Consider the following 54,065-nt stretch of genomic DNA (forward strand, 5'->3'; position numbering starts at 1 on the left):
CGCGCCTGGAAAAAGGCGAGCCCCGGCGCTTCGAGAAGGGCGAGATCATGCCGACCCTGAATGTTCAGCATCGTCTTTGCCGCTTCTTGCTCGCCGACCGAATGACCGTCAAAGAGGAAAACATCGAATGGAGATTGTTCGGTGAAGCCTGAGTATTTACTGATCTATATATTGGCCGCGGCCTTGATCGGCTGTGACACTTCCTCAGCCAATCGACCGGAGACGGCCAGTGGTCAAGTGCATTGAATCGAGACAAACCCCGCCTGTCCGGCCGCTCGGCTGATAGCCATGAGGGGGCGCCATTGCGGTCTCAAATCTCAGGCAAAAAAAATCCCAGGCAGCTGATGGACGCCCGGGATTTAAAAATGCATAAACCGTGGTGGTGAACGCGGCGCGGATATTACGGAATATTTCGGCCTGTAACAAGATATTTTTATTCACTATCCGGTTACTAATCCTTCTAACCCCTTCAATATCCACATATTTTTTAAGGGAGAACTACAAGAACCAACGATACTCCCGCGCGCTGATGTCATGCAGAAATGCCAGATGATCCTGACGCTTGTTTTCGCAATAGACGTCCACGAACTCTGCCCCCAAGCCTTCGCGCAGCGATGCATGATTTTGCATGGACTGCACGGCTTCAAGCATTTCCAGCGGAAAATCGATGCCACTGCCGCGGTCTTCGTTGAGCGGTGCAATCGGCTCGCGCTCCCCTTCCAGACCCTGTTCCAGCCCCACCAGAATCGCCGCCAACGCCAGATAGGGGTTGGCATCGGCGCCCGCCAGGCGATGTTCGATGCGCAGATTCTTGATGTCCGACTCCGGAATACGCAAGCAGGCATCGCGATCCTCGAAGCCCCAACTGGCGCGGGACGCGACGTTCACCGTGCCGCTCAAGCGGCGCATGGCGTTGTGGTTCGGGGCAAAGATCGGCATGCAGTGCGGCAACACATCCAGGCAACCGGCCACCGCATGGCGCAGCGCCCGCTGGCCGTTCGCCGCCAGCAGGTTGTTGCCGGCCTGGTCATACAGGCTGACATGCACGTGCATGCCGCTACCGGGGTGCTGCAAGTAGGGTTTGGCCATGAAGCTGGCGCGGTAGTTGTGCTTGAGCGCCACGCCCCGGGTGCTGCGACAGAACAGGGCAGCCCAGTCGGCGGCGCGCAGGCCGTCATCGCAATGGCCGAAGTTGATTTCGAACTGGCCCGGGCCGAGTTCGGCGGTGATCACCGTGGCATCGACGCCTTGGGCTCGCGCGGTCTCGACCATTTCATCGAGCACCGGGGCGAAGCGCGACAGGCGTTCGATGTGCATGTTCGGCTGATCGTCGGCATCGCCACTCAGCTCATCACGGGGAAATTGCGGCAAGCCGTCCTTCAAGCGACTGTCGAACAGGTAGAACTCCAGTTCGAAGGCCACCACCGGGAAAATGCCCTTGCGCTTGAGCCGCTCCAGCACCCGCGCCAGCACTTCGCGGGGTTCGAATTCGATGGGTTTTTCGGTGCCGTCGGAGGTGATCAGCATCTGGCCCAAGGGCTGCTTTTCCCAGCTCACCAACTTCAAGGTGCCAGGCACCAAACGGCGCAGTGCATCCGGGTCACCATCGTTGAAGCAGTAATCGCCGATCTTGAACAGTCCGCCCTGGGTGCCGAGCAGCACGCAGTTCTGCGGCAGCTTCAGGGCACTGCCGGCAGCGACTTTTTCCAGCATCTCGATCGGGTAGCGCTTGCCGTAGAAATGCCCCGGAATGTCCAGGGATATCAGGTCGACGTAACGCACTTCGGGGTTGCAGTGGCGGAAGTTGCGAACCTCGGCCAGCAGTTCAGAGCACACAGCATCCATCGTTTTGGTCCTTGTTGTTATCAGGTGTAAACCCAAAGCACGCGGGTCAGTTGGTCGGACAGGTTGCCGTAGCGGCAGTGCGCATGGCTGGCCAGTTGAAAGCTGTCACCGGGATGCAGGGTCACCGGTTCGTTGTCGTCGAGCCACAGGGTCAGTTGCCCTTCCAGGACATAACCGCCCTGCTCCGAGCTGTCCTTCATGTGCCGGTCGCCGCTGCTGGCGCCGGCTTCGAGCTGGCTTTCGAGCATCGAAAAGGACGCGCGCATCTTTGGCGAAACGAGGATGTCGGTGATGCCGTCGGCGTAGTACAGCGTGCGGCGTTCGTCCGGGCGGGTGACCCAGGACAAGGCCATGGGTTTGGGCAGACTGTAGAAATAGGTGGTCGGCACCCCCAGGGTTTCGCTGATGGCGGTCAGGTCCGCCACGGTCGGGCGCGACAGGCCACGCTCGACCTGGGATAGAAACCCCACGGAACGACCGATTTTGTCCGCCAGTTCCTTGAGGGTGTATTTCTTGTGCTTGCGCAGGTCCTGGATCAGGATCGCCAGCGCCGAGATTTCTTCTTGCATGTCCATCTAGAGGCTTCCAGAAAGTGTCGCTTCAAATGCTGTCGCGCAGTCGATACCAGGCCTTGCCGATGGCTTCCAGTGGCGCGGCCAGGTATTTGCCGCCGGGAAAACTGCCGTTGTTCAGGCCCTGGTACAGGGACAATTCGTCGGGCTGGCCGAGTACCGCGTCGGACACCGCCCGCGCCGCGGCGAGTGTCGGCAGCACGCCATGCCCGGAATACCCCTGCATCCAGTACAGATCGCCACGCCGGCCGATATCCGGCGTGCGCTTGAGGGTCAGGTCGATGTGGCCGCCCCAGGCAAACTCCAGATCGACGCCGGTGAGTTGCGGGAACACGCGCTCCAGGAACGGCCGGGTCGCGGCGGCGATGTCCTTGGGCATGCCGCCCAGGTAAGTGCAACCACCGCCGAACAGCAGGCGGTTATCCGGGGTGCGACGGAAATAATCGAGTACGAACTGGTTGTCGGTCACGCACACGTTGCTTGGCAGCAGCGCGGTGGCTTGCTCCTTGGAGAGCGGCGCGGTCGCGACTTGATAGGTCCCGACCGGCAACACGCAACTGGCCAGTTGCGGATCGAGTCGATCGAGGTAAGCGTTGCACGCCAGCACCAGCACATCGGCGCGAATACGACCACGCTCGGTGGTCACCACAAACCCGTCGCCCTCCTCGCCATAGCTCAGCGCCTTGCTTAGCTCATGGATGCGGCCACCGGCACGCTCGATCGCATCGGCCAGGCCCAGGGCCAGTTTCAGCGGATTCAAATGCCCGCCTTCGGGATCGAACAGGCCGGCCTGATAACGCTCGCTGGCAACCCACCGGGGCAATTCGCTGCGCTCGATAAATTGCAGTTTGTCGTGGCCCCACTTGTGGCTGGCCTCGTGTTGCCATTCGGTCAGCAGGCCTACCCGACGGGGCATTACCGAGGTCCACAGATGACCGGCGCGGTAGTCGCAATCGAACTCATGGCGGCCAGGCAAGTCACGCAGTTCCCGCGCGGCCCAGCGCATGCCGTCCCACAGGCGCCGCGCCCGTTCGTAACCCAGCGCCGCTTCCAGCGGTGGCATGTCGCACGACCAGCCGAGGATCGCCTGCCCGCCATTACGCCCGGACGCGGCCCAGGCCACCCGGCTGGCTTCGAGCAAGGTCACGCGCTTGCCGGCCAGCGCCAGGCGCAAAGCCGTGTGCAATCCACTGAAGCCGGCCCCGATGATCAGCACTTCGGTGTCTTGCTCACCTTCCAGTGCGGCTCGATCGACCAGACGATCGGCGCAGGTATGGGCGTAGTAACTGGCGACATGCCGGGTAGATTGCTGAAACATACGGCCTCGTGAAATTTTGTATTTTTAATTTCATGAAAAAATACACGGTAAATTTCACACAGGCAAATGGCACGCAAAAAAAAACCGGATGCACGCCAGGCATCCGGTTTTTTCTCAATTGAGTCGAAAAACGGTCGGTGACCGATTTTCACCCTCCCGCGCTTACAAACAGTCGCGCACGATTTTGCGCAGGTCGCCTGACTTGGCCCAAGGTGGCCCCTGATAGAGCGAAACCCGGCTGCCGTCCTTGTATTTCACGATATCCAGCACTTCGTCGGCCGTGATCACGCTGGGCGCCGTGATGCGGTATCCATTGGATATCGAAACCTGAGTGGTATTCGATACTTCCTTTTTCCAGGCAGGCAACACACACGCCGCATACTCTTTTGGCGTTTTTTCGCTCTGCTTGCTGACATTTGGCTCGCCCGGTACCAGCGACGCCGGCAACGAACACCCGGCCAGTAATGCCAGCGCGACCCCTCCCATCAACATCCGCATGCTGCTTCCTTTAATTCGAAAAAAGAAAATGTAGCTCGCCATCGTCCCTACAGCCATCCCCAACGATTCGGCGACTTTCATTGATATCACTTTGCCCGTTTAGTTCCTTGCTTTCAGATAAAGCAGGAAAGCGTACTGTCATGTTCACGCTTATTTCCCCGACCAAAGGAAACCCCGCTCAATCAGACGAACATAACATCCGGCCCGGTAAACAGGTCTAAAATTCCTGAATGAAGCATTCAGGAGGTCATTATGTGGCTTAACGAATCGGAACAGGAACTTCGGCGCGATCTACAGGGGCTTGCGTCAGATTTGCGCTGGTCGGCCGTGGAGCTGTTGCGCATCGAGCAGCAATTGCGCCTGCTTGGCAATGACATCGACGCGCAAGCCGTTCAGAAGCTGTGCGCCTTGTTTCAGGGCGATGAAGCAAAACTGTCCGGCTACGCCGAGGAAGTGAAAGCCAAGGTTATTAGCCGCAACAAGGCTCAATAGCGGGAGCGCTGCCATGAACAGGCCTCTAATTACGCTGGTCGTCGTACTGACCGCGTTGGCAGGCTGCAGCACCAACTCGATCTACCAGGACCAGCCTCTGGTCGCGAAAGTCGACACCGGCATGACCCAGGAGCAAGTCCGTCAAATCGGCGGCCAGCCCCTGACGGTCAGCGACCGTACCGCCGAACCCGGCACGTGCTTTGACTACAGGCTGACTCAGTCCGGCCATCAACAAGCGTTCAATGTCAGCTTCGACGGCCGGGGCATGGTCGACCACAAGAGTTTCATGACCTGCGCGCAATGGAGCAATACGCAGCTTAAGGCCCGGGAGCCCTCCCGCGCCGGTGGAGGTGGTGGCTACTAGCGTCGTAGCATCATGAAAAAGCCCCGGAGAACCGGGGCTTCTGGCCTGATTTCATTTTGTCTGATGGCTGCCCGCAGGCTTGCCAGTACGCGCCCTGTAGCCGGGCAACGAAGCGGCAAACGCCAGTGCTTCTTCTCGACTGGCAAACGAGCCCAGTCGGTCGCCCTGGGTGCACACCCGCCAGGGGCCGTGGTTCACACTGAGTACGTCGTAACCGTTCATGTGCATTTTGTTCAGCATCGGAACACTCATAGTCACCTCCTTTTGGGCAGTGATATCAGGTTGACTTGCTAACCTTACACCCACCCTTGTCCAAAATACCGACCAGCCGTCGCCATGGAAATTCCTTCTTTCGGTTGCACTTTTCGTCGCGTCGGCCGCTCAAATTACCCAGATAGCAGCACAATCGCGGCCCTGGCCCGAATGCTGCATTTGCATGCCTTTTCCATGACAACGGACATCGGGTAATCCATGAAAGTACGCGCAACGATCATCTGCGAGCAGGACAGGCATGTACTGCTGGTACGCAAGCGTGGAGGACGCTGGACGTTGCCCGGCGGCAAGCTTGAACGGGGTGAAAGCGCCGCCGATGCCGCTGTTCGCGAGCTGCGGGAGGAAACCGGCTTGCGGGTCGACGAGTTGGTGTACGTGCTGGAGCTGGAATCGGACGACACCCGACATCACGTATTCGAGGTGTCGGTACTGAACCTTGAGCAACTGCGGCCGCTGAACGAAATCACCGATTGCATCTGGCACCCTCTGGATGCGGTCCACAACCTGAACATCAGCGACACCATGCGCAGTATTGTCGGCACCTTTGTGCGCCGCCTGTAGGCCCTAGCCTTTGGCCAACGCCGTCGCGGCCCTGTCGATCAACGCCGCCACTTCGGCGGGCATCGAAGCCAATGATGCGTGGCTGGCATGCAAGGTCAGAATCTCCCGGGCGTTGAGCCGCGCCGCCATCCATTGCTGGTTCTGAGGCGCGATCATCCGGTCTGCGGTCGAAACCTGATACCACGATGGCTTGTTCTTCCAGGCCACCGTGCCAATGGTGTCGCCAAAGGTGCTCGCCAGCGGTGCTTTCTGGGTGAGGCCCATGACCAACCCTTCGGTCGCCGGCAGGTCCTGGCAGAAGCTCTCGTGGTAGAGCTCGGGCTTGACCCACAGGTAACCGTCGCTATCCGGGGTCAGGTTTGCCGCTGCCGCAGGCGGGTGCCGTTGCGTGATGCCACCGGGACTTTCGCCAGCGTCCGGGGCGAACGCGGCGATGTACACCAACCCGACCACGTTCGGCAAATCACCCGCTTCAGTGATGACCGCGCCGCCATAGGAATGCCCCACCAGCAGCACCGGACCGGGCACCTGGGCAACCATCTTGCGCGTGCGCTCGGCATCCTCGGCCAGGGACGTCAGCGGTAACTCGACGGCACGAATGTGCGTGTCACCCCGGCTGAGCAACTTGACGATGACCTTGTTCCAGTGGGCGGCACCGCCCCAGAAACCATGGACCAGCACGATCGTGGGTTTGTCACTCATCACCATGACTCCGTTCGCCGAAGGGGTTGTTCGCCGCTCGCCTCAGCCCTGATCGCCACCGCCCACGGGCATGACCATGCCGGTGATATAGGACGCATCGTCGCTGGCCAGAAACAGAATAGCCCCCGCTTGCTCATCCAGGGTGCCGTAGCGTTTCATCAGACTGCTGTCGAGGGTCTGGTCGACGATCTGCTGGTACCAGAGTTTTTCCTGCTCACTCTGCTCGGCACCGTTGCGGGGTATGCGTCGCGGCGGCGCTTCGGTGCCGCCCGGCGCCGTGGCATTGACCCGCACGCCGCGACCGGCGGTTTCGAACGCCAGACAAGCGGTCAAGGCATTGACCCCACCCTTTGCCGCACCGTAGGGCACACGGTTGAGGCTACGGGTGGCGATGGAGGATACGTTGACGATCGCACCACTGCCCTGCTCCAGCATGAACGGCAGCGCGGCATGGCAACACCACAAGGTCGGGAACAGTGAACGACGAACCTCGGCCTCGATCTGCGACGCTTCATAGTGCTCGAACGGCTTGGCCCAGATCGTCCCGCCGACGTTATTGACCAGCACATCGAGGCGACCGAAGCGCTCGACAGCGGTTTGCATCACCCGACTGCATTCCTCGTATTGCTCGAGGTCGGCGGTCAGGGCCAGTACCTGGGTGGTTGACGCCAACTGCTGCTGGGCTTCGAACACCAGGTCGGAGCGATCCACCAGGATCAGCTTCGCCCCTTCGGCGGCCATGCGCTCGGCCACCCGCCGCCCGATGCCTTGGGCGGCGCCGGTGATCAGGGCGACTTTTTCGTGGAATCTGTTCATGTGTACCTCATCGGTCAATGACGATGTATCGGTCGAAACACAAGCCCGCTCCCACATTGGGTCTTTACCGACACCGGGAGTTCGTGTGCGACTCACGCCGCGCTGGCAGCAAACTTTTCGTAGTAGAAGTTGGCCGGCGCGATGCCCTGTTCGCGAATGAACTGGCTGACCGCCTCGACCATCGGCGGCGGGCCGCACAGGTAGACGTCGACGTCGCCATCGTTCAGGTGCTTCGGCTCGATGTGCTGGGTCACATAGCCCTTGAGCGGGTGTTGGCTCTCGGGGCTGGCGACGCAGGCGCTGAAGGTGAAGTTGGGGATGCGCGCGGCAAAGGCTTCGAGGCGGTCGATTTCCACCAGGTCGAAATCGTGGGTCACGCCGTAGATCAAATGCAGCGGGTGATCGCTGCCCTGCTCGGCGATCTTTTCCAGCATCGCGGTGAACGGCGCCAGCCCGGTGCCACCGGCCAGCAGCAACAGCGGCCGACGGATGTCGCGCAGGTAGAAGCTGCCCAAGGGACCGGCCAGGCTCATGCAGTCGCCGGCCTTGGCCATGCCGGTCAGGAAGCTGCTCATCAGGCCGCCGGGCACGTTGCGAATCAGGAAGCTGACCTCGCCATCGCGCTGCAACGAGCTGAACGAATAGGCACGAGTCTGCTCGCTACCAGGAATCCCCAGGTTCACATATTGCCCTGGCAGGAACGCCAGCTTGCTCAGGGCTTCGCCCTTGATCGACAGCGCGATGGTGCTGTCGGACAGCTGGCGCACGGCGCTGATGGTGGCGTCGTAGCTGGCCTGACGGGTGCGGCAGACCTCGGAGGACGTCGGCACCCGCACCACGCAATCGCTCTGCGCACGCATCTGGCAAGTCAGGACAAACCCCTGCGCGGCCTCTTCCGGGCTGAGGGCGTCGTCGATGTACTCCTCGCCCAGATCGTATTGACCGGCTTCGGCAAAACACTTGCAGGTGCCGCAAGCGCCGTCGCGGCAGTCCAGCGGGATGTTGATGCCCTGGCGGTACGCGGCATCGGCCACGGTTTCGCCGACGTTGGCGTCGATGAACCGGGTGACGCCGTCTTCAAAGTTGAACGCAATGGAATGGGTCATGACGGCAGTCTCACAAGTGATAAACATCGATGACCTGGCGAACGTAGTCGTTCTTCAGGATCACTTTCTTGGCCAAGATCCGCAGGTTCTCACCGCGCACATCGAGGGTGTAGAAACTGCTGCCGAAATAGCTGTCGACGGTCTTGTAGCGAAAACTCAAGGTGTGCCAGTTGAAGCGCACCTTGCACACGCCGTCGGCCTGTTCGAGCAGCTCGATGTTGCTGATGTTGTGGGAGGTGCGGGTGTCCGGCACGCTGGCGCTGGAGCGCTCGGTCTTGATGCGGAAGATGCGGTCTTCCAGGCCGGTGCGGTTGCCGTACCAGATCAGCGAGATTTCCCGTTGTGGGTCTTCGGTCAACTCATCGTTGTCGTCCCAGGACGGCATCCAGTACGTCGCGTCGGGGGCGTACATTTCCAGCCATTCGTCCCACTGGCGGTCATCGAGGTAGCGTGCTTCTCGGTAGAGAAAGTCGCGCACGGCATCAAAGGAAATACTCATTGCACGTCCTCCACGGCGATCAGTTTCGACTGCTCGGCCGCCAGGGCCTTGAGCATGGTCTGCTGCCAGTATTTGTGTTGCAGCACGAACAGGCCCTCGTCTTCGGTGCGCACGCCACTGAGCAGCGGATGCAGGTCAATCTCTTTCGCGGCCTCGTCAGCGCCTTCGATCCAGTGCTCGGCACCCCGGGACATGTCGTTCCAGGTGGTGACGCTGCCCTGGTAGCTGGTCTGGCAGGAGCGGAATTCCTCCAGGTCGTCCGGCGTGGCCATGCCGCTGACGTTGAAGAAATCTTCGTACTGGCGAATCCGGCTGGAACGGGCGTGGTCGCTCTCGCCTTTGGGGGCGATGCAGTAGATGGTGATTTCCGTGCGGTTGACCGAGATCGGCCGGGCGATGCGGATCTGCGAGCTGAACTGGTCCATCAGGTACACGTTCGGGTACAGGCACAGGTTGCGCGAATTCTCGATCATCCAGTCGGCGCGGGCCTTGCCGAAGTCTTGCGCCAGTTCATCGCGGCGCTCGTACAGCGGACGGTCCTCGGGGTTGGCCCAACGGGTCCAGAGCAGCATGTGGCCCTTGTCGAAGGAATAGAAACCACCGCCCTGCTTGGCCCAGCTGCCGGCGCTCATGGTCGGATTGCTGTCGCCGGCCTCGCGCTGCTTGCGCTGGTTCTGGGTGGCCGCGTAGTTCCAGTGCACGGAGCTGACGTGGTAGCCGTCGGCGCCATTCTCGGCGGTGAGCTTCCAGTTGCCTTCGTAGATGTAGCTGGAGGAACCGCGCAGCACTTCCAGGCCATCGGCGGACTGGTCGACGATCATGTCGATGATCTTCGCCGATTCGCCCAGGTGCTCGACCAGCGGCAAAACATCAGCCTTGAGACTGCCAAACAGGAAACCGCGATAGGACTCGAAACGCGCGACGCGGGTCAGGTCGTGGGAGCCTTCGCAGTTGAAGCTCGACGGGTAACCGGCGTTGGCCGGATCCTTGACCTTGAGCAGCTTGCCGGAGTTGTTGAAGGTCCAGCCGTGGAACGGGCAGGTGTAGGAGCTCTTGTTGCCGGACTTGTGCCGGCACAAGGTCGCGCCACGGTGGCTGCAGGCGTTGATGAAAGCGTTGAGCACACCGTCCTTGTTGCGCGCGATGAAGACCGACTGGCGCCCCATGGTGGTGGTGTAGAAGTCGTTGATGTTGGGGATCTGGCTTTCGTGGGCCAGGTACAGCCAGTTGCCCTCGAAGATGTGTTCCATCTCCAGATCGAACAACCGGGGATCGGTGAACATCTCGCGTTTGCAGCGATAGAGGCCCTGCTCGGGATCGTCTTCAAGCAGGGAATGCACGTATTCGGGTCGCAGGGTCATGGCCGCCGCCTCCATTGTTATTGTTCAGGCAGGGGTCATGCTAGGACGGGGAGGCAGGCTGGAATATCCGCGGGGTGCAGACCTTTATCCGTTTTGTGCAGATAAGCCCGTAGGAGCTGCCCAAGGCTGCGATCCGTTGATCTTGTCTTAAAAAACAAAATCAAAAGATCGCAGCCTTCGGCAGCTCCTACAGGGAATATTGATTCAGTGACGGCGCTTGAGGGTATCGGACGGCAATTCGCCGAACTGCTTGCGGTAGCTGTCGGAGAACCGCCCCAAGTGCAGGAAGCCGTAGTCCATCGCCACTTCGGTGACGTTGCGCACGTTGCAGGTCGGGTCGCTCAGGCAGGCGTTGATGCGTTCCAGGCGTTTCTGGCGCAGGTAGTTTTTCGGCGTAAGGCCGGCATTGCGCTCGAACAGGCCATACAGCGAGCGCAGGCTCATGTGCGCCTGGCGCGCCAGCTCTTCGCTGTCGATGTCCTGCTTGAGGTTATTGGCGATGTAATCGGCAATCGCTTCGAACGTGGCCGTCTGCGAGCCCAGTTCCAGGCGAGAGACATTGGTTTTCATCAGGCTGAGCATCTTGCTGACGATGATCTGCGTGTAATGCTCCTGCACCCTGGGGATCTGCTCGGTGGACTCGGCCTCTTGGCAAATCATCCCCAACAGGTTGACGAAACCTTCCAGTTCATTGAGCTGATAACGGTTTTCCAGAAACCGCACGCCCTGCCCCGGATAGCGCCAGCGCTGCTCATCGCAGACCGATTCAAACAAACGGGTCGGGACCTTGAGGATGAATTTTTCGCAATCGTCGGAGTACGTCAGGTCCACCGGATCGTCGGGATTGATCAGCAGCAACTCGCCGGGGGCGAAGTAATGCTCCTGGCCGTGGCCGCGCCACAGGCAATTGCCGCGCAGCAGCACTTGCAGGTGATAAATGCTGTCCAGCGCACCGGACGTCACGCGCACACTGGCACCGTAGCTGATGCGGCACAGGTCGAGGCTGGCGAACTTGCGATGATCGAGACTGGCCAGCGGGCTGCCGGCGCGAGGCATGAGAATGCAGTGGTTACCGACATGCTGATTGACGTAGCCCGACACCGCGTACGGGTCGGCATGGTCGAATACTCTGCTGCGCTGACTCAACAGTTGAGCTTGCATCATCGGGTCACTCTCATTGTTGTTATAGGTTGCGTCGGGGCATTCTAGAACAGTGCGTCAGTCCCTTGAGGTTTTCCAGACAGTTAACCAAAACCCCTTGTGGGAGCGGGCTTGCTCGCGAAGGGGGCGTCCGATTCAACATCAACGTTGACTGACACTCCGCTTTCGCGAGCAAGCTGCTCCCACATGGATTTGCGATTAATCCTCGAGTGCGCGAACCCGCTCGTGGCGCTGCTGTTCTTCAGGCTGGGCCGAGGACTGCAGGGTGAAATCGAATTCTATTTCGGCAAAGCGCCCGCTCACACCGTGGGCCGCCGCACGCTGCTGATCATCGCTGAAGGTGATCTTGGCGATCAGCTCATCACGGGTGGCGTAGGCGAAATCGTCATGCAGATACTTCTCGCCATCCAGGTTGATCTGGGTGGTCAGGTGGCGATGATCCGGCGCGGAAATGAAGAAGTGTACGTGCGCCGGGCGCTGGCCATGACGGCCCAGTTGATCGAGCAGTTGCTGGGTCGGACCGTCCGGTGGGCAGCCGTAGCCCGACGGCACGATGCTGCGAAAACGGTAGCGGCCTTCGGCGTCGGTAACGATGCGGCGACGCAGGTTGAATTCCGACTGCGTGGTATCGAAGTACGAGTAGGTACCGCCTGTGTTGGCGTGCCAGACGTCTACCACGGCGCCGGCCAAAGGTTCGCCAGCGGTGTTGAATACGCGGCCTTGCATGAACAGGGTCACACCCGGATCGACGCCGTCATCCAGACGTGCTTCGCCTTCCGACAGCGGCGCGCCCGCCACGTACAGTGGACCTTCGATGGTACGCGGCGTGCCGCCGGACTTGCCGGCCTGCTCGTCTTCGGCGTCCATCAGCAGGTCGAGGTAGTGCTCCAGACCGAGACCGGCCACCACCAGCCCGGCTTCCTGGCGCGCGCCCAGCACGTTGAGGTAGTTGACGGCTTTCCAGAACTCTTCCGGGGTCACCGCCAGGTCTTCGATGATGTTCACCGAATCACGCAGGATGCGGTAGACCAGTGCCTTGGTCCGTGGGTCGCCGGCGTCGTTGAGCAGGCCGCTGGCCTCTTCGAGAAATTTCTGGACTTCGGCAGTGTGGGAAATCTTGACGTTCATTCTGGGTTCCTCATCTTGTAATTATTAGCGTAGCGCGCTGAACAGGCTGGGCTCAGCGGTCATCGTCACGGATGGAAGAAGGATGCCGGCACATCGCATCGATCTCGATGGCCATGTACGGAAACAGGGGCAATTGCATCAGCAGGTCATGCAGTTCCTGAACGCTGTCGACATCGAACACGCTGTAGTTGGCGTAGTGTCCGGCGATGCGCCACAGGTGGCGCCACTTGCCCTGCTCTTGCAGACGCTGGGCCAGGGCTTTTTCGTCAGCCTTGAGTTTGGCTGCCGCTTCGGGATTCATGTCGACCGGCAGGTTCACGGTCATTTTTACGTGGAACAGCATAATGCTCTCCTCAGGCTTGATGAATGGTCTTGTCGCGGCGGAAGAACGCCAGGCGCTCTTCATCCAGGCTCAGGCCCAGACCCGGGGTGTTCGGCACGTGCAGTTCAAAATCGCGATACACCAGCGGTTCGCTGAGAATGTCTTCGGTCAGCAACAGCGGGCCGAACAGTTCGGTGTCCCACGCCAGTTTGTTCAGGGTGACGAAGGCATGAGCCGAGGCCATGGTGCCCAGGCCGCCTTCAAGCATGGTGCCGCCATACAGGGCGATGCCGGCCGCTTCGGCGATCGAGGCGGTGCGCAATACGGCACGGGGGCCACCATTCTTGGCGATCTTCAGGGCGAACACCGAAGCCGCGCCTTCGCGGGCCAGATTGAACGCATCTTCCACGCATTCGATGGATTCGTCGGCCATGATCGGCGCCGGGCTCATGGCGTTGAGGCGAGCCATGCCGGCGCGGTTGTTGCGCGAGATCGGTTGTTCGATCAGGTCGATGCCGTTGGTGCCGAGAATCCGGCAGGCCCGCAGCGCGACCGCTTCGTCCCAGGCCTGATTGACGTCAACCCGCACACTGGCGCGGTCACCCAAGGCTTTCTTGATGGCGATGACGTGGGCCAGGTCGCGGTTGACCTCACCGGCACCGATCTTCAGTTTGAAGATGCGGTGGCGACGCAGGTCGAGCATTTTTTCCGCTTCGGCGATGTCTTTTTCGGTGTCGCCGCTGGCCAGTGTCCAGGCCACCGGCAGTGCATCACGAACACGGCCGCCGAGCAATTCGCTGACCGGCAGACCGAGGCGTTTGCCCAAGGCATCGAGCAGTGCGGTTTCGATACCGGATTTGGCGAAGGTGTTGCCGCGAATGCTGCGCTCCAGGCGCAACATGGCCGCGTTGACGTTGTTGCTGTCCTGGCCGATCAACAGCGGTGCGAAATGCGTGTCGATGTTGGTCTTGATGCTGTCCGGGCTTTCATTGCCGTAGGCCAGGCCACCGATGGTGGTGGATTCGCCGATGCCTTCGATGCCGTCGGCGCAACGCACGCGGATGATCACCAGGGTCTGGTTCTGCATGGTGTGCATCGCCAGCTTGTGTGGGCGGATGGTCGGCAGATCGACGATGATCGTCTCGATCGACTCAATGGCTGTTGCAAGCATTTCGATACCCGTCAGGTTCTTGAAGTTCTGGAATCGATTCTCGTACGGCTTTTTTCCTGAAGCCAATATAGAATTGGTCTGACTTGATACCTTAAAGGTATGCAACTGATTGGCTGGAGGCTCCATGGAACTGCGGCACCTACGTTACTTCCAGGTATTGGCTCAAACCCTCAACTTCACCCGCGCGGCCGAGTTGCTGCACATCGCCCAGCCGCCCTTGAGCCGGCAGATCCAGCAGCTGGAGGACGAACTGGGGGTGATGCTGCTCGAGCGCGGCCGGCCGCTGAAGCTGACCGACGCCGGGCGGTTTTTCCATGAACACTCCACCGCCCTGCTCGAACAACTGAACAAGGTCTGCGACAACACACGCCGCATCGGGTTGGGTGAGAAAACCTGGCTGGGTATCGGTTTTGCGCCGTCGACACTGTATGGCGTGCTGCCGGAACTGATCCGGCGGTTACGCAGTGGAGAACCGCTGGAACTGGAGCTGGGGCTTTCGGAAATGACCACCCTGCAACAGGTGCAGGCGTTGAAGGCCGGGCGCATCGACATCGGTTTCGGCCGGATCCGTATCGACGACCCGGCCATCATCCAGACCGTGCTCACCGAGGACCGCCTGGTCGCCGCCCTGCCCGCCGGTCATCCATTACTTGCAGGGCCCATCAGCCTGCGGGATCTGGCCAGGGAACCCTTTGTGCTGTACCCCGGCAATCCACGGCCGAGTTACGCCGACCATGTGATTGCCCTGTTCGAATCCTACGGCGTGAGCATCCACGTCGCGCAATGGACCAACGAACTGCAAACGGCGATCGGGCTGGTGGGGGCAGGAATCGGGGTCACGCTGGTACCGGCCTCGGTGCAGTTGCTGCACCGCGACGACATCGGCTTCACCCCGCTGCTGGAGGACAACGCCACCTCGCCGATCATTCTCAGCCGACGGGTGGGCGATGTCTCGCCGGGGTTGAACCATTGTTTGCGGATGATTGATGAGCTGCTACCGCGAAGCTGACAACAATCAGCCGGCAAACGCCCGGCGCCCCGCCTTCATCTCGGTACGCAATTCGCCGACAAAGTCAGAAATGGCGCGCACGCTGGTCAGCTCCGCCGTCGACACGCCGCTGATCAACAGCTCCACTCGCTTGGTGACGGGGTCGCAGACTTCGATGCGCAGCAGTCCGAGATTCTCCGTGCACTCGCACGACAGCGGCTCAAAACCGGACTCTACGATGTTGCAAAGCACTGAAATCGGAAGCATGGCCGGTCCCTCGGGCGACAGTCAATTCGATTGGAGCCGTTTCAGCATAGTTACACTTTGCCGATTTTGCGCCAGTAAATTGCCGTCAATTTTGTTATACCCCTCGCATTTCCGGCCTTTCAGTGGGAATTCCCCCCCCAGATCCAGTTCCAGAACCCCGGCAATTCGACCGGCTGCGAACCGTCGCGCACGGTTCGTGCCATGGCCGCCCGCTGTAGCGCGGCCTGATCGTCGTAAAACGGCTTGTCGGCGGTTTTCACCCCGGTCTCCCGGGCGCTGTCGAGCAGAATCTGCAGGTACTCACGGGTATGCCGGGCGGTATAGCGGTTGAGGTCGTGGAAGGTCACCACCACCGGAATCACGCCATCGACCACCGGCAACTCACCGCGGGCAATGCGTTCGCGAACTTCGGACATCGAACGCAGCATGTGCGACCGGCGCCGGGGGCTGGCATTGAAGCCCCAGATCTTGCCGTCATTGGCGCTCAAATCTGTCAGCAGTACATGCAGGCCATGCTGCTGATAAGCGGCGAAGGTACGCTTGTCGTAGTTCCAGAATGGCGGGCGCAGCAGGGTTGGCCGGGCGCCGGTAATCGCGGCGATGTCGGCGCTGCCATCGGTGAGGGCCTGCTCCAACGCTGGCGGGTCAAGGGAGCGATGATTGGTGTGCCAGGGTGTCGCCGTGTGAAAGCCCAGGATATGACCTTCGGCATGTTCACGACGCATGATGTCCCGGCCCAATTCGCTGCCACCGGCTCGCGGAGCGCGGGTTTGCACGAAGAACACGGCCTTGATGTCCGGCTGCAGCGGATTTCGCGCCAGGCTCTCCAATACCGTGACGGTCGGGTTCCACCAGCTCGATGCACTGGGACCGTCATCGAAGGTCAGCAGAAACCGGATGGGGGGTTGCGCCTGCAAACGCTGTTCGGTCCGGGGAGTCATTTCGATCGGTGCGGCGATACAGCCCAGCAGACCCACTGCCAGGGCACACACCGTTAAACACTTGAACAATGGTTTCATCTTTTGCCTTGGGCCAGACCATCACGGTCGATACTTCAAAGGGCAAGGATCCTTCGATCGCTCATCCGTCGTCGGCCCGCATCGAGACGACGGGTCGAGGTTGGATAGGGTACACAGGGTTTGGTTCCGGTGCTTGCCAGGCCCGTTTCGTCACGAGCTACTAAACTCAAAGCTTCGGTCGGAGCGTCTTAACCGGAGTGTCAGGCCATGTGCGGACGACTGTCGCAATACCGTGGAATCCACGACTTCGTAGCGGTGCTGAGCATCCCCGACGCGCTGATCAATCACGTCGGCAACGAACCCCTGGGGCACTATAACGCCGCCCCCACCACGCAACTCGCCCTGCTGCACCTGGAGAACGAGCGGCTGCACGCTGACGCCGTGCGCTGGGGTTGGCGACCGCATTGGGCAACGGATCGCACGGAGCCGGTCAATGCCCGGGTCGAGAAAGTCGCCCACGGCCCGTACTTCCGGGCGATCTGGCCCCATCGCGCGATCTGCCCGATTGATAACTGGTTCGAATGGGTCGACGCCGGCGACGGCAACAAACAACCGTGGTTGATTCGACGACGCAATCGCGCCCCGGCTTTCTGCGCGGCCATCGGCCAGTACCCCATCGGCGGAGCGCCTCACAGGGAGCACGACGGTTTCGTCATCCTGACGGCCGACAGCGCAGGCGGCCTGCTTGACGTGCATGACCGCCGACCGGTGGTGTTCTCGCCCGAGCTGGCGCGGGAATGGCTGGACCCTGCCACGCCCAAGGAACGAGCCGAGGAAATGGCGTTATCCCAGGGCGAGGTCAGTGATGTGTTCGAGTGGTACAAGGTTGACAGGGCCGTTGGCAATGTCAGGAACCAGGGCGCCGCGCTGATCAAGGAAGTTCCATGAACCTGTCAATAACGACAAAGCCCCGCTCAATGGCGTAAGGCTGCTCACTTAGGAGATAGAGCAAACAATAAGCAACCTGTGGCGAGGGAGCTTGCTCCCGTTGGACTGCGCAGCAGTCCTATTTTTATGGCCGCTTCGCGCCCCAGCGGGAGCAAGCTCCCTCGCCACAGATACAGTGTTCGTCCTTAAGTGAGCAGCATTACGCTCAATGGCGGGGCTTCGTTGTATTCCCGTGCCGGTCAGAACTTGCGATCAGGCTCTGACAGTTCCTTACCGTCGTCAGGATGCTTCCAGTCCGGTATCGAACGCTTCTGTTGCTCAATCTCTTCTTCCGTGGGTTCGTCCTCGTCTTCTTCCAGGTCCGGTTGCTTGGGTTCATTGGCCATGTTCACCTCTCTTCCTGAAGGGATCGGTCATCAACTTAAGCTTAGATCAGTTCCCCTGCCCCGCTCAAAGCCACCAGCGCAGCAAAAAGAAGAAGCCCATGCTCAACAGCATGCTGAGCAATGTGTTACGGGTGTAGAGCACCAGGACGACAGCCACCAGCGAGCTGATCAGGTAGGGATTGTCCCAGTGCAGATTCAGCTGTTTTTCCGGCATGAACACAATCGGCCCGCAGATGGCGGTCAACATGCCCGGTACGGCAAACCCCAGGAACTGCCGGGCATTGCTACTCAAGCGTAGCGGCAGTCGCGGTTCCAGAAAAACATAGCGGTTGAGGAACACCAACACGCCCATTCCGATAATCACTGCCCAGACCATCATATGCGGCCACCGTAGAATTTATTGCAGACAAACCCGGCGGTCATGCCCGCCAGTCCCGACAGCACCAGCGCCGAGCCCCATTGCCAGTAGCTGAACAGCACCGAACAGAACAGCGACACCGCCACACACACCACGGTCGGCACATTGCGCACCACCGGGGTGATCAGGGCGATGAAGGTCGCCGCGATGGAGAAGTCCAGGCCCAGGTGTTCAAGGCCGGGAATACTGCTGCCAAGCACAATGCCCGCCAGGGTGAACAGGTTCCAGGCGATGTAGAACGTCAGGCCCACACCCAGGGCGTACCAGCGGTTGAACTGCTGTTTGTCGTGCTGGCTGGTCAGGGCGAACAACTCATCGGTGAGCAAGAACCCCAGGCCCGCGCGCCAGCGCCCCGGCAAGGGCGAAATGACCGAGCGCATGCTCATTCCGTAGAGCAAATGCTGCGAAGTCAGCAGCAACGTGGTCAGCAGGATCGAAAAGATCCCGGCCCCGCCCTTGAGCATGCCGATGGCCACCAGTTGCGCCGCACCGGCAAACACAATGCTCGACAGGCCCTGGCCTTGCAGGGGCGTGAGGTTGGCTTCGATGGCCATGGAACCGGCCAGCAAACCCCAGGGCGCGGTGGCCAGGGACAACGGCATGATCGCCGCTGCGCCACGCAAAAAGGCACTGCGCGGCATGATTGAGTTGGACATAACATTCTACAGACAGGGAAAGACCCCGGACTGTGCCAGCAGTCGCTGCCGAAGGCTTGAACAATCTTGCTCACTGATACGCGGCGTGCCATTCATCGGCTGCCCGCTTGATTCGCCAAAGTGCTAGCAACATGATGGCCCTGCATTTCCCTCGAGGCAGGCCCTTCATGAGTTCAGTGGAAACCGACAGCGACGTTTATAAAACCCTGCTGGAGTCAACCCGGGCGATTCCCTGGCGCATCGACTGGAAAACCATGACGTTTAGCTACATCGGGCCACAGATCGAAGAGCTGCTGGGCTGGAAGCAGCACAGCTGGGCCTCGGTCAATGACTGGGTCGAGCGCATGCACCCGGATGACCGCGACTACGTGATGGACTTCTGTGTCTCGCAGTCGCGCGCCGGTATCGATCACGAGGCCGACTATCGCGCACTCACCGAAAGCGGCGAGTACGTCTGGATCCGCGATGTGGTGCATGTGGTGCGCAAGGACGGCGAAGTCGAGGCGCTGGTGGGTTTCATGTTCGATATCAGCGAGCGCAAGAAAACCGAAGAGCACCTGATCCGCCTGCAAAAGCAGCTTGAGGAGTACTCCTTCCAGGACGGCCTGACCGGCATCGCCAACCGGCGCATGTTCGACACAGTGCTCGAGCGCGAGTGGAACACGGCCCAGCGCACCGGCTTGCCGTTGTCGGTGATCGTGCTGGATATCGACTACTTCAAGCAGTACAACGACCATTACGGCCACATCAAGGGCGACGAATGCCTGCGCCGCGTCGCGCAAACCTTGTCCCTGGCGGCCAACCGGCCACGGGACTTCATCGCGCGGATCGGCGGTGAAGAATTTGTCTGGCTGCTGCCGGAAACCGATGCCGAGTCTGCGCGGCTGGTGGCGCACAAATGCCTGCACCTGATTCGCCAGCAACAGATCCCCCATGAATTCTCGAACGTGTCGAAGCTGCTGAGTATCAGCCTCGGCGTCGGCACCACCCTGGCGTCGATGCATGCGACGGCCCTGGAATTCGTCGAACAGGTCGATCATCTGCTCTACAAGGCCAAGCACAATGGCCGGATGCGCGCCGAGTACGCTGATTTTCGTGATTGACAAATGGCGCTCCGGCTTTTAAAACTGGGCGCCTCACTCAGGGTGTAAGCAAGTATGTCCGCAACCTTCAATCTCGACTCTTCCGTCATTGGCTTGATTGCCAAGGCGCAAGGTTGCGTTGCGCACGCCCTCAAATCGAAGAAACAGTCGCTCATGTGACCGGGGCGCGCTGTCCCGTCAGATGAGCTGACAGGACATTGAGCGCGACGGACCACCCTCCCCTTGCTTACTCTCCTTCCATGCCCCTGACGGTGACGAAATCGGTCAACCATCAGGAGAAAGTGCATGTCAGCGTTTCAAGGTATCTGGGTTCCACTGGTCACCCCCTTTCACAACGGCGCCATCGATTTCGTCGGCTTGCGCCGGCTGGTCAGCCATCTGCTGGAAAAAGGCGTCGACGGCCTCATCGTTTGTGGCACCACCGGCGAACCGGCGGCGATGGGCAAGCATGAGCAACTGGCCGTGCTCGATGCGGTGCTGGAGCTGGTGCCGGCGCAACAGGTGGTCATGGGCCTGGCCGGTAACAACCTGACCGAGTTGTTGCAGTTCCAGAGCGAGATCCTCAAGCGCCCGGTGGCTGGCCTGCTGGTGCCGGCGCCGTATTACATCCGCCCCTCCCAGGCCGGCCTCGAGGCGTTTTTCCGCACGGTCGCCGATGCCTCCAGCGTTGCGCTGATTCTCTACGACATCCCCTACCGCACCGGCGTGGCCTTCGAACAGGCGACCCTGCTCAACATCGTCGCCCACGAACGGATCGTCGCCATCAAGGATTGCGGCGGCAATTTTTCGAACACCCTCGCCCTGCTCAAAAGCGGCCTTGTCGACGTGCTGTGCGGCGAAGACAACCAGATCTTCAACGCCCTGTGCCTGGGCGCCAAAGGCGCGATTGCCGCGTCGGCGCATGTCCATCCGGAACTGTTCGTGCAGTTGTACCGGCAGATCCGCGACAACCAATTGGCTGAGGGCCGCGCCACGTTTTTCCGTTTGCTGGCGCTGATCAATAGCCTGTTCCTGGAGCCCAACCCGGCCCCGGTGAAAACCGCCCTGGCCCTGCAAGGCTTGATCGGAGACGAACTGCGCGCGCCCATGCAACGCAGCAGTGAATCGATGACCGAGCATTTGAAGGACGTGCTCAGGGCATTGGATCGCGACCATCGATAGAGCGCCGGCCTGCGGCCCGAGTACCATGGAACGATTCGTTCAGCCTTCAGGGGCACCGACATGCTGTACAGAATCGCCGCCGATGGGCTGATGCTGTTCCACTTGCTGTTCATTGTGTTCGTGTTGTTCGGCGGGTTGCTGGTGCTCAAATGGCGCCACCTGATCTGGTGGCATCCGCCCGCTGCGTTGTGGGGTATGGCGGTGGAATTCTTCCACCTGCCCTGCCCGCTGACCGACTGGGAAAACCACATGCGCCATGAAGCCGGGCAAACCGGCTATGGCGGTGGGTTCGTCGAGCATTACATTTGGCCGGTGATTTACCCGGCGGGACTGACCCCCGACATTCAGTTGGGATTGGGCGCCGTGGTGTTGCTGATCAATGTGCTGGTCTATCTTCGATTGATCAAGCGATGGGCCGCCTGAATCTTCAACCACCCGACGGTCGCGTCCTGGGCTGGTGGCTGGTCCAGGGAACGGACCGGTTTGACTGGCGCCCGCCCCTCAGTTGGCAATCACGCTCATGTTGCGCCCACTGGCCTTGGCCACATACAGCGCCTTGTCTGCCGCACCGATCAGGTCTTCGGGGCGGATCTGGGACGCGGCATTGCTGGCACATACGCCGACGCTGACGGTTACGCTGCCTTCCGGGCTGTCACTGTGGGCAATGTCGGCCTGCAGTACCGCGCGGCGGATTTTCTCCGCCACCAGAAATGCCCCCACGTAGTCGGTGCCGGGCAGCACCACGGCAAACTCTTCGCCACCATAGCGGGCGGCCAGGTCACCGGGGCGCTTGATGTTTTCCGTGATGATCGCACTGACCTTGCGCAGACACTCATCACCGACCAGGTGGCCGTAGCGGTCGTTGAAGGGTTTGAAATGATCGACATCAATCATCAGCAAAGCCAATTCGGACTGGTTGCGTCGGGCACGGCCCATTTCGGCATCGATGAAAGCGTCGAGCTGACGACGGTTGGCCAGCCCCGTCAGTGCGTCCTTGAGGGCCAGGCCTTCGAGGTTGCGATTGACCTCCAGCAGCTTGTCCTGGGTGTCCAGCAACTCGACCTGCACCAGGTTCTGCTGCCTCATCAGCTTGATCAGCCGAAACCCCAGTACCCCGATAAAACCCAGCAACAGCGTGACGATGCCGGTGCTGAGCAGCGTCTCCTTGCGCCAGCTGCCGAGCACTTCATCCTTGTTCAACGCGGTAAAAACGATCAGCGGATAACCCTCGACCCGGCGATACCCTATTACCCGCTCGACACCGTCGATGATCGACTTGATCGTGGCCGTACCCGCGTCGCCCTTTGGCAACAACTGGGTGAACAACGGACTTTTGGCGAGGCTGGTGCCGATGTCCGCCTCCTTGAAGGGTCGGCGAATGACAACGCTGGCATTGTCGGCGATCAGGTTGATCACGCCGTTACTGCCCATGTCGATGCTGTCGTAGAGCTGCAGGAAATGGCTGAGGTAGATTGACGCCAGCGCCACCCCGGCAAAGCTGCCGTCGGGATGATTGACCCGGCGCGAAACCGTCACGATCCATTCACCGCTCGAACGGCTCTTGATCGACGGCCCGATGTGCGGCCCCCGGCTGGGGTTATCGCGATGGAAGATGAAGTATTCGCGGTCGGAATTGTTGACACCGGTCTGGCCGGCGCCATTGGAATTGGCGACCCACTGCCCATTTTCGTCGAAAACAAAGACACCATGGAGTTGGCTCAACTCACTGCGCTGGGCGTTGAGCAATAGCGGCAGCCGGGATTTATCCACGCCGTCGTGTTCCAGACGATCGACCAGGGTGAACAGCAGCGTGTCGGCCTGCTTGATCGTGGCCTGCGCTTGCGATGCCAGGGTCTGCGCAAGGTTGGACATCGCCACTTCCTTGTCATGCAGGCGGTACTGGCGAGAGCTCCAGGCTTCCCAGATCACGATAACCACCATCGACAGGCACACCGCCACCAGCAGGATCACCGCCGAGCGGACCTTGAGACGGGGCACGACTGGCCGGAGCATTTCAATATGATCGTGGATCGATGGTTGTCCCATGTTGCTCCCTGAGGGTCTATGACGGGCGAGCCTTCCTGATCGCCGCGTTTGCTTACTATGCCTGATCCAGGCTCGTCATGATGTTAGCCCCTGGCCGGCTTTACCGCCTCCAGCCATGCCGGATCCAGGCGCGTCTGTTCGGTATCGATGCCCAGCGCCTGCATTCGTTCCCTGTGCTGATCCATTTCGCGGAGCAGCTGGCCATGGTCGCTGGAGTTGCCATCGAGCTGATGCATCTGGTTCAACCCCAAATGGTAGAAACGCAACAGCTTCATCGCCACCGGATCACCCTTTTCCACGGCCGCCGTTACATGATGCATGACATTGGTAACGCTCATCAGGCTGCGCTTGAGTTGCCAACTGTAGACCGCCGGCGCCATCCACTCCTGGCGCCAGAACACTTTGCGCATCAACGCCGCCATTGCCAGCACCGCAACAAACACGCCACCAATGTTGAAGCGCAGGTTGTCGCCCCCCGGCGTGCCGAACAGGGCCACCGCCGCCGTGGACAGCACCATCGCCAGTGCCAGAAAGATCAGGGCAATGATGAGCGTGCTACGCCGTGTCTGTTGCCGGTAGGTCTGGGCGTTCATCGGCTGGATTTCGAACATTGCGTCGGGTTTCCTGAGCTTGAAAGGGGTCTGAGGCAAAAAGACAGCGGGCCATTATCGCCTCTGCGCGGGATTTAGCTATGCTGGGACGCCTTTTCATCTTTTCATCGTCAAGCGGGGGACGTGGCAAGACCGCGCAGTTCGTGCCATCTTCTTTCATGAATACACATTATTCGGATGCCATTCGTAGTTGCTGTGTGAATGACATCGTTTTAAGGATCATTGAATGACCCAACGCCAAGTTATCAACGCCTCCGTCAGTCCCAAAGGCAGCCTGGAAACGCTCTCGCAACGGGAAGTCCAGCAATTGAGCGAAGCCGGTTCCGGCAGCACCTACACCCTCTTCCGCCAGTGCGCCCTGGCCATCCTCAACACCGGCGCCCATGTCGACAACGCCAAGACCATCCTTGAAGCCTACAAGGATTTTGAAATCCGCATTCACCAGCAGGACCGCGGCGTGCGCCTGGAATTGCTGAACGCCCCGGCCGACGCCTTCGTCGACGGCGAAATGATCGCCAGCACCCGGGAAATGCTGTTCAGCGCCCTGCGCGACATCGTCTACACCGAAAATGAACTCGACAGCCAACGCATCGATTTGAGCACCTCCCAGGGCATCAGCGACTACGTCTTCCACCTGCTGCGCAACGCCCGCACCCTGCGTCCCGGGGTCGAGCCGAGGATCGTGGTGTGCTGGGGCGGGCACTCGATCAACACCGAAGAATACAAATACACCAAGAAAGTCGGCCACGAACTGGGCCTGCGCAGCCTGGACATCTGCACCGGTTGCGGCCCCGGCGTGATGAAAGGCCCGATGAAAGGCGCGACCATCGCCCACGCCAAGCAACGCATCCACGGCGGCCGCTACCTGGGCCTGACGGAACCCGGGATCATCGCCGCCGAAGCGCCGAACCCGATCGTCAACGAACTGGTGATCCTGCCGGACATCGAAAAGCGCCTGGAAGCCTTCGTCCGCGTCGGCCACGGCATCATCATCTTCCCCGGCGGCGCCGGTACGGCCGAAGAGTTCCTGTACCTGCTGGGCATCCTGATGCATCCGGGCAATGAAGGCCTGCCCTTCCCGGTCATCCTCACCGGGCCGAAACACGCTGCGCCGTACCTGGAACAACTGGACGCGTTCGTCGGTGCCACCCTGGGCGACGCCGCCAAGCAGCACTACCAGATCATCATCGATGACCCGGCCGAAGTGGCGCGACAAATGACCCAGGGCCTCAAGGCGGTCAAGCAGTTCCGCCGCGAGCGCAACGATGCGTTCCACTTCAACTGGCTGCTGAAAATCGACGAAGGCTTCCAGCGCCCGTTCGACCCGACCCACGAAAACATGGCCAACCTGAAGCTGAGCCTCGACCTGCCCGCCCACGAACTGGCGGCCAACCTGCGCCGTGCGTTCTCCGGCATCGTCGCCGGTAACGTCAAGGACAAGGGCATCCGCCTGATCGAAGACCACGGGCCGTACCAGATCCGTGGCGACGCGGCGATCATGCAACCGCTGGACCTGCTGCTCAAAGCCTTCGTCGCCCAGCACCGCATGAAACTGCCGGGCGGCGCGGCTTATGTGCCGTGTTATCGAGTCGTTGCGTAACTAATTCGGTGTAGAAATGCCGACATGAGCTTTACCGTCGCGAACCGCAGTGAAAGCTGCGATTCGCGGCACTCTATGGAAAGAAAAAATGCGCCAGCGCAATTCCGCCAGACTGCTGGTGATCAATCCCTCGCAACAGGTTCTGCTGTTTCACTTCCAACACAAAAACGATGCCCTCGCTGGCCAAAGCCACTGGGCGACACCCGGTGGAGGTCTTGAGCAAGGAGAATCCTTCGAGGCTGCGGCGGTTCGTGAACTGTTTGAAGAAACCGGACTGAATGTCGCTGCCGTGGGAGCCAGCGTTGCAGAGCGGCGTTTTCCGATGATGCTGCCCAGTGGTGAAACGGTGCTGTCGGTTGAACGGTATTTTGTGGTTCATACCGACAGTGAACGCCTGTCCCGTGAGGGATGGACGGCTAACGAAGTCCGGGTAATGGCGGACCATAAATGGTGGTCCGTAGCCGAGCTGCGAGAGACCCGAGAAACGGTGTGGCCGGAGCAGTTGATCACGATGCTGGAAAACGTCTGAAGGGCGTACAGACATACGCAAATCCTGTGGCGAGGGAGCTTGCTCCCGCTGGGCAGCGAAGCGGCCCCAAAATCGGGCAATGCGGTTTTTCAGGCAGACCGCGCTGAATGGATTTGCGACTGCTGCGCAGCCGAGCGGGAGCAAGCTCCCTCGCCACATTGGTGGTATGAACCAAAGGATTATCATTGGTTGTAAGGCCGCCATCGCGAGCAAGCTCGCTCCCACAGTTGATCCGGGTATGACTGCAAGAGGTTGGTCGGCTGTCAGGCCGCCTTCGTCGGAACGCCGCCCGGACCAAGCTCGGTCCCACAGAAGAGCAAAGGCAGAGCGGCGTACACCACGCTTTTCACCACTCATCAGGCCGAGCGTTAGCTCGCCTGCAGCTCTTGATCTTGATCCACCCGCCCCCTCGGAAGGCTGAGTGGAGGTGTTTATCCGGGGATTGGCGCGCAGCGCCGTTCGACGCAGTCGAACTCATTGCATGTAGGTCGAAGCGAAGCCGACCGGAGGGCAATGCCCCCGGATGAATACCGCAGCGAAGGAACCCCGAGCCTTAGCGAGGGGCCGTACGTTCGGGGCGAGCGTTTTTTTGGTTACTTTTTTAGGCGCTTGTAAAAAAAGTGACTCGCCGTAAGGGCGAAACCATAAGCCGCCGTTACCGCAGCAATGGATATGTACACGGTCAACAAAAGACAGGTCGGCTGTCAGGCCGCCTTCGTCGGAACGCCGCCCGGAGCAAGCCCGCTCCCACAATTGGACCGGGTACATTTGGCGGAAATGTGTTGCCTGTCAAACCCGCTCCCGAGGTTCAAGGCTGCAATGCCTGGGGCCCCGTGGACTGTTCTTTCGGCGGCCCGTCGGTGCCATCGAGAACGACTTTCTCGGCCACGAACTGCCAGTCCTTGTAACTGGCCATGCCCTTGAAGTCCGCCCACTGGCTGGGAAAGTTCTCTTGCTTGAGCGGCTTCTGCTCGGACGGGCAATACACACCGCTGATCCGCCCGTCCAAATCGCGCATCAGCTCCCACTCGCCACCCGTCATCGGCTCCGGGTACAACTGCCGCAGGTGATGCCTGGCCGTCGGGAAACGCTCGTCCTGCAACAGGTCCTTGAGCTCTTTCGGATACTGGGCCATACCGGGCGAACTGCGGTGATAGCTGCGCAACGCCTGGGCATACTGCGTACCGGCCCAGAGCAACTGCATTTCCCGATCACGGCGAGAAGCGGTGGCCCACAACTCGCCGGCACTGGCCAGGCCCATGCCCAGCACGACGATCAGAAACAGCACACCCAGGTAGGTAAAGCCATCCTGGTTCGCAGGTTTACCACTCGGAATAAAGGCTGCCATCGCGCGCCCTCCCGCTGGCCCCACTCTTGATATCGGACACCCCGCCCGCCACGCCATCCGGTGGCGCGACCATGACCCAGGTGTCCTTGCGCTCGGCAATCGGATCCAGCGGCTGGTTGCGCAGGTAGCGCAGTTCGACCAGCTGTTCGATGGAGTCGGGATAACGCCCGGTGTCCCCGTAATAGTGATCCAGTGCCTCGCGCATGGACGACAGACTCTGGCGCAGGGTGGTCTCCTTGGAGGCCTCCAGGCTGCCGAAGTAGCGTGGCAAGGCGATCGTCATCAAGGTCGCGATGATCGCCATGACCACCATCAGTTCAATCAGGGTAAAGCCCTTTTGCCGACGCATATGCTCACCACTCTCGGTAGGCGATGCCATTGAGACCCTTGCCGCGTGCCTTGGAGTAAACGTCAAAGACGTCCTGGCCCTCCCGCGGGTTCTCAGCCGAACTGTCATAAGAACGCAGGCCCCAGCCGCCCTCGTCGTCACGCTTGACGACTGCCAGCGGGTCACGGGGGATGCGCCGCAGGAAGTAGAACTTGGCGCCCTTGGGGCTGCGCGTGTCACGCACACCCTCGACCAACACTTGCAGGTTCGGCGGGTAGCCGCTGCTGTCGATCGACTTCTCGATGTAGCCGGCGTCGAAGGCCTGCTTGTAAGCATCGATGGCATCGCGGATCTGGTACAGCGCGGTTCGCAGGTCCTGCTCTTTGCCCCGGCGCACCACGGTCTCGGTCAGCGGTGCGGCCATGCCGGCCAGCAGGCCGACCAAGGCGAGCGTCACCACCACTTCGACCAGGGTAAAACCGCGTTGCGAGGCGTTCATGATCAAGGCTTCCCAACGGTAACGGTGGTGGCGATCGGTGCGTTCATGGGGTTGGTCTGAACCGTCGTGCTCATCGAACGGTCCGGTGCCTGGATGTGCATGCTGGTTTCGGTACCGGTCTGGAATTCCATGTCCGACGGGCTCTGGTACGGCAGGTTGCGCACGATCCGTGGGGTGATCGACAACACCAGTTCGGATTTGCTGACGTCGTCCTTGTTGCTGCCAAACAGGCGACCCAGGCCGGGAATGTCACCCAGGCCGGGGATCTTGTTGCCGGTGCTGCCATGGTCGTTGCGCACCAGCCCGGCGAGGATCTGGGTTTCTCCGTCATGCAGGCGCAGAGTGGTCTGGGCGTTGCGGGTATCGACCTGGACCGGAATGGTGCCCTGAGCGGTCGGCGTCAGCGGCGTGGCGTTACTGACTTCCAGCGCGATCTTGATCGCCACTTCGTTGTTCAGGTGCACGATGGGTTGCACTTCGAGCTTCAGACCGACGTCGAGGTAGGTCACGCTTTCGGTGATCACCGGGCCCTGGGTCGAAGGCACCGAGGTGGCGCTGATGATCGGCACGCGCTGACCGATGTGGATGCGCGCCTGTTCGCGGTTGCTGACCCGGATCACAGGGCTGGCCAGGGTGTTGATGTCCTTGTCCTGGGCATTGATCTTGGCCTGGGGCGATGGCGAGATCGTGATGCGGCCGGAGTTGATGCCCTTGAGCTGATCGAGAAGGGTCACCGCCGAGCCGTCGCTGTTGACCACGCCAAAGGTGTTGGGCCATTGCAGGCCAAGGTCGAGAATGCGCTGGCGGGCGACTTCCATCACTTCCACTTCCAGCACCACTTCCGGGTTGGACTGGTCCTGCGATTGCAGGAGTTTTTCCGCCATGCGCACCGCGTCGCCGGTATCGCGCATGGTCAGGGTGTTGAGGCGCTCATCGACGAACACGTCGCGGGTCTTGAGCATGGTCTTGATCATGTTCAACGCCGTGTTGGCATCGATGCTGGTCAGGTAGAAGGTACGCATCACCAGTTCCTGGTAATCCTTGATCTTCTGCGGCGAGTCCGGGTAGATCAGCACGGTGTTTTCATTCACCACTTTCTGATGCAGCTGGTTCTGTTGCAGCAGCAGATCCACGGCGTCTTCGATACGCACGTCACGTACGAAGATCGTGGCTTTCATGTCCGGGCGCAGGTCCTTGTCGAAGATGAAGTTCAGGCCGGCGACCTGGGACAGCACTTCGAAAATGGTCTTGAGGTTGGCATCGCGAAATTCCAGGGTCACCGGCCGGTCAAGGCGCGTGCGCAGTTGCGGGTACTGCACCACGTTGCGGCTCTGCACCAGGCGGATGCTGTCTTGCAGTTCCAGGGCGCCTTCGTTCTTCGGGTCCAGTTCGAGAATCTGCTTGACCTGGCGGTCGGCACCGTAGATGTCACCGCGACGCAGGTCGCCACGGGCCAGTTCGAGTTTCTCATCCATGCTGCGCAGGTAGTCGAGCTGGCGCAGGGAGTCCTGGGCGCGACGGTTGTTCGGCTCGATATTCAAGACCCGGCTGTAAGTCATGCGGGCCCCGGCGAAATTACGCTGGGCGCGGTCCATGTCGGCCTGGCTCAGCAGCGACTTCACGGCGAGGGCCCGTCCGTTGTTGAGGGCCATGTGCAAATCGGTATCGCGAGGGTTTTCCCGCAATCCCTCTTCGATGCGGGCCAGACCGGCTTCGTACTGGCCCGATTCGATCAGGGCCGAAGCTTCATCCTTGGCGAGCTGCGCGGAACTGCATGCGGCCAGCCCAGCGCAGAGACAAAGGCTCATCAACAAACGGGATTTGTTCATTCCGTACTCCCCACAGACAAAGTCTGCGCCAAACGCAGAGGCAGGTAGACCAGGCTCAGTTCCTTCTCGGAAATCCGCTCGATCCGCCAGGTTTCGTCGATGACATCCCCCTTGCGCACGACGTATATTTTTTCGCCGCTCTGCAAGAACACCTGCAGATCGGAATGGTCATGCAGCCTGCCGACAAACTGGAAGGGCAACGGTGGTGCCGTGGGGACTTGCACCACCGGAGTAACGACTACCGGTTGTTCAGTGACGGTGCCAGGGGCCGGCGCCGCTATCCAGCTGCGGGCGGCGAACAGGTCGCCTGCCGGGCTCAGGTCCTTGATCGGCGCCAGCGCAGCGGCACTCGATGCAGCCGTCGGTGCGCCCGGGGTCTTGCCCTTGACTGGGGTAGCCACGGTGGCCACCGCAAGGTCGCTGTCGTCGGCCTGATTGAAGTATTCGGGGAGCCAGGCGAGCGCTGCCGCTACACCGAAGAACGCCACCCAACCCGCCACGCGTTTGGTATTCATCATGACCTCGACAGGTAAAGGGTCATGCGGATCCGCCCGGTCAGGTCGGTATCGGCGATATTCTTGCGCGAAAGCTCCACATCCTCGAGCACCACTGCTGGCAACTGGCCGAGCAAGGCGTGCAGGAAACGCCGCAGTTGCGGGTAGCTGCCACGTACCGGCAGCAGAATCTGATAACGGGCCAGGTGCGTCTTGGGGTCCACGCCCAGGGAGTATTCACCCCGGGACAAGGTGATGCGCTCCTGGGCGGCCAGGGCATAGATCTTGTCGATGGCCACGGTGGCCTGGGGCTGGGATGGCAACTTGCTGCGGAAGTCGTCGAGCTGGCGCTGCGGCACCACCGGTGCGGCCACGCTGCCGTCTTCGACCTTGGCCAGGTACTCGGTGGCTTCGCGAGTCTGCTGGCTGAGACTTTGCAGCGACTCCCAGTCCGGCAGCAAACCTACCAGGCCATAGCTCAGCGCCAGCACCAGCATGGTCATCCCCGCCAGCCCCGGAACGCCCAGGCCTTGCAGGTATTCGTGGACGATCAATTTATGGATTTGCATCGCCGATCTCCCAGGTAGCCGACAGGTTGAACTGCACCGGGTGTTCCGGCACGTTGGCGACGATTTCGTGGCTCAGCAGCGACACGTCGGACAGCTCGTCGCTGGCTTCGAGGCGACGGTGGAAATCGAGCATGGCTTCCAGGTCCAGCGCCTCGGCGCTGATACGCACCTGGCCCTTGCGGGCGTCCGGGGTCAGGGTCAGCAGCGCAATGTTGTCCCGCGGCATGGCTTCGAGGGTGGCGAACAGGCGCTCCCAGGGGCGGCGCAACTGCTGGGAGACCTTGCGCATTTCCGCCAGGTTATGCGCCTGCTCGCGAATTTGCGCCGGGGTCAGGCTGAGTTTGCTGCCGGTATCGCCGGTGAGCACTCGCTGCGTGGTTTGCAGATGCCCCTGCTGCTGTTCGGCCTCGTTGCTCAGGTGCTGTTGCACCATCAGGCAAGTCAATGTCAGCACCACGCCACCGGCCAGCAGGCTCCAGCCCAAGGGGCCTGCACGGCGGCGCGGCTGAAAGTCGAGCATCAGGGGGCGCATGTCAGGCCACCGCCCGAGACATGAGGTACAGGCAATCGCGTGCGGCTGTCCGGTCTTCTTCGAGGCTGCGCAGCTGCACGCCGGGCACATCGGGAGGCGAATCGATGCGCGCCGGTGCATGCAGGTAGACATTCAACGGCCGTTCGCTGGTGGAAGCCTGCAACTGGTTTTCACGACCGATCAGCGCGGTCAGCGCGGCATCGCTGTCGCTGCTGCCCACCGAACGCACCGAGGTCCAGCGTCCTTCCCGGGCCAGCAGCAACACGCTGCGCACCGGTTCGGCGACCACGAACAGGAAGTCCCCGGCTTCAAAGCTTTTATCGAAATGGTTGAACGCCGCCATCAGATACGGCTGCACCGAACGCAGGCGCAAACCGCGAGCACGGACCAGGGCGCGCAGGCGTTCGAGCAAGTCCTGTGGCAGCGCGGTGGCGATGCGATCGTAACCGGCGGGTTCGGCCGAGAGCACCAGGCTCCAGGGCTGCGTCGGGGCACCGTAGAGGTCTTCGAAACACAGGTGGGCGAAGCCGAGCAACTCGGCCGGGCTGCTGATCTGCTCACTCCAGGGCACCAGGCAATAGCGGCTGAAGTGCCCGGAGATCACCACGGTCAGTTCCGCCCTGGCAACGCTGTGTTCGGCCAGCAAGCGGTCAAGGGTATCGAGGGCCACCGTCCAGGCCTGGAAGCCTTCGTCGATGTAGCCGACGCTGCCCAGCCAGTGGGTTGCAGCACCCTGCCGTTGCCCCAGGCCAACACCGTTGGCGCCGAGCACGGCGACAAATTGCTCACGAGATAAAAGTGACACGATTGATCTCCTCGAGCGTCGTCCGGCCTTGTTCCACCATCTCCAGCGCCGACTCGCGCAACAGGCGCAAGCCACGCTTGCAGGCGTGCGCCTTGATTTTCGAAATGGGCTGGCGCTCGACGATCATTTGCCGCAATTCGTCGTCCAGATGCAGCAATTCGGCAATCGCGCTACGCCCGCGATAACCGGTGCCCCGACAATGCCCGCAGCCCTTGCCGTGGACGAACTGGTAGTGAGCGACCTTTTGCGGATCGAGCCCCGAGACCTCCAGTTCTTCTTGGGTCGGGCTGTAGGGGCTGCTGCAGCTGGTGCAGACCAGGCGGATCAAACGCTGGGCCAGCACGGCATTGAGAGCCGAGACCAGGCTGTAGGGATCGATTTCCATCTGGGTGAAACGGCCGATCACGTCGAACACGTTGTTGGCATGAATGGTGGTGAACACCAGGTGACCGGTGAGCGCCGATTGCACGGCGATCTGTGCGGTGTCCGGGTCGCGGATTTCACCGACCATGATCTTGTCCGGGTCATGGCGCAGGATCGAGCGCAGGCCCCGGGCGAAGGTCAGGCCTTTCTTCTCGTTGACGGGGATCTGCAGCACGCCCGGCAGTTGATACTCCACCGGGTCTTCAATGGTGATGATCTTGTCCACGCCGTGGTTGATCTCGGTGATCATCGCGTACAGGGTGGTGGTCTTGCCGCTACCGGTCGGCCCGGTCACCAGCACCATGCCATAGGGTTCGGCGGCCAGCCGTCGCAACTGGCGCAAGGTTTCTTCTTCAAAACCCAGGGCCTGCAATTGCACACCGCAGACCTTGTCCGCCAGGTCCTGTTTGTCGAGGACCCGCAGCACCGCGTCTTCCCCAAAAATGCTCGGCATGATCGACACCCGGAAGTCGATCTGCCGGCCGCTGATGCCGATCTTGAAGCGGCCATCCTGAGGCACGCGTTTTTCGCCGATGTCCAGTTCGGCCATGACCTTGACCCGGGAAATCACTTGCTCGGCGAATTCGTTGCCCTGGATCTTGCTGATGTTGTTGAGCACACCGTCGATCCGGTACTTGATCACCAGGCCGCTGCCGGTGGTGCCGAGGTGGATGTCGCTGGCGTGCATTTTCAGCGCGTCGTACAGGGTCGAGTTGACCAGTTTGACGACAACGCTGGAATCTTCGCTGATGCTGGTCAGGGACAGGCTTTGCAGGTTATCGATCTCGGCGCCGGCGTCGCTCTGGGCGTTGAGCGACTCCACCGCATGGAAGCTTTCTTCGTGACGCGCCAGGTAGGCCTTCAGGTCATCGGCATGCACCAGATACAGCGGCGCGCCTTGCAGGCATTCATCGATCCAGGCCAGGCGCGCACTGTCGAAAGGGTCGGCGAACACACCGATGACCGCATCGTTATGACGCAGCAGAGTGAATTCGCGCTTGAGGCATTGGGCCAGGGTGACCCGGTCGAACACCGGGGTGGAATTGAACAGGCTGTCGGTGTCGAGCACCGGGTAGTGCAGGGTTACGCCGAGGCATTGAATGAAGGGCATGGGAGCCAGTTCGCACAGTCCCCCCAGGGCGTCCAGCATCCGCTCGCCGGAACTGGTGGCAAGGGCCCGGGCCTGGGCCAGTTGCTCACTGCTGAAACGAGTCGGTGCACATTCCGGTTGCGCCGGTTCTACGGCAAGGGATAGACGGTCCATGGCTTGCTCTCCAACGCCCGGGGCTTTGGGCCCTGTCGGCGCGGCGAGCCATTTCGGCGCAGGCCGAAACGTCTTGTCGCGCCACTACTCCCCGGTGAGCAATTGTTCGTCGTCTGGAGCCTTGGTGGCCGATGTACTTTTTCGGCGATCTGCCAGCACCCAACTACCGTCGTACAACTGCAACGGGAAACTCTCGGTCCTGCTCTGGCGTCGTTCGACAAAGCCTTCGCAAGTGCTCACTCCCGCTTTGGGTTCGCGTTGCCTGCCCAGAAGATCAAGCACTGCACGGGCCAATTCCGCCAATGGAAACGGCTTGAACAGGATATGGCTGACGCCCAGTTGCCGGGCCCGCTCACAAACTTCCGCGGTGGGGTGCCCTGTGATCAGCACGAAATGACACTTCCTGTTCTGGCGGACGGCATCGAGCAACTGAAAGCCTTCCATATCGGGCAAGCGGTAATCGAACACCATCACATCGGGCGCGAAATCGTCAGCTTCAGCGATTCCTTGCGCACCGTCGTGGGCAATCCGGACTTCCAGTGCTTGCGCCTGCAGGTAACCCTGGAGGTTCTCCGCCAGCAACTGTTCGTCATCAACAACCAGTACTTTGTTTAACAAGGTGGACTCCTTGAAACCGCAGGTCCGGGATTTGAACCTGACGGAGTGCGCGCCCTGACAGGACTAACGCATACTTCATGCCAGGCTGGGCGCCGGTAATTTTAGGACTTCATGTCCTTGAATTTAAAAACAATGCCTTTTCGTACCGTAACTCCATCCCCCAGAAACGGGGAAAGCGACCTGATTGGCACTGATTTTTTTCCCCCACTGTTGGGGAAACCCCCTATTGATCGTCAATCCGTTCGATTCGATTGCGCGAGCGCAATGGCGCCGACGCCCTCTTCCAGGTTAAGCGTAGCCCTGCGATTTCGACAGTGAAAGCGTCTGCACCGGGTGGTATCGAGTTTCATGATCGGCCTCCGGTCAGGGCTTGGCAGCAATGGGTTTATAGGGCGCGACCAGGAAGAAACGCTGATCCGGCAGATCCACCGTGACGATATGGGCACCGCTCAGGCCCAGGCGTCGGCCCGGGCCAAAGCTCATCAGTGGCGTCAGCCCGGTATCGAAGTCACGCAGGCCTTCCAGAGCACTGACCAGCTTCTCGCGACTGGCATTGCGCCCGGCCTGCTTCATGCCTTCGCTGAGCAGCATCATCGAACTGAACGCGCCCACTTGCAGCACCGCGTGCTGGCCACCGAGGCCCTGATGTTCGCGCAGCTGGGTCAGGGCCAGGCGCCCGGCCAGGGTCCAGTCGCTGGGCACGAACGGATAGGCCAGGAACACCCGCCGGGAAAATCCGCTGGGCATCTGCGTCAGATTGCCCGCCACCTGGTTCGAGGCTGCGAACAGGTAAGGCACCTGTCCCGCCGTTTGCAAGCGCTCGGCCAGGCGACTGAAGCCGCTGCTGCTGCCCAGGTAAAACACCGAGCGCGACCCCAAGGGAAAATCATCCCCGGCCGGGTCGTAGGCTTGCAGGCTGACCTTTTGCCAGGCGTGCCCCTGCAAGTATTTGCTGAGGTCTTGCGCCGCCAGACGTTGGCCGGGTTCGTCCGGGTAGGCGATCAGCGTCGGCCCCTGAAGCACCCGCAGGCTGGCCCTGGCGTAGTCGGCCAGGGCGATCAATTGCTCGCGAAGGCCCGGCAGCGGTTCGAATATCTGCGGGCTGGTATAGGGCGTGCCTTGCAAGGACAGCGGCCCGATCAGGGGAATGCCGGCCCGTTCCAGACGTACGGCGAAGCTCCCGTCCAATGCCGGCGCCAGCGGTGCGATCAGGGCAAACACCTGCTCTTCGTCGATCAACCGATCCAGCGCCTTTTCGGCACTGGCGCGGTCGGCACCGGGGTCGAGGATGGTCAGGCGCAACTGCCGGCCATGAATTCCGCCCGCCTCGTTGATGCGCGCCACGCAGCCGTTGAGCACCGCCGCCACCGTGATGCCCTCCTCGCCCAAGGGTCCGGAACCCGGCAACAACGTGCCCAGGTGCAGACTGTCTGGGGCCAGGCCCGGGTCGCTGTCGGCGGCCAGGTGCTTGAGGTACGCCGTGAGGTTGCGTTGATCGATCATCGACAACACGAACCGTGGCATCGTTGGATCGAGCTGGTTGTTGCCCGGATCGCGTCCCTCCTGCACCGCCCGCGCCAGGGTGGTTTCACTGTAGGCCGGGTAACTGCGGCCGTTGATGTGCTGTTGGCCCTGGCTGCTGGCCAGTCTCGACCAGCGCAGGTCTGGCGGGCGCACCTCGCCTTCCGGGCGCCCGAGGCCATCTTCACCATGACAACTGGCGCACGGCAGGCGGCTGGCCGGCAGCAGCATGCCCGCTGCGCCGACCCGGACCATGACCGGATCGCCGTTGGCCGACACGCCTTCGTGGTACAACCGTTTCCCGGCACTTTCGCTGAGGCTCAGCGGCAGTGCCTGGGCGGTGAACGCGATGCCGCCGAAGAGCAGCAGGCCAAGGACGAGGGCAGTATTCATGGCCGTGGCTCCGCGACCGGGGCAACGGGACGGATTTTGCTCCAGCGTCTGTTCGCCGCGTCACCGACGATCCACCGGGTGGAGTGTTGCGCGGGGGTCGGCAGGATCTGGTCGATGCGCCCCCATACAAGGTCCATTTGCACCTTGTCTTCGGTAAGAAAAAACCAGTGGGGCCCATCGATGCCCTGTTTCAAGGTGCAAGCCTTGAGTACCGCCGCAGTGTTACGCAGCGGATCACTGGCAAGGGAGATAAAGGTGCTGCCGTTCTGGCCCTGCAAGGGTGTGCAGGGCAAGCAGGTTTTCCTGTCGAGGGCGCTCATGGCTGATGCTCCATGGCGATGGCGGTGTGCTTGGCGTGGGCGTTGCGTTCGCCTCTGAGCCTCTCGACGGCCCGGGCCAGCTCCGTCGGGTCGGTGAGACCGTAGTAGCGGGTCCAGGAACGGTTGTTGCCGTCCCCCACCAGAATCAGCGGCGAGTGGTTCTCGACGCCACCGCTGTAGGCGCCAAGGCCCTTGAGGGTGGCATCGACCGACTGCGGCGAACCGGTCAGCCAGCTCCAGCCCGGCCCCTTCTGGAAGGTGCGGGCGTAGTCATTCAGCCGTTGGGGATCATCACGCTGCGGGTCGATGCTGATCGACACCAGTTGCACCTCGGTGCCGACCCGCGCGCCCAACTGTTTTTGCACCCTGCCCATGATCGAGGACACCACCGGGCAGACCGTGGTGCAGTTGGTGTAGATGAAACCCATGACCACGATCTTGTTGCTCACCAGGTCTTTTTCCAGGCTGACGACCTTGCCGTTCTGGTCCAGCAGGGTCACGTCGGCAAACCTGATCCGGGCGGTCTGCGGGTTGGCGGTGCTGGCCGACATATCGTGCCCGGTGTGCTCGTCCACCGAGTGTGCCGGCGCCTGGTCGATACCGAAGACCAACAGGCAGAACGTCAGCAGGCCGCGATGCGCGAATCGGTCCATGTCTGTTTCCTCTTGGTGGTGTATCGCCACTTCTCGACAAATCGACCGGAGCAATCCGCATGCCACAAAAAAATACGTTATTAATCAGCGTGTTATAATTACGACTTGATAGGTCGGGGGATTTACCCCACCCAATCCCCCCACTTTTTCGCCGGGGCCATCATTCCCCACTATTGGGGAAAAATCCCCCGGGGGTTTCGATCACAGCGGCGCATCCGCGGGCAACCCCTGCAAACGCCGATACTGGTTCAGCACGCTGGGCACATAACGCTGGGTCTCGGCGAACGGCGGGACCACGTTGCCCCGGCTGAGCACCGCTTGCGGGCCGGCGTTATAGGCCGCCACGGCGAGGCGGATATCGTTGTCGAACATCGTCATCAGGCGCTTGAGATAGCGGGCGCCGCCCTGGATGTTGGCCTTGGGGTCGTAGACATTGGTCACACCCATTTCGCGGGCAGTGTCGGGCATCAACTGCATAAGCCCGCGAGCACCCTTGGGTGAGGTGGCGCGGGCGTTGTAGCTCGATTCGGTCTTGATCACTGCGTGAATCAGCGCCGCCGGCAGTTCGTTGGCCGTGGCTGCCGCCGCCACCAGCTCGGCATAGGGTTGCGCGGCGATCATCTGCGGTTGCTGATCGAGGCTGACCACCGCCGCATCGGGCTCACGAATCACCCGTTCATAGTGGCGTCCGGGGCGGTGGACGTTGGACAGGACGTAGCTGCCATTGGCGTCCACGGAAACAAACACATCGGCCTGTGCGGCGCCGGCCAGTACAAGCAGACCCAGTAATCCGGTGGTGAGTGTTTTCATTGTTATACCTCCCCTTCCGGCCCCGAAAATTGGGGCAATTGCCCCAATGGCCAGTCGTGCACCAGCCATACGCAAGCACTGTGCCGTAAGCGAGAAGGCCCGTAGTACGGGGGGGCGCGCCAGGGTCAGCAATCGTGAGCATGGCAATTGCATGCAACTACATGGCAACTCTGCTGCCGACTGAGTGAGGTCATCATGAATCAGCGACTGTCTTATGCCCGGCGACCCCAAGGCGGGTTCACCTTGCTCGAACTGTTGGTAGTGCTGGTGGTACTGGGGCTGTTGGCCGGCATCGTGGCGCCGAAGTATTTCGCCCAACTGGGCCGTTCCGAAGTGAAAGTGGCCAAGGCGCAAATAGAGGGCTTGAGCAAAGCCCTGGACCTTTACCGCCTGGAAGTCGGCCATTACCCATCGACCGAACAAGGCTTGCAGGCGCTGGTCACCGCCCCCGCCGACGAACCGCGCTGGACCGGCCCGTACCTGCAGAAAAAACTCCCGCAAGACCCCTGGGGCCGCAACTACGCCTATCGCTATCCCGGTGAAAACAGCGAGTACGACCTGTTGTCCATGGGCAAGGACGGGCAACCCGGTGGCGAAGGCGAGAACGCCGAAGTCACCAACTGGAACTGACGGGAATGGCGACCATGCGCTTTCATCTCAAGACCGTTGGCAAGGCCGGTGTCGTCTCGATGACCGTCGAAGCACCGGGGCACAGCGAAGCCAGGCGCATCGTCGAAGACCAGGGCCTGCGGGTGGTCAGCCTGCACGCCGAGCGACATTGGCGCGCGTTGCGCCTGCACAAGCGCGAGACGTTCAACCTGGTGTTGTTCAGCCAGGAACTGACCACCCTGCTCAACGCCGGCCTGCCATTGATCGATGCGCTGGAAAGCCTGGCGGAAAAGGAAAACGCGCCACAGGCTCGCAAGACCTTGAACGAGTTGGTTCGCCTGCTTTACGAGGGCAAATCGTTTTCCCAGGCCCTGAGCCAGCTGTCGGCGGTTTTTCCTCCGCTGTACGTGGCGCTGGTGCAGTCCAGCGAGAAGACCGGCGCCGTGGGCGATGCCCTGGGCCGCTATGTCAGCTATCGCCAGCGCATGGACGAGGTTCGCCAGAAGATCATCAGCGCTTCGATCTACCCCTTGCTGTTGCTGGTGGTGGGTGGTGGCGTGGTTTTGTTTTTGATGGGGTATGTCGTACCGCGCTTCAGCCTGGTGTTTGAAGGACTGGGGTCGAACCTGCCGTGGATGTCGCAGATCCTGATGAGCAGTGGCATGTTCCTGCACGCCCACCAGGGTGAATTCTTCGGTGGCTTGCTGGCCATCATCGTCGCCCTCACCCTGCTCCAGCGCCAGCCGGCGTTTCGTCGGGGGCTGGACCGACTGATCGAAAAACTCCCCGCGGTGCACCAGCGCATCTTCATGTATGAACTGGCGCGCTTCTACCGTTCGCTGGGGATTCTGCTGCAAGGTGGCATCCCTCTGGTCACTGCCATGGGCATGGTCCGTGGCCTGCTCAGCGTCGCCTCCCGCACGCGCCTGGACCAGGCCTGCGACCGGGTGCGCGAAGGGCAATCACTCTCTGCCGCGCTGGAACTCAATCACCTGGTGACCCCCGTGTCCCTGCGCCTGCTGCGTGCCGGCGAACAGTCCGGCAACCTCGGGCAAATGATGGAGCGCAGCGCCGACTTCTACGACGAAGAAATCAGCCGCTGGATCGAATGGTTCGTGCGGCTGTTCGAACCCTTGCTGATGACCTTCATCGGCCTGCTGATCGGGGTGATCGTGATCCTGATGTACATCCCGATTTTCGAACTGGCCTCGAGCATTCACTGACCCTTTGGAATTGACCCTTTAGAAGCAGGTCCGGCCGTGCATCGCATTCTTTTTCAACGTTCCAGCCGAATAAATCGGTGCGTTGAACTGTTCATCTAGTTCCCATGGGGAAAAAAGGCAGCACATTGCAATGTTCATCAACGTTCCAATCTGAATAAAAAAGACGGAGAACGACATGCTCATCAATAAGCTTTTACTGGCAGTAGCTATTGGCGCGGTTCTGTCGGCGTCTACCGTATTGATTCCGGACAGCCTGTCCGGAGTTTCCAGTGCTCTGGCCAAGGATGGGGGGGGTAGTGGCGGCGGCGGTGGTGGTGGCGGCAGTGGTGGTGGCGGCGGCGGCGGCAGTGGCGGTAGCGGTGGTGGTGGCGGCAGTGGTGGTGGCGGTAGTCACGGTGGAAGCGGCAGTGGCGGCAACAGCGGCAGCGGCCACAGTGGCGATCATGGCAGCAACAGCGGCCATGGCAGTGCCAACAGCGGTTCGAGTCACTCCGGAACGGCCTCGTCCTCAGGTCGCAGCGGCACCCATGATGAGCCCGGCGATGACCATGGGGTTCATGCCAATGGCGAGCCCGGTGATGACCGTGGCGTGCATGCCAATGGCGAGCCCGGCGATGACCGCGGTGTCCATGCCGAACCCGGTGATGACAAAAGGAGCTGATCCCAGCTGATTCCCATACAACACAAAACCCTGTGGGAGCGGCGCACCGCCGCTCCCACAATAGATTGTGTGAACCATCTCATTACAACCCACCCTCAGACTGATCCAGTTCCTCGCGCAAGAACTCAACCAGCGCCTGCACCGGCCGCGAACTCTGCCGGTGTTGCGGATAGACCGCCGATAACGTCAGCGGCTCGGGGCGCAAATCCTCCAGCACCTCCACCAGTCGCCCATCCTTCAACGCCGAGCCGACAATGAACGTAGGCAAATACGTGATCCCCAGCCCGGCGATCGCCGCATCCTTGAGCAGTTCACCGTTGTTGACGCGCATCCGCCCGCTGACATTGACGCTCAATGATTTGCCCTGCCCCGCAAACCGCCATTGCACCTGTCGACCATGGCCATACGGCAGGCAGTCGTGACTGTGCAAGTCTTCAGGCTTGAGCGGTGTACCGCGCTCGGCCAGGTACGCCGGGCTTGCGCAGTACACCCGCTCAATGGAGGCAATGCGACGGGCGATCAGTGTCGAGTCCTCCAGTGTGCCGATGCGCAGCGCGAGGTCGTAGCCCTCACCGAGCAAATCCACGGGGCGATCGCTCAAATCCATCTCCACCGTCACGTCGCGATAGCGCTGCAAAAACACTGGCAACAGGCAGCCCAGATGGGCCAGTGCGAACGACAGCGGCGCACTCACCCGAATGGTCCCGCGTGGCTCGGTGGTCTGGCCGGCGATGCCCTGCTCCACTTGTTCGACTTCGCTGAGCAGGCGCAAGGCTGATTCGTAATAGCTCTGCCCCAGGGGTGTAACGTCCAGGCGCCGGGTCGAGCGATTGAGCAAGCGCACGCCCAGGCGCTCTTCGAGTTGCATCAAGCGGCGGCTGACAAACTGCTTGGACAGCCCCAATTGATCGGCGGCCGCCGTGAAGCTGCCGGAGTCCATGACCTGGCAAAAAATGCGCATATCTTCGAAGGGGTTCATTGTCACTTCCCGGTTGACAGTCAAACACTTTATAGCCGCTTTTTCCCTTCATGGCACACCATTAATCTTCGTTCACCGCACTGAAATCACCTTCCCCGAAGGATCTGCGATCTGTTTGCCGCAAGCATTTAAATGGAGTTCCCCATGTCCTTGCTCCTTGAGCATTTGCTTTCCCTGAGCGCACTGCTGTTGGTAGTCGACGCCCTGCTCTGGCACCTCGCGCCATTCAAGCATCGCGTCAGCCGGGTCGGTGTGCGCCTGGCGCTGTTTGTGCTGTTCAGCGCGGTGCTCATCAACGCCGGTGTCAGCCCGTTGCAGGCGCCCTTGTTTGCCGAAGATCCCGTGGCACAACTGGGGGCCACGGCACTGGGGATTCTCTGGTGGCTGTACGCCGCGCGGGTGCTCACCGAAGTGATCGGCCTGGCCCTGATGCAGCGCATCGGCCACAGCGGCCGGCTGTTGCAGGATGTCATCGGCGCACTGGTGTTCCTGATTGCCGTGGTGGCCGCCGCCGGCTACGTGCTGGAACTGCCGGTGAAAGGCTTGCTGGCGACCTCCGGTGTCGTCGCCATCGTGGTGGGCCTGGCATTGCAGAGCACCTTGAGCGACGTGTTCTCCGGCATCGTGCTCAACACCACCAAGCCGTATCAGGTCGATGACCGGGTTTCCATCGACGGAATTGAAGGCAAGGTGCTGGACATCGACTGGCGTGCCACCCACCTGCTGACCAGCGCCGGCAGCACCGCGGTGGTGCCGAACTCGGTGGCGGCCAAGGCGAAGATCGTCAACCTCAGCCGCCCGTTCAACCTGCACGGCGTGTCCATCAGCATTCAAGTGCCCAACCACATCCGCCCGCGTCGGGTACTCGACGCCCTGGACCGCACTCTGCAAGGCAGCAGCAGCCTGCTGCTCGATCCGGCGCCGAAAGCCGTGCTCAAGGAAGCCGGCGAAACCATGTCCGAATACGTGGCCAGCGGCTTTATCGCCGAGTTGGGCAAAAAAGGTGAAGTGCGCAATCAACTGTTCGACCTGGCCCATCGGCACCTCGAAGCGGCAGGCATTTCCCGGCAACCCGATGGCGTGATCGAACCGTCGACCCGCGCACGGGCCTTGCTCGATGAAGTGAAAATCTTCCGTTCCCTGAGCGCCGAGGAGCGTGATCGCCTGGCCCAGAACATGGTGGCGCAACAATACACGGCCGGTGAAGTGGTGCTGGATCTGGAAGAAGTACCGGACAGCCTGTTCGTCATCGCCACTGGCGTGGTCAGCGCCACCGTCCCCGACGGCAGCACGCAGATCGAAGCCGGGCGCATGGGGCCGAGCGAAGTCATGGGCGAACAAAGCATCCTCGCCGACACGCCATCCCAGGCACGGTTCACCGCCATGACTTCAAGCATCATTTACCGCCTCGACAAATCCCTGACCCGCAGTTGCATGGCGCAACGACGGGAAGTCGACCGGGCGTTGAACAAGCTGCAAGCAGTGCGCCAGCAGAACAGCCGGATGGCGTTGATGGCCAAGCCGGTGGAGGTCAGGAAAGGTGGGTTTTTGAGTTGGCTACAAAACCGTTGAAAGAAAAAAGATCGCAGCCTTCGGCAGCTCCTACAGGGAAACACATTCCGAAGTAGGAGCTGCCGAAGGCTGCGATCTTTTAAAGGCTGCTGGCCAAAGCCAGCAGCCACAACCATTACTGCGCAGTAAATTTCATGTAGCTGTTGATCAGGTTGCGATAGTTCGGCAGGCGCTCGGACAGCAGGTTGGCCAGGCCTTCCATGTCGTTGCGCCAGTCGCCTTGCAGCTCGCAGGCCACGGAGAACCAGTTCAGCAGGTGCGCACCGGCGGCCGACATGCGTGCCCAGGCCGCTTGTTGCACGGTGGTGTTGAAGGTGCCGGAAGCGTCGGTCACCACAAACACCTCAAAGCCCTCGGCAATGGCCGACAGGGTCGGGAACGCCACGCACACGTCGGTCACCACACCGGCGATGATCAGTTGCTTGCGACCGGTGGCCTTGATCGCCTTGACGAAGTCTTCGTTGTCCCAGGCGTTGATCTGGCCCGGGCGAGCAATGAACGGCGCGTCCGGGAACTGCGCCTTGAGCTCCGGCACGATCGGGCCGTTCGGACCGCTGTCGAAACTGGTGGTGAGGATGGTCGGCAGCTTGAAGAACCTGGCGATGTCGCCCAGCGCCAGCACGTTGTTCTTGAACTCGTTGGGCGAGAAATCCTGTACCAGCGAGATCAGACCGGTCTGGTGGTCGACCAGCAAAACCACGGCATCGTCTTTGTTCAGGCGTTTGTACGGAACGTTGCTCATTGGAAACTCCTTGATGGATGGTTGTCGCAGTCAGCGCCGACCTGTTGGGCCGGCGCTTTTTTAAAAGAGTCAGAAGGCAAAACACGAGCAGCCAAAGGCACCCCAGAAACCGGCAAAATCGCTGACCGGCGCGTTCGACAGGCGCGCCCGTTCATGACTGTGGGAATGCACCGCGCACGGGCCGCTGCAATGGTGAACCTGGGCCTGCATCGGCGACGTCGGGCGCCAGTGACCGGGCACCTTCACCACCGGCGACCAGTCCGGCAGTACCGGCACGCTGGCCGGCCCGAGTTTCTCGAAGTCACCGGCACCGTAGACCACCTTGCCGCCGACCACGGTCAACACCGACTCGATCCACTTGATCGCCTCTTCATCGACGCTGAAAAAATCCGCGCTGAGGGCGGCGACATCGGCCAGTTGCCCGACCTTGATCTGGCCCTTCTTGCCTTGCTCCGACGAGAACCAGGCGCTGCCGTGGGTGAACAGTTCCAGCGCCGTCAGGCGTGAAAGGCCTTCGGCGTGCAACTCCATACCGCCGACGGTGCGACCGCTGACCATCCAGTACAGCGAGGTCCACGGGTTGTAGCTCGACACCCGCGTCGCGTCGGTACCGGCGCCGACCGGCACACCTTCGGCCAGCATGCGTTTGATCGGCGGCGTGGCTTCGGCCGCTTTCGCGCCGTAACGCTCGACGAAATATTCACCCTGGAACGCCATGCGATCCTGGATCGCGATGCCACCGCCCAGCGCCCTCACCCGCTCGATGTTCTGCGGGGTGATGGTTTCGGCGTGGTCGAAAAACCACGGCAAGCCATTGAACGGAATGTCGCGATTGACCTTCTCGAACACATCGAGCATGCGGCTGATGGATTCGTTGTAGGTGGCGTGCAAACGGAACGGCCAGCGTTGCTCGACGAGGTGGCGCACCACCGGCTCCAGCTCGGCTTCCATGGTTTGCGGCAGGTCCGGGCGCGGTTCGAGGAAGTCTTCGAAGTCCGCCGCCGAGAACACCAGCATTTCCCCGGCGCCGTTGTGCCGCAGGAAATCGTCGCCCTGGTGCAGCTTCACGCTGCCGGTCCAGTTCTTGAAATCGGTCAACTCTTCCTTGGGCTTCTGGGTGAACAGGTTGTAGGCGATGCGCACGGTCAGTTGCTCGTCCTTCGCCAACTGCTCGATCACCTGGTAATCATCCGGGTAATTCTGGAAACCGCCGCCAGCATCGATGGCGCTGGTCAGGCCCAGGCGATTGAGCTCGCGCATGAACTGGCGGGTCGAGTTGACCTGATACTCCAGCGGCAACTTCGGCCCCTTGGCCAGGGTCGAGTACAGAATCATCGCGTTGGGCCGCGCCACCAGCATGCCGGTCGGCTCGCCGTTGGCGTCACGCACGATCTCGCCCCCCGGCGGGTTCGGTGTGTCGCGGGTATAACCGGCGACGCGCAACGCGGCACGGTTGAGCAAGGCGCGGTCGTACAGGTGCAGCACAAACACCGGCGTATCCGGTGCCGCCTGATTGAGCTCCGCCAAGGTCGGCATGCGCTTCTCGGCGAACTGGAATTCGTTCCAGCCACCGACCACCCGCACCCATTGCGGCGTCGGCGTACGGTCGGCCTGCTCCTTGAGCATGCGCAAGGCATCGGCCAGGGACGGCACACCTTCCCAGCGCAGTTCCAGGTTGTAGTTCAAGCCGCCACGGATCAGGTGCAAGTGCGAGTCGTTGAGCCCGGGGATCACGCAGCGGCCCTTGAGGTCGATCACTTGTGTGCCCGAACCACGCAGTGCCATGGCTTGGGCATCGCTGCCGACCGCGACAAAACGCCCGTCGCTGATCGCCACGGCGCTGGCGAGCGGTTTCTCACGGTCAACGGTATGGAATTGACCATTGAACAGAATCAGATCGGCGTTCATCACGGTTCCTCGTGCAAAGTAGCGGGAGACAGCCAGGGCGCGAACAGACGCGTCGCCATGGGCATGAAGATGTAAACCACCGACAGCACGATGGTCAGGGTGATCAGGAACGTGGCCACCACGTAGTTGGAGAGCAAGGCGTTGAGCCGTAGCAGCGGCCCCCAGAGCAGCGGTACCAGCAGGGTGTGCGGCAGGATCACCAGCAGCGTTACCACGGCCTGCTTCCAGCGCGGCGGTGGCGTACCGGCCTCGGCCTGGGGCGAGAACCAGAACTCGTTGACCGGATTGACCTCGGTCTGGTCGCCATCGGCCAGCATCGGCGCGGCTTCGTTGACCAGTTCCTGGCGTTGCGGTGAATCGAGCCAGCTCTGCATTGCCTCGGTCGAGCAAAAGCGCAGCACGCAGGTGTAGGTATCGAGGCCGGCATTCTTGCCGCGCACCACGTCCACCCCCAGATGCCCGACGTTCTGCGCGGCCACCTTGACGATATTGCGCAGCCAGGCTTCATAAGGCACTTCGAAACCGGCCTTGACCCGGTGCTTGACGATCAGGGTCACCACCTCATCAGGTCCGGGACTGGCCGGCTCACGGCGATTGAGATCAGACATAACGCAAGGCTCCGACGAAACGGACATTGAGCGCCAGCCGTCCCGGCCCGGCGATGAAAATGCTGCTGAACACGATCAACAACAGCCAGCCGAACTGGCCTTCGAAGAGCGTCCACTGCGGATGCACGACCAACATCGACACCCACAGCAAAAACAGAATAGGCAAACACGCCATACGCGCCAGCAACCCGGCAACGATCAGCAGCGGGCACACGACCTCGGCGAAAATCGCCAGCAGCAGCGTCAGGTTCGCGCCCAGGTGGAAAGGGTCTTCAATGTTTTGCAGCTCGGCACTGTAGTGAAACAGCTTGGGCAAACCGTGTACCCACAACAGGAACAACCCGCCGCTGACCCGCAGGAACAGCAGCCCCCAGTCTTGCGCCCGATCATCGCGTCGCGAAGCGTCCATGGCCTACCCGCACAAATAAAAAACCACCGGCGTCGATACGCCGGGACAGGACTTGATAGTGCCGGGACGGGGGGAGGAAAAATTGAATGTACGTGCTCTGTTTGCGGGTGCGACAAAGATGCGCAATTCACCTGCAAAGCGCAGTCCCTGTGGCGAGGGGGCTTGCCCCCGCTGGGCTGCGAAGCGGCCCTAAATCCAGCAACCGTGATGCTTCAGGCAAACCGTGTTAACCGGTTCTACGACTGCTGCGCAGCCGAACGGGGGCAAGCCCCCTCGCCACAGGGATCAGTGGTTAGTCTTGCGGGTCGATATTATCCAGCGCCCGGTTCACCGCCAGCTCACCCAACATGATGATCTGCGCAATTCCCAGCAGTGAATTGCGATGAGGGCTTTGCAGAAATCCCGCAAGGTCGCTGGCCATGATGCTGGCCGAGGCCAGGGATTCGCAGGCGTGGGCCAATAGCGTTTCGGTGTTGATGTCGGGGGCGATGACAAACATCGTGCTGGGTTTATGCGATGGAGCCGGATCTTTTGCGGGGTTGAGGTAGTGATCCAGTGCGCGGTCGGCGGCTTCGTGGAGTTTTCTGGAGTCGAGCGAATCGTAGGGGGAAACGTCGTCGGATTGCGGGGGATTCGGGGTTGGTTTGAACATGGCGGAGCTCCTTTATACCTGGTGAAACCACCAAAACCCGTCGCTAAACAAGTAAGGGTGGCAGCTGTACGCAGGTTAGCGAACCGGGAGGTATAAGACCCGGCAGACCCGAAGGCCTCCCGCGCACAGCCACCATGTCGAAAATTGCAAACACACGAATATGTGCAATAGAGACTGGAGCCTTGTTGCGCTTATACCTGGTCGGGTCGCTAAACCCGGTCGCTGAATTTGCAGCGACAGGGAAACGATAAAGACCGGGTACAAGACTCACAAGCCGGCGGATTCTGGCGTAGTTGTAGGCAACGACGCAAGGCGGTGTGGCTTTCAGGAATAGAGGCTGACGGCTTTTAAACAGGGCTGTCAGAACACTGCATATTCCCTGTGTGCGAGCTTGCTCGCGATGGCGGCATTACATCCGGCATTGGTGTTGACTGATCCACCGCTATCGCGAGCAGGCTCGCTCCTACAATTGGATCGGCAACATCTGTGAGAGATTGGTTGGCTGTCAGGCCGCCTTCGCGAGCAAGCCCGCTCCCACAGTTTGAGTTGTGTGTATCTGCGAGAGATTGGTTGGCTGGCAGTCCGTCTTCGCGGGCAAGCCCGCTCCCACAGGTACTGAGTACATCTGTGAGAGATTGGTCGGCTGGCAGGCCGTCATCGCGAGCAAGCTCGCTCCCACAGAAGAGCAAAGGCAGAGCAGCCCACACCGCGCCGCTTCTCACCACTCATCAGGCCGAGCGTTAGCTCGCCTGCAGCTTTTGATCTTGATCCACCCGCCCCCTCGGAAGGCTGAGCGCAGGTGTTTATCCGGGGATGGGCGCGCAGCGCCGTTCGACGCAGTCGAACTCATTGCATGTAGGTCGAAGCGAAGCCGACCGGAGGGCAATGCCCCCGGATGAATACCGGAGCGAAGGAACCCCGAGCCTCAGCGAGGGGCCGTACGTTCGGGGCGAGACCTTTGGTTCCTTTGGGCTGGGCCGGCACTCCGGCGTTTGCCAAAGGGACTCGCCGTAAGGGCGAAACCATAAGCCGCCGTTACCGAAGCAACGGATATGTACTCAGTCAGGAAGGAATATCCAAAGCCAAAGACATGAACTGACCAATCCGCGACCGCAACCACCGCTCCGCCGGATCATTGTCATGCACCCCGCTCCAGGCCATCGACAACTGCGCCGCCTCAATCTCGAACGGCGGATCCTCGGCCCGCAACCCACACCCCTCGACCAAAGCACACGCCGCATAATCCGGCACAGTGGCAATCATCTCGGTCCCGGCAAGCAACGCCCGCAACCCACTGAACTGCGGCACCCCCAGCACCACACGACGACTGCGCCCGACCTTCGCCAGATCCAGGTCGATATTGCCGCTCAAATCCCCCGAGAACGACACCATCGCATGGGGCCGCTCGCAGTACTCATCCAGGGTCAGCGTCCCGGGACGGGTGTCACCGCGCAGCACCTTGCAGGGAATATCGCGCAGCTTCTTGCGCTTGGCATTGGCCGGCAGATCCGTGGTGTAACTCACGCCCACCGAGATTTCCCCCGACGCCAGCAGCGTCGGCATCAACAGGTAATTGGCCCGCCGCACGACCACGACGATGCCCGGCGCTTCCTCCTGCAACTGACGCAGCAACGGCGGAAACAAACCGAACTCGGCATCGTCCGACAGCCCAATGCGAAACACATCGCAACTGGTCGCCGGATCGAACTCCTTGGCCCGGCTGACCGCACCGGAAATGGTGTCCATCGCCGGTTGCAACTCCTTGAGAATCGCCAGCGCCCGCGCCGTCGGTTCCATGCCACGACCGTTGCGCAGCAGCAACGGGTCGTCGAACAGATCGCGCAAACGCCCCAGCGCGGCGCTCACCGCCGGTTGGCCCATGAACAGTTTTTCCGCGACGCGGGTCAGGTTCTTTTCGAACATCAGGGCCTCGAAAATCACCAGCAGGTTCATGTCGACGCGACGCAGATCGTTACGGTTCATAGGCTCGGGTTCCTTGTTTGTTCGGCCAGGCGCGAGAGCTGTCGACTTTACTCGATCAACGGTACGTTTGCCGCTCGTTTGTACGGCCCGTACTCCACCGGCACCCACTGGAAATGCTTGCCTTCGGCGGTGATATGACCGATACCGGGAAATGGCAGGTGTGCCGCCGTCACCCAGGTCTTGCTGGCGGCAGCGGCACTGAACACCTGGTTGCGGCTTTTGATCGCATGCTGGCTGTCGACGTCGAAACCGATCGATACCTCAGGATGCAGGAACTGCACGGCGAGGTTGTGCACCAGGTCGCCCATGAACAGGATGCTTTGCCCTTGCGAGGTGAAACGGTACGTGGTGCTGCCCGGCGTGTGCCCTTCTTCCAGTTGCGCCTCGACCACACCCGGTAGCGGTGACTGGCCGGGGGTGAAGGTCTTGAAACGGCCGGCGGCCACGTAAGGCGCGGTGGAATCCTGGGCGATTTTGAAGTAGCCCTTGGCCGCTTCCGGTGCCTTGGCCAATGCCTGCGGATCGAGCCAGTAGTCGGCCTCGGCCTTGGCGGCATACACCGTGGCGTTGGCGAACAGCGGTTGCTGTTGGCCGTCCACCAGGCCGCAGACATGATCAAGGTGCAGGTGGGTGATCAGGATGGCGTCCACTTGCTCCGGTTTGTAGCCGGCCGCTTGCAGGTTGGCCGGCAACTGGCCGGCGGTAGGGCCGATGCACTGCCCTGCCCCAGTGTCGATCAGGATCAGCTGTTTACCGGTGTTGACCAGAAAGGCGTTGAAGGCGGTCTGTACCCCCGGGGTTTCAATCGAACGACGGGCCAGCAGTGCGCGGATCCGGTCCTGGCTCATGCCCTGCAACAGCTTGGGCGATAGATCGTTGTAGCCGTCGAACAGCGCCGTCACTTCGTAATCCCCCAGCGCCAGGCGGAAGTATCCGGGTACTTGCGTGCCCACCTGCGCGGGCGCCTGAGCCAGTGCGCCGGCGGATATCAGCGCCAGGCCGATGGCGCCGAGCGTTCCCTGCAATGTCCGTTTCATCTGATTACCTTTCCAGGCCAAGCGGCGGTCCGTTATAGCCCGCTCCATTGTGCGCATCTTGTGCCAATCGCCGCTGCCCGCACTTGCAACGATGTGCTGTGTTCACACCCTCGGGCATGGAATTAACAACGTTTAACTCGTCAGCCGCATCGGCCGCCTCCAACAATGAAGCCCTCAGCGCAGAACTGTTTTTTTCCAGAGTAACGGTGCTGATCGCTCGAACCGGGCGCCAGCGCTTTTCCTCCCCGACCGGACAATGGCCATGGCTTACCCACAGCACACCACCGCCCGCGCACCTGCCAGCGAACCGCGCAAGCCCCACACCGGCGGCCTCAGCCCACAACGCGAAAAACTGGTTAAACAACTGATCCTCGAGCGTCTGGGCGACAGCCTGGAAGTCACTGAACTGGCACAGGCTTGCGCCCTGTCGCGCAGTCACTTCTCGCGCGCGTTCAAGTGCAGCACAGGCCTCTCGCCACAGGACTGGATTCGTCAGCAGCGCATTGCCCTGGCCAAGCAATTGATCCAATACACCGGCCTGAGCCTCACGCAGATCAGTCTCGAATGCGGTTTCTGCGATCAGGCGCACTTCTGCCACATCTTCACCCGCAGCGAAGGCATCAATCCGTTTTCCTGGCGCTGTCAGGTGGTGCATGGCCTTAAAAGCAAAAGATCGCAGCCTTCGGCAGCTCCTACGGGTATACACGCTGGCGTGTAGGCGCTGGCGAAGCCTGCGATCTCTTGATCTGTGCTTTTTAACCTTTCAAGAACGCCAACAGGTCAGCATTGAGCTGGTCCTTGTGGGTGTCCGTCAAACCGTGAGGGGCGCCCGGGTAAATCTTCAGGGTCGAGCCCTTCACCAGCCTGGCGGAGGAGACGCCCGCCGCTTCGTACGGCACAACCTGATCCGCGTCGCCATGCACCACCAGGGTCGGCACGTCGAACTTCTTCAAATCTTCGGTGAAGTCGGTTTCCGAGAACGCCTTGATGCAGTCATAGGCGTTCTTGTGGCCAGCCATCATGCCTTGCATCCAGAACCAGTCGATCATGCCCTGGGACGGTTTCGCGTCGGGTTTGTTGAAACCGAAGAACGGGCCGCTGGCGAGGTCGATGTACAGCTGCGAGCGGTCGGCCAGCGAGGCCTGGCGAATGCCGTCGAACACTTCCAGCGGCAGGCCGTCGGGGTTGGCTTCGGTCTTGAGCATCTGCGGCGGTACCGCGGAAATCAGCCCGGCCTTGGCCACGCGGCCGGTGCCATGGCGACCGATGTAACGCGCCACCTCGCCACCGCCGGTGGAGAAGCCGAACAGCACGGCGTTTTGCAGGTCCAGCAGTTCGATCAACTGCGCCAGGTCGTCGGCGTAATGGTCCATGTCATTGCCCGACCACGGCTGGCTGGAGCGCCCATGACCACGACGGTCGTGGGCGATGACCCGGAAGCCTTTGGAGGCCAGGAAAATCATCTGCGATTCCCAGCTGTCGGCGTTGAGCGGCCAGCCGTGACTAAAGATAATCGGCTGACCGGTGCCCCAGTCCTTGTAGTAGATCTCGACGCCGTCGCGGGTAGTGAAGGTGCTCATGGGTGATGCCTCCTTAACGAGGGTTGGGGGTGAATCAAACCGGTAACAGGTTCATGCGATCCGCCAGGCGCGCCACACGCTCGCCCAGGTGCGCGGCGGTGCAGCGATCCTCGGGTGGAGGGGCATCGTCGGGGGATTGCTCGACATTCGACTGGGCCATGGCGCCCAGCGAGCTGCCCAGGCGATTGAGTTGGCCGTTGAACGCGCCGGTGCTGGAGCGTGCCGGCAGCAGGTCGAGGCCGACCCAGATCATCGAGTGCTGGGCGGCGAACACCGCCATTTGCAGCAAGGTGTTGAGCTTGTCGCCGCACAGGCTGCCGGAATTGGTGAAGCCCGCCGCGAGTTTGTCGCGCCAGGGCTGGGTCAGGTAGAACGCCGCCGTGGCCTCCATGAACGCCTTGAAGGCCGCCGAGGCGCTGCCCATGTAGGTCGGCGCGCCGAAGATGATGGCGTCGGCGCTGTGCAGCCGCGCCCAGTGCCCGTCCACTTCTTCGACCGGGATCAACTGGCAGGTGCTGCCCAGGTGCCGCTCAACGCCCGCGGCAACGGCTTCGGCCATGACCCGGGTGTGCCCGTAGCCACTGTGATAGACCACCACCACGTTGCTCATTGCTGTGTCCTTAGTGGGAGCGGCTCGCGGCTGACTGACATTTCATCCCTGCCTTCAGTGGAAGTTGAAGAAGGAGAGTTTTGGACGCAGAGCGGACGCAGGACGAGTTAAACGTTGTTAATTTTCCTTGGCGCGCAAAAAGCCCCGGCACGTCCTGCCCATCTGTCGCACCCAATGTTTTCGGGACCGACAGCCACTGGCCGATACGCTAGAGTCAATGCCTGCCCCTTCAGTCACCCGGGCGGCGCATTGCGCTCTGTAACAAACCTGAGGAATATGCTCGAAAACCGCGTACTAGACGGATGCAGCAGGAGCGACTCGTTGACCCTTTCCCCCGAACAGGCTGTGCATTTCGGTCCCTACCGGGTCTACCCCGACCAACGCCTGGTGATGGAGGCCGACCAGCCTTTACGCCTGGGCCGACGCGCCATGGACATCCTGTTGATCCTGCTTGAGCACGCCGGCAACGTGGTTAGCAAGCAGCAACTGATCGCTCGGGTCTGGCCCAACAGCGTGGTCGAAGACATCAACCTGCGGGTCCACATGGCCGCGTTGCGCAAGGCGCTCGGCGACGGTCAGGCCGGCCAGCGCTACATCGTCACCGTGGCCCAGCGCGGGTACAGCTTCGTCGCACCGCACTCACTGGACCAGGCCGAGCAACTGTCGGCGCCCACCGCCCCCACGCCGGGCCGGCATAACCTGCCGGTGCGTCGCACGCGCATGATCGGCCGGCGGACGCTGGTCGACAATCTGGTGGTGCAACTGCCACGCCAGCGCTTCATCACCCTCGTCGGCCCCGGCGGCATCGGCAAGACCACCGTGGCCTTGCGAGTCGCCGAGCAAATGATCGGTCGCTACCCGGACGGCATTCGCCTGCTGGACCTGGCCCCGATTAACTGCCCGCTGATGATCGACGGCCACCTGGCGACATTGCTCGAACTGGCCCTGCACGACGACCAGCCCCTGGGCGGTCTTGCCGACTGTCTGCGCGACAGGCAAATGCTGTTGGTCATCGACAACTGCGAACACCTGGTCGACGCCATCGCCCAGCTCTGCGAAAACATTCTGCGCAGTGCGCCGCACGTGCATATTCTCGCCACCAGCCGCGAGAGCCTGCGGGCCGAAGGGGAATTCGTCCAGCGCCTGGAATCACTCGACTGCCCGCCGCCCATCGCCGTCCTCGACCGCGCCCAGGCCATGACCTTTTCCGCCCTGCAACTGTTTG

60 protein-coding genes and 1 pseudogene (1 of these 61 running past the window's edge) are annotated in these 54,065 nt (G+C 61.2%); 16 read left to right on the top strand and 45 right to left on the bottom strand.

The window, feature by feature from the left end:
- Window positions 1–498: 498 nt before the first annotated feature.
- The 4 genes from ACM6G4_RS10880 to ACM6G4_RS10895 form a co-directional block, all read right to left on the bottom strand.
- Window positions 499–1,845 (bottom strand): glutamine synthetase family protein, encoded by a 1,347-nt coding sequence (locus ACM6G4_RS10880; RefSeq protein WP_223541496.1) that lies wholly within the window; start codon window positions 1,843–1,845, stop codon window positions 499–501.
- A 20-nt stretch (window positions 1,846–1,865) separates the two neighbouring features.
- A complete protein-coding gene (locus ACM6G4_RS10885) occupies window positions 1,866–2,420 on the bottom strand; it encodes a helix-turn-helix domain-containing protein (RefSeq protein WP_414913651.1) in 555 nt (184 codons plus the stop codon).
- A 25-nt stretch (window positions 2,421–2,445) separates the two neighbouring features.
- Window positions 2,446–3,735 (bottom strand): NAD(P)/FAD-dependent oxidoreductase, encoded by a 1,290-nt coding sequence (locus tag ACM6G4_RS10890; protein WP_056723566.1) that lies wholly within the window; start codon window positions 3,733–3,735, stop codon window positions 2,446–2,448.
- Window positions 3,736–3,897: 162 nt separating this feature from the next.
- Window positions 3,898–4,233, bottom strand: coding sequence for a hypothetical protein (locus tag ACM6G4_RS10895; protein WP_056723564.1), 336 nt, complete (start codon window positions 4,231–4,233; stop codon window positions 3,898–3,900).
- 252 nt (window positions 4,234–4,485) lie between these two features.
- On the opposite strand from ACM6G4_RS10895, the gene ACM6G4_RS10900 reads away from it, so the two are divergent.
- Window positions 4,486–4,725 (top strand): hypothetical protein, encoded by a 240-nt coding sequence (locus ACM6G4_RS10900; protein WP_046043505.1) that lies wholly within the window; start codon window positions 4,486–4,488, stop codon window positions 4,723–4,725.
- Window positions 4,726–4,738: 13 nt separating this feature from the next.
- Window positions 4,739–5,089, top strand: a complete 351-nt coding sequence (gene osmE / locus ACM6G4_RS10905; protein ID WP_414913652.1) for an osmotically-inducible lipoprotein OsmE — start codon at window positions 4,739–4,741, stop codon at window positions 5,087–5,089.
- 51 nt (window positions 5,090–5,140) lie between these two features.
- Here the strand turns inward: osmE and ACM6G4_RS10910 are convergent, their stop codons facing one another.
- The gene (locus tag ACM6G4_RS10910) at window positions 5,141–5,341 is read right to left on the bottom strand and encodes an SPOR domain-containing protein (RefSeq protein WP_056723560.1); all 201 of its coding nucleotides are present in this window, start codon (window positions 5,339–5,341) and stop codon (window positions 5,141–5,143) included.
- 219 nt (window positions 5,342–5,560) lie between these two features.
- On the opposite strand from ACM6G4_RS10910, the gene ACM6G4_RS10915 reads away from it, so the two are divergent.
- Window positions 5,561–5,923, top strand: a complete 363-nt coding sequence (locus ACM6G4_RS10915; RefSeq protein ID WP_414913653.1) for an NUDIX hydrolase — start codon at window positions 5,561–5,563, stop codon at window positions 5,921–5,923.
- Window positions 5,924–5,926: 3 nt separating this feature from the next.
- Here ACM6G4_RS10915 and ACM6G4_RS10920 read toward each other — a convergent pair whose 3' ends face one another.
- The 9 genes from ACM6G4_RS10920 to ACM6G4_RS10960 all read right to left on the bottom strand — a co-directional run bounded on the left by ACM6G4_RS10920 (window position 5,927) and on the right by ACM6G4_RS10960 (window position 14,189).
- Window positions 5,927–6,625, bottom strand: coding sequence for an alpha/beta hydrolase (locus ACM6G4_RS10920; RefSeq protein WP_223541495.1), 699 nt, complete (start codon window positions 6,623–6,625; stop codon window positions 5,927–5,929).
- A 42-nt stretch (window positions 6,626–6,667) separates the two neighbouring features.
- Entirely contained in the window at window positions 6,668–7,441 is a 774-nt protein-coding gene (locus ACM6G4_RS10925) for a 1,6-dihydroxycyclohexa-2,4-diene-1-carboxylate dehydrogenase (protein ID WP_414913654.1), read from the bottom strand.
- 92 nt (window positions 7,442–7,533) lie between these two features.
- Window positions 7,534–8,547 (bottom strand): benzoate 1,2-dioxygenase electron transfer component BenC, encoded by a 1,014-nt coding sequence (benC, locus tag ACM6G4_RS10930; protein ID WP_414913655.1) that lies wholly within the window; start codon window positions 8,545–8,547, stop codon window positions 7,534–7,536.
- A gap of 10 nt (window positions 8,548–8,557) precedes the next feature.
- Window positions 8,558–9,046 (bottom strand): benzoate 1,2-dioxygenase small subunit, encoded by a 489-nt coding sequence (gene benB / locus ACM6G4_RS10935; protein WP_414913656.1) that lies wholly within the window; start codon window positions 9,044–9,046, stop codon window positions 8,558–8,560.
- Window positions 9,043–10,407, bottom strand: coding sequence for a benzoate 1,2-dioxygenase large subunit (gene benA, locus ACM6G4_RS10940; protein ID WP_409079278.1), 1,365 nt, complete (start codon window positions 10,405–10,407; stop codon window positions 9,043–9,045). The genes benB and benA overlap by 4 nt, the downstream gene beginning before the upstream one ends.
- 204 nt (window positions 10,408–10,611) lie before the next feature.
- Complete coding sequence (locus ACM6G4_RS10945; protein ID WP_414913657.1) at window positions 10,612–11,571, bottom strand: AraC family transcriptional regulator; 960 nt, start codon at window positions 11,569–11,571, stop codon at window positions 10,612–10,614.
- A 195-nt stretch (window positions 11,572–11,766) separates the two neighbouring features.
- Window positions 11,767–12,696 carry a catechol 1,2-dioxygenase gene (gene catA, locus ACM6G4_RS10950; RefSeq protein WP_056723545.1) on the bottom strand — a complete coding sequence of 310 codons (930 nt, stop codon included), beginning with the start codon at window positions 12,694–12,696 and terminating at the stop codon, window positions 11,767–11,769.
- Window positions 12,697–12,748: 52 nt separating this feature from the next.
- Window positions 12,749–13,039 carry a muconolactone Delta-isomerase gene (gene catC / locus ACM6G4_RS10955; RefSeq protein ID WP_008053771.1) on the bottom strand — a complete coding sequence of 97 codons (291 nt, stop codon included), beginning with the start codon at window positions 13,037–13,039 and terminating at the stop codon, window positions 12,749–12,751.
- A 10-nt stretch (window positions 13,040–13,049) separates the two neighbouring features.
- The gene (locus ACM6G4_RS10960; protein WP_056723540.1) at window positions 13,050–14,189 is read right to left on the bottom strand and encodes a muconate cycloisomerase family protein; all 1,140 of its coding nucleotides are present in this window, start codon (window positions 14,187–14,189) and stop codon (window positions 13,050–13,052) included.
- Between the two features lie 124 nt (window positions 14,190–14,313).
- On the opposite strand from ACM6G4_RS10960, the gene ACM6G4_RS10965 reads away from it, so the two are divergent.
- Window positions 14,314–15,198, top strand: a complete 885-nt coding sequence (locus ACM6G4_RS10965; protein WP_414913658.1) for a LysR family transcriptional regulator — start codon at window positions 14,314–14,316, stop codon at window positions 15,196–15,198.
- A gap of 6 nt (window positions 15,199–15,204) precedes the next feature.
- Here ACM6G4_RS10965 and ACM6G4_RS10970 read toward each other — a convergent pair whose 3' ends face one another.
- Together ACM6G4_RS10970 and ACM6G4_RS10975 are read right to left on the bottom strand one after the other, a co-directional pair.
- The gene (locus ACM6G4_RS10970; RefSeq protein WP_056723537.1) at window positions 15,205–15,444 is read right to left on the bottom strand and encodes a DUF1652 domain-containing protein; all 240 of its coding nucleotides are present in this window, start codon (window positions 15,442–15,444) and stop codon (window positions 15,205–15,207) included.
- 119 nt (window positions 15,445–15,563) lie between these two features.
- A complete protein-coding gene (locus tag ACM6G4_RS10975; protein ID WP_223541492.1) occupies window positions 15,564–16,463 on the bottom strand; it encodes a polysaccharide deacetylase family protein in 900 nt (299 codons plus the stop codon).
- 207 nt (window positions 16,464–16,670) lie between these two features.
- On the opposite strand from ACM6G4_RS10975, the gene ACM6G4_RS10980 reads away from it, so the two are divergent.
- Window positions 16,671–17,351 (top strand): SOS response-associated peptidase family protein, encoded by a 681-nt coding sequence (locus tag ACM6G4_RS10980; RefSeq protein ID WP_223541491.1) that lies wholly within the window; start codon window positions 16,671–16,673, stop codon window positions 17,349–17,351.
- 239 nt (window positions 17,352–17,590) lie between these two features.
- Here ACM6G4_RS10980 and ACM6G4_RS10985 read toward each other — a convergent pair whose 3' ends face one another.
- Genes ACM6G4_RS10985 through ACM6G4_RS10995 form a run of 3 tightly spaced genes read right to left on the bottom strand, consistent with a single transcriptional unit; the run spans window position 17,591 to window position 18,811 of the window.
- Window positions 17,591–17,743, bottom strand: coding sequence for a hypothetical protein (locus ACM6G4_RS10985; RefSeq protein WP_414913678.1), 153 nt, complete (start codon window positions 17,741–17,743; stop codon window positions 17,591–17,593).
- 58 nt (window positions 17,744–17,801) lie between these two features.
- Window positions 17,802–18,113 (bottom strand): AzlD domain-containing protein, encoded by a 312-nt coding sequence (locus tag ACM6G4_RS10990; RefSeq protein WP_162252411.1) that lies wholly within the window; start codon window positions 18,111–18,113, stop codon window positions 17,802–17,804.
- Window positions 18,113–18,811 (bottom strand): AzlC family ABC transporter permease, encoded by a 699-nt coding sequence (locus tag ACM6G4_RS10995; protein ID WP_056723529.1) that lies wholly within the window; start codon window positions 18,809–18,811, stop codon window positions 18,113–18,115. Before ACM6G4_RS10995 ends, ACM6G4_RS10990 begins: the two co-directional genes overlap by 1 nt.
- Before the next feature lie 167 nt (window positions 18,812–18,978).
- On the opposite strand from ACM6G4_RS10995, the gene ACM6G4_RS11000 reads away from it, so the two are divergent.
- The 3 genes from ACM6G4_RS11000 (at window position 18,979) to ACM6G4_RS11010 (ending at window position 21,498) form a co-directional block, all read left to right on the top strand.
- A complete protein-coding gene (locus ACM6G4_RS11000; RefSeq protein ID WP_056723526.1) occupies window positions 18,979–19,914 on the top strand; it encodes a sensor domain-containing diguanylate cyclase in 936 nt (311 codons plus the stop codon).
- 285 nt (window positions 19,915–20,199) lie between these two features.
- Window positions 20,200–21,075: a 4-hydroxy-tetrahydrodipicolinate synthase gene (dapA, locus tag ACM6G4_RS11005; protein ID WP_414913659.1), complete on the top strand. Its 876-nt coding sequence runs from the start codon at window positions 20,200–20,202 to the stop codon at window positions 21,073–21,075.
- A gap of 60 nt (window positions 21,076–21,135) precedes the next feature.
- Complete coding sequence (locus ACM6G4_RS11010; RefSeq protein WP_056723522.1) at window positions 21,136–21,498, top strand: DUF2784 domain-containing protein; 363 nt, start codon at window positions 21,136–21,138, stop codon at window positions 21,496–21,498.
- Between the two features lie 78 nt (window positions 21,499–21,576).
- Here the strand turns inward: ACM6G4_RS11010 and ACM6G4_RS11015 are convergent, their stop codons facing one another.
- Together ACM6G4_RS11015 and ACM6G4_RS11020 are read right to left on the bottom strand one after the other, a co-directional pair.
- Window positions 21,577–23,121 carry a sensor domain-containing diguanylate cyclase gene (locus ACM6G4_RS11015; RefSeq protein WP_056723521.1) on the bottom strand — a complete coding sequence of 515 codons (1,545 nt, stop codon included), beginning with the start codon at window positions 23,119–23,121 and terminating at the stop codon, window positions 21,577–21,579.
- An 83-nt stretch (window positions 23,122–23,204) separates the two neighbouring features.
- Entirely contained in the window at window positions 23,205–23,732 is a 528-nt protein-coding gene (locus tag ACM6G4_RS11020) for a DUF3087 domain-containing protein (RefSeq protein WP_056723518.1), read from the bottom strand.
- Window positions 23,733–23,958: 226 nt separating this feature from the next.
- Between ACM6G4_RS11020 and ppnN the strand changes: the two genes are divergently transcribed.
- Both ppnN and ACM6G4_RS11030 read left to right on the top strand, forming a co-directional pair.
- Window positions 23,959–25,332: a nucleotide 5'-monophosphate nucleosidase PpnN gene (gene ppnN / locus ACM6G4_RS11025; protein ID WP_056723516.1), complete on the top strand. Its 1,374-nt coding sequence runs from the start codon at window positions 23,959–23,961 to the stop codon at window positions 25,330–25,332.
- 88 nt (window positions 25,333–25,420) lie between these two features.
- On the top strand, window positions 25,421–25,861 hold the full coding sequence (locus ACM6G4_RS11030; protein WP_223541487.1) for an NUDIX hydrolase: 441 nt from the start codon (window positions 25,421–25,423) through the stop codon (window positions 25,859–25,861).
- An 808-nt stretch (window positions 25,862–26,669) separates the two neighbouring features.
- On the opposite strand, the gene ACM6G4_RS11035 is transcribed toward ACM6G4_RS11030, so the two are convergent.
- From ACM6G4_RS11035 to ACM6G4_RS11100, 14 genes and pseudogenes are all read right to left on the bottom strand, one after another.
- Window positions 26,670–27,209, bottom strand: coding sequence for a type II secretion system protein (locus ACM6G4_RS11035; protein WP_056723512.1), 540 nt, complete (start codon window positions 27,207–27,209; stop codon window positions 26,670–26,672).
- Entirely contained in the window at window positions 27,184–27,558 is a 375-nt protein-coding gene (locus ACM6G4_RS11040) for a type II secretion system protein (RefSeq protein WP_056723510.1), read from the bottom strand. The genes ACM6G4_RS11035 and ACM6G4_RS11040 overlap by 26 nt, the downstream gene beginning before the upstream one ends.
- A 4-nt stretch (window positions 27,559–27,562) precedes the next feature.
- Complete coding sequence (locus ACM6G4_RS11045) at window positions 27,563–28,036, bottom strand: type II secretion system protein (RefSeq protein WP_056723508.1); 474 nt, start codon at window positions 28,034–28,036, stop codon at window positions 27,563–27,565.
- 2 nt (window positions 28,037–28,038) lie between these two features.
- The gene (locus ACM6G4_RS11050; RefSeq protein ID WP_414913660.1) at window positions 28,039–29,865 is read right to left on the bottom strand and encodes a secretin N-terminal domain-containing protein; all 1,827 of its coding nucleotides are present in this window, start codon (window positions 29,863–29,865) and stop codon (window positions 28,039–28,041) included.
- Window positions 29,862–30,380 carry a hypothetical protein gene (locus tag ACM6G4_RS11055; protein WP_414913661.1) on the bottom strand — a complete coding sequence of 173 codons (519 nt, stop codon included), beginning with the start codon at window positions 30,378–30,380 and terminating at the stop codon, window positions 29,862–29,864. The genes ACM6G4_RS11050 and ACM6G4_RS11055 overlap by 4 nt, the downstream gene beginning before the upstream one ends.
- Window positions 30,380–30,928, bottom strand: coding sequence for a hypothetical protein (locus ACM6G4_RS11060; RefSeq protein WP_056723501.1), 549 nt, complete (start codon window positions 30,926–30,928; stop codon window positions 30,380–30,382). Before ACM6G4_RS11060 ends, ACM6G4_RS11055 begins: the two co-directional genes overlap by 1 nt.
- Window positions 30,915–31,460, bottom strand: coding sequence for a PilN domain-containing protein (locus ACM6G4_RS11065; protein WP_056723500.1), 546 nt, complete (start codon window positions 31,458–31,460; stop codon window positions 30,915–30,917). Before ACM6G4_RS11065 ends, ACM6G4_RS11060 begins: the two co-directional genes overlap by 14 nt.
- A gap of 1 nt (window position 31,461) precedes the next feature.
- Window positions 31,462–32,265: a hypothetical protein gene (locus tag ACM6G4_RS11070; protein ID WP_414913662.1), complete on the bottom strand. Its 804-nt coding sequence runs from the start codon at window positions 32,263–32,265 to the stop codon at window positions 31,462–31,464.
- The gene (locus ACM6G4_RS11075) at window positions 32,246–33,952 is read right to left on the bottom strand and encodes a GspE/PulE family protein (RefSeq protein WP_056723496.1); all 1,707 of its coding nucleotides are present in this window, start codon (window positions 33,950–33,952) and stop codon (window positions 32,246–32,248) included. The genes ACM6G4_RS11070 and ACM6G4_RS11075 overlap by 20 nt, the downstream gene beginning before the upstream one ends.
- 84 nt (window positions 33,953–34,036) lie before the next feature.
- On the bottom strand, window positions 34,037–34,570 hold the full coding sequence (locus tag ACM6G4_RS11080; RefSeq protein ID WP_056723493.1) for a response regulator: 534 nt from the start codon (window positions 34,568–34,570) through the stop codon (window positions 34,037–34,039).
- Window positions 34,571–34,933: 363 nt separating this feature from the next.
- On the bottom strand, window positions 34,934–36,484 hold the full coding sequence (locus ACM6G4_RS11085; RefSeq protein WP_223541485.1) for an ABC transporter substrate-binding protein: 1,551 nt from the start codon (window positions 36,482–36,484) through the stop codon (window positions 34,934–34,936).
- A pseudogene (locus tag ACM6G4_RS11090) lies at window positions 36,481–36,750 on the bottom strand (hypothetical protein); the annotation flags it as partial. The pseudogene ACM6G4_RS11090 and the gene ACM6G4_RS11085, both read right to left, overlap by 4 nt.
- Window positions 36,751–36,800: 50 nt before the next feature.
- The gene (locus ACM6G4_RS11095; RefSeq protein ID WP_414913663.1) at window positions 36,801–37,457 is read right to left on the bottom strand and encodes an SCO family protein; all 657 of its coding nucleotides are present in this window, start codon (window positions 37,455–37,457) and stop codon (window positions 36,801–36,803) included.
- A 201-nt stretch (window positions 37,458–37,658) separates the two neighbouring features.
- Complete coding sequence (locus ACM6G4_RS11100) at window positions 37,659–38,267, bottom strand: lytic transglycosylase domain-containing protein (RefSeq protein WP_056723487.1); 609 nt, start codon at window positions 38,265–38,267, stop codon at window positions 37,659–37,661.
- 195 nt (window positions 38,268–38,462) lie between these two features.
- Between ACM6G4_RS11100 and gspG the strand changes: the two genes are divergently transcribed.
- From gspG to ACM6G4_RS11115, 3 genes are all read left to right on the top strand, one after another.
- Window positions 38,463–38,897, top strand: a complete 435-nt coding sequence (gspG, locus tag ACM6G4_RS11105) for a type II secretion system major pseudopilin GspG (protein ID WP_056723485.1) — start codon at window positions 38,463–38,465, stop codon at window positions 38,895–38,897.
- 14 nt (window positions 38,898–38,911) lie between these two features.
- Entirely contained in the window at window positions 38,912–40,099 is a 1,188-nt protein-coding gene (locus ACM6G4_RS11110) for a type II secretion system F family protein (RefSeq protein ID WP_414913664.1), read from the top strand.
- Window positions 40,100–40,274: 175 nt separating this feature from the next.
- Window positions 40,275–40,760, top strand: coding sequence for a hypothetical protein (locus ACM6G4_RS11115; protein WP_414913665.1), 486 nt, complete (start codon window positions 40,275–40,277; stop codon window positions 40,758–40,760).
- 82 nt (window positions 40,761–40,842) lie between these two features.
- On the opposite strand, the gene ACM6G4_RS11120 is transcribed toward ACM6G4_RS11115, so the two are convergent.
- The gene (locus tag ACM6G4_RS11120) at window positions 40,843–41,739 is read right to left on the bottom strand and encodes a LysR family transcriptional regulator (protein ID WP_056723480.1); all 897 of its coding nucleotides are present in this window, start codon (window positions 41,737–41,739) and stop codon (window positions 40,843–40,845) included.
- Window positions 41,740–41,883: 144 nt separating this feature from the next.
- On the opposite strand from ACM6G4_RS11120, the gene ACM6G4_RS11125 reads away from it, so the two are divergent.
- The gene (locus tag ACM6G4_RS11125; RefSeq protein WP_414913666.1) at window positions 41,884–43,311 is read left to right on the top strand and encodes a mechanosensitive ion channel domain-containing protein; all 1,428 of its coding nucleotides are present in this window, start codon (window positions 41,884–41,886) and stop codon (window positions 43,309–43,311) included.
- 115 nt (window positions 43,312–43,426) lie between these two features.
- On the opposite strand, the gene ycaC is transcribed toward ACM6G4_RS11125, so the two are convergent.
- The 7 genes from ycaC to ACM6G4_RS11160 all read right to left on the bottom strand — a co-directional run bounded on the left by ycaC (window position 43,427) and on the right by ACM6G4_RS11160 (window position 50,650).
- Window positions 43,427–44,053, bottom strand: coding sequence for an isochorismate family cysteine hydrolase YcaC (ycaC, locus tag ACM6G4_RS11130; RefSeq protein ID WP_056723476.1), 627 nt, complete (start codon window positions 44,051–44,053; stop codon window positions 43,427–43,429).
- A gap of 69 nt (window positions 44,054–44,122) precedes the next feature.
- A complete protein-coding gene (locus tag ACM6G4_RS11135; RefSeq protein ID WP_056723474.1) occupies window positions 44,123–45,961 on the bottom strand; it encodes an amidohydrolase in 1,839 nt (612 codons plus the stop codon).
- Entirely contained in the window at window positions 45,961–46,569 is a 609-nt protein-coding gene (locus tag ACM6G4_RS11140; RefSeq protein WP_414913667.1) for an antibiotic biosynthesis monooxygenase, read from the bottom strand. Before ACM6G4_RS11140 ends, ACM6G4_RS11135 begins: the two co-directional genes overlap by 1 nt.
- Window positions 46,562–46,978 carry a DoxX family protein gene (locus ACM6G4_RS11145; protein WP_414913668.1) on the bottom strand — a complete coding sequence of 139 codons (417 nt, stop codon included), beginning with the start codon at window positions 46,976–46,978 and terminating at the stop codon, window positions 46,562–46,564. The genes ACM6G4_RS11140 and ACM6G4_RS11145 overlap by 8 nt, the downstream gene beginning before the upstream one ends.
- Before the next feature lie 292 nt (window positions 46,979–47,270).
- Window positions 47,271–47,630 (bottom strand): DUF6124 family protein, encoded by a 360-nt coding sequence (locus ACM6G4_RS11150; protein ID WP_414913669.1) that lies wholly within the window; start codon window positions 47,628–47,630, stop codon window positions 47,271–47,273.
- Between the two features lie 1,062 nt (window positions 47,631–48,692).
- Window positions 48,693–49,613, bottom strand: coding sequence for a LysR substrate-binding domain-containing protein (locus ACM6G4_RS11155; RefSeq protein WP_414913670.1), 921 nt, complete (start codon window positions 49,611–49,613; stop codon window positions 48,693–48,695).
- Between the two features lie 47 nt (window positions 49,614–49,660).
- Entirely contained in the window at window positions 49,661–50,650 is a 990-nt protein-coding gene (locus ACM6G4_RS11160) for an MBL fold metallo-hydrolase (RefSeq protein ID WP_414913671.1), read from the bottom strand.
- A gap of 262 nt (window positions 50,651–50,912) precedes the next feature.
- On the opposite strand from ACM6G4_RS11160, the gene ACM6G4_RS11165 reads away from it, so the two are divergent.
- Window positions 50,913–51,368, top strand: a complete 456-nt coding sequence (locus ACM6G4_RS11165) for a helix-turn-helix domain-containing protein (protein WP_056723463.1) — start codon at window positions 50,913–50,915, stop codon at window positions 51,366–51,368.
- Between the two features lie 37 nt (window positions 51,369–51,405).
- Here ACM6G4_RS11165 and ACM6G4_RS11170 read toward each other — a convergent pair whose 3' ends face one another.
- Window positions 51,406–52,230 (bottom strand): alpha/beta fold hydrolase, encoded by an 825-nt coding sequence (locus ACM6G4_RS11170; protein WP_414913672.1) that lies wholly within the window; start codon window positions 52,228–52,230, stop codon window positions 51,406–51,408.
- 34 nt (window positions 52,231–52,264) lie between these two features.
- On the bottom strand, window positions 52,265–52,840 hold the full coding sequence (locus ACM6G4_RS11175; protein WP_414913673.1) for a flavodoxin family protein: 576 nt from the start codon (window positions 52,838–52,840) through the stop codon (window positions 52,265–52,267).
- A gap of 321 nt (window positions 52,841–53,161) precedes the next feature.
- Between ACM6G4_RS11175 and ACM6G4_RS11180 the strand changes: the two genes are divergently transcribed.
- Window positions 53,162–54,065 carry the 5' portion of an ATP-binding protein gene (locus ACM6G4_RS11180; RefSeq protein ID WP_414913674.1) on the top strand. It continues 1,901 nt past the right edge of the window, so the window shows 904 of its 2,805 coding nt (coding positions 1–904); it begins with the start codon at window positions 53,162–53,164; the stop codon falls past the right edge of the window.

The sequence above is a fragment of the Pseudomonas sp. IT-P258 genome (assembly GCF_949767825.1).
GTDB lineage: Bacteria > Pseudomonadota > Gammaproteobacteria > Pseudomonadales > Pseudomonadaceae > Aquipseudomonas > Aquipseudomonas monachiensis.

Bases quoted from the DNA above. Each gene is read 5' to 3' on its own strand.
- ACM6G4_RS10880 (WP_223541496.1), bottom strand. From the start codon at position 1,845: ATGGATGCTGTGTGCTCTGAACTGCTGGCCGAGGTTCGCAACTTCCGC.
- ACM6G4_RS10885 (WP_414913651.1), bottom strand. From the start codon at position 2,420: ATGGACATGCAAGAAGAAATCTCGGCGCTGGCGATCCTGATCCAGGAC.
- ACM6G4_RS10890 (WP_056723566.1), bottom strand. From the start codon at position 3,735: ATGTTTCAGCAATCTACCCGGCATGTCGCCAGTTACTACGCCCATACC.
- ACM6G4_RS10895 (WP_056723564.1), bottom strand. From the start codon at position 4,233: ATGCGGATGTTGATGGGAGGGGTCGCGCTGGCATTACTGGCCGGGTGT.
- ACM6G4_RS10900 (WP_046043505.1), top strand. From the start codon at position 4,486: ATGTGGCTTAACGAATCGGAACAGGAACTTCGGCGCGATCTACAGGGG.
- osmE (WP_414913652.1), top strand. From the start codon at position 4,739: ATGAACAGGCCTCTAATTACGCTGGTCGTCGTACTGACCGCGTTGGCA.
- ACM6G4_RS10910 (WP_056723560.1), bottom strand. From the start codon at position 5,341: ATGAGTGTTCCGATGCTGAACAAAATGCACATGAACGGTTACGACGTA.
- ACM6G4_RS10915 (WP_414913653.1), top strand. From the start codon at position 5,561: ATGAAAGTACGCGCAACGATCATCTGCGAGCAGGACAGGCATGTACTG.
- ACM6G4_RS10920 (WP_223541495.1), bottom strand. From the start codon at position 6,625: ATGAGTGACAAACCCACGATCGTGCTGGTCCATGGTTTCTGGGGCGGT.
- ACM6G4_RS10925 (WP_414913654.1), bottom strand. From the start codon at position 7,441: ATGAACAGATTCCACGAAAAAGTCGCCCTGATCACCGGCGCCGCCCAA.
- benC (WP_414913655.1), bottom strand. From the start codon at position 8,547: ATGACCCATTCCATTGCGTTCAACTTTGAAGACGGCGTCACCCGGTTC.
- benB (WP_414913656.1), bottom strand. From the start codon at position 9,046: ATGAGTATTTCCTTTGATGCCGTGCGCGACTTTCTCTACCGAGAAGCA.
- benA (WP_409079278.1), bottom strand. From the start codon at position 10,407: ATGACCCTGCGACCCGAATACGTGCATTCCCTGCTTGAAGACGATCCC.
- ACM6G4_RS10945 (WP_414913657.1), bottom strand. From the start codon at position 11,571: ATGATGCAAGCTCAACTGTTGAGTCAGCGCAGCAGAGTATTCGACCAT.
- catA (WP_056723545.1), bottom strand. From the start codon at position 12,696: ATGAACGTCAAGATTTCCCACACTGCCGAAGTCCAGAAATTTCTCGAA.
- catC (WP_008053771.1), bottom strand. From the start codon at position 13,039: ATGCTGTTCCACGTAAAAATGACCGTGAACCTGCCGGTCGACATGAAT.
- ACM6G4_RS10960 (WP_056723540.1), bottom strand. From the start codon at position 14,189: ATGCTTGCAACAGCCATTGAGTCGATCGAGACGATCATCGTCGATCTG.
- ACM6G4_RS10965 (WP_414913658.1), top strand. From the start codon at position 14,314: ATGGAACTGCGGCACCTACGTTACTTCCAGGTATTGGCTCAAACCCTC.
- ACM6G4_RS10970 (WP_056723537.1), bottom strand. From the start codon at position 15,444: ATGCTTCCGATTTCAGTGCTTTGCAACATCGTAGAGTCCGGTTTTGAG.
- ACM6G4_RS10975 (WP_223541492.1), bottom strand. From the start codon at position 16,463: ATGAAACCATTGTTCAAGTGTTTAACGGTGTGTGCCCTGGCAGTGGGT.
- ACM6G4_RS10980 (WP_223541491.1), top strand. From the start codon at position 16,671: ATGTGCGGACGACTGTCGCAATACCGTGGAATCCACGACTTCGTAGCG.
- ACM6G4_RS10990 (WP_162252411.1), bottom strand. From the start codon at position 18,113: ATGGTCTGGGCAGTGATTATCGGAATGGGCGTGTTGGTGTTCCTCAAC.
- ACM6G4_RS10995 (WP_056723529.1), bottom strand. From the start codon at position 18,811: ATGTCCAACTCAATCATGCCGCGCAGTGCCTTTTTGCGTGGCGCAGCG.
- ACM6G4_RS11000 (WP_056723526.1), top strand. From the start codon at position 18,979: ATGAGTTCAGTGGAAACCGACAGCGACGTTTATAAAACCCTGCTGGAG.
- dapA (WP_414913659.1), top strand. From the start codon at position 20,200: ATGTCAGCGTTTCAAGGTATCTGGGTTCCACTGGTCACCCCCTTTCAC.
- ACM6G4_RS11010 (WP_056723522.1), top strand. From the start codon at position 21,136: ATGCTGTACAGAATCGCCGCCGATGGGCTGATGCTGTTCCACTTGCTG.
- ACM6G4_RS11015 (WP_056723521.1), bottom strand. From the start codon at position 23,121: ATGGGACAACCATCGATCCACGATCATATTGAAATGCTCCGGCCAGTC.
- ACM6G4_RS11020 (WP_056723518.1), bottom strand. From the start codon at position 23,732: ATGTTCGAAATCCAGCCGATGAACGCCCAGACCTACCGGCAACAGACA.
- ppnN (WP_056723516.1), top strand. From the start codon at position 23,959: ATGACCCAACGCCAAGTTATCAACGCCTCCGTCAGTCCCAAAGGCAGC.
- ACM6G4_RS11030 (WP_223541487.1), top strand. From the start codon at position 25,421: ATGCGCCAGCGCAATTCCGCCAGACTGCTGGTGATCAATCCCTCGCAA.
- ACM6G4_RS11035 (WP_056723512.1), bottom strand. From the start codon at position 27,209: ATGGCAGCCTTTATTCCGAGTGGTAAACCTGCGAACCAGGATGGCTTT.
- ACM6G4_RS11040 (WP_056723510.1), bottom strand. From the start codon at position 27,558: ATGCGTCGGCAAAAGGGCTTTACCCTGATTGAACTGATGGTGGTCATG.
- ACM6G4_RS11045 (WP_056723508.1), bottom strand. From the start codon at position 28,036: ATGAACGCCTCGCAACGCGGTTTTACCCTGGTCGAAGTGGTGGTGACG.
- ACM6G4_RS11050 (WP_414913660.1), bottom strand. From the start codon at position 29,865: ATGAACAAATCCCGTTTGTTGATGAGCCTTTGTCTCTGCGCTGGGCTG.
- ACM6G4_RS11055 (WP_414913661.1), bottom strand. From the start codon at position 30,380: ATGAATACCAAACGCGTGGCGGGTTGGGTGGCGTTCTTCGGTGTAGCG.
- ACM6G4_RS11060 (WP_056723501.1), bottom strand. From the start codon at position 30,928: ATGCAAATCCATAAATTGATCGTCCACGAATACCTGCAAGGCCTGGGC.
- ACM6G4_RS11065 (WP_056723500.1), bottom strand. From the start codon at position 31,460: ATGCGCCCCCTGATGCTCGACTTTCAGCCGCGCCGCCGTGCAGGCCCC.
- ACM6G4_RS11075 (WP_056723496.1), bottom strand. From the start codon at position 33,952: ATGGACCGTCTATCCCTTGCCGTAGAACCGGCGCAACCGGAATGTGCA.
- ACM6G4_RS11085 (WP_223541485.1), bottom strand. From the start codon at position 36,484: ATGAATACTGCCCTCGTCCTTGGCCTGCTGCTCTTCGGCGGCATCGCG.
- ACM6G4_RS11095 (WP_414913663.1), bottom strand. From the start codon at position 37,457: ATGGACCGATTCGCGCATCGCGGCCTGCTGACGTTCTGCCTGTTGGTC.
- ACM6G4_RS11100 (WP_056723487.1), bottom strand. From the start codon at position 38,267: ATGAAAACACTCACCACCGGATTACTGGGTCTGCTTGTACTGGCCGGC.
- gspG (WP_056723485.1), top strand. From the start codon at position 38,463: ATGAATCAGCGACTGTCTTATGCCCGGCGACCCCAAGGCGGGTTCACC.
- ACM6G4_RS11110 (WP_414913664.1), top strand. From the start codon at position 38,912: ATGCGCTTTCATCTCAAGACCGTTGGCAAGGCCGGTGTCGTCTCGATG.
- ACM6G4_RS11115 (WP_414913665.1), top strand. From the start codon at position 40,275: ATGCTCATCAATAAGCTTTTACTGGCAGTAGCTATTGGCGCGGTTCTG.
- ACM6G4_RS11120 (WP_056723480.1), bottom strand. From the start codon at position 41,739: ATGAACCCCTTCGAAGATATGCGCATTTTTTGCCAGGTCATGGACTCC.
- ACM6G4_RS11125 (WP_414913666.1), top strand. From the start codon at position 41,884: ATGTCCTTGCTCCTTGAGCATTTGCTTTCCCTGAGCGCACTGCTGTTG.
- ycaC (WP_056723476.1), bottom strand. From the start codon at position 44,053: ATGAGCAACGTTCCGTACAAACGCCTGAACAAAGACGATGCCGTGGTT.
- ACM6G4_RS11135 (WP_056723474.1), bottom strand. From the start codon at position 45,961: ATGAACGCCGATCTGATTCTGTTCAATGGTCAATTCCATACCGTTGAC.
- ACM6G4_RS11140 (WP_414913667.1), bottom strand. From the start codon at position 46,569: ATGTCTGATCTCAATCGCCGTGAGCCGGCCAGTCCCGGACCTGATGAG.
- ACM6G4_RS11145 (WP_414913668.1), bottom strand. From the start codon at position 46,978: ATGGACGCTTCGCGACGCGATGATCGGGCGCAAGACTGGGGGCTGCTG.
- ACM6G4_RS11150 (WP_414913669.1), bottom strand. From the start codon at position 47,630: ATGTTCAAACCAACCCCGAATCCCCCGCAATCCGACGACGTTTCCCCC.
- ACM6G4_RS11155 (WP_414913670.1), bottom strand. From the start codon at position 49,613: ATGAACCGTAACGATCTGCGTCGCGTCGACATGAACCTGCTGGTGATT.
- ACM6G4_RS11160 (WP_414913671.1), bottom strand. From the start codon at position 50,650: ATGAAACGGACATTGCAGGGAACGCTCGGCGCCATCGGCCTGGCGCTG.
- ACM6G4_RS11165 (WP_056723463.1), top strand. From the start codon at position 50,913: ATGGCTTACCCACAGCACACCACCGCCCGCGCACCTGCCAGCGAACCG.
- ACM6G4_RS11170 (WP_414913672.1), bottom strand. From the start codon at position 52,230: ATGAGCACCTTCACTACCCGCGACGGCGTCGAGATCTACTACAAGGAC.
- ACM6G4_RS11175 (WP_414913673.1), bottom strand. From the start codon at position 52,840: ATGAGCAACGTGGTGGTGGTCTATCACAGTGGCTACGGGCACACCCGG.